At 58.3% G+C, this 56,637-nt stretch carries 59 protein-coding genes and 3 tRNA genes (1 of these 62 only partly in view); 19 read left to right on the plus strand and 43 right to left on the minus strand.

Annotated features, from left to right (window positions below; all coding sequences use genetic code 11):
• Positions 1-743: 743 nt before the first annotated feature.
• The 8 genes from GDA65_17315 to GDA65_17350 form a co-directional block, all read right to left on the minus strand.
• On the minus strand, positions 744-1,013 hold the full coding sequence (locus GDA65_17315) for a type II toxin-antitoxin system mRNA interferase toxin, RelE/StbE family (GenBank protein MBA5864444.1): 270 nt from the start codon (positions 1,011-1,013) through the stop codon (positions 744-746).
• 2 nt (positions 1,014-1,015) lie between these two features.
• Entirely contained in the window at positions 1,016-1,270 is a 255-nt protein-coding gene (locus GDA65_17320) for a type II toxin-antitoxin system RelB/DinJ family antitoxin (GenBank protein ID MBA5864445.1), read from the minus strand.
• A gap of 186 nt (positions 1,271-1,456) precedes the next feature.
• Positions 1,457-1,533 (minus strand) — tRNA-Arg (locus GDA65_17325).
• Between the two features lie 87 nt (positions 1,534-1,620).
• On the minus strand, positions 1,621-2,139 hold the full coding sequence (locus GDA65_17330) for an AAA family ATPase (GenBank protein ID MBA5864446.1): 519 nt from the start codon (positions 2,137-2,139) through the stop codon (positions 1,621-1,623).
• Positions 2,140-2,205: 66 nt separating this feature from the next.
• Positions 2,206-3,060, minus strand: coding sequence for a shikimate dehydrogenase (locus tag GDA65_17335; protein ID MBA5864447.1), 855 nt, complete (start codon positions 3,058-3,060; stop codon positions 2,206-2,208).
• A 13-nt stretch (positions 3,061-3,073) separates the two neighbouring features.
• The gene (locus GDA65_17340; protein MBA5864448.1) at positions 3,074-3,409 is read right to left on the minus strand and encodes a hypothetical protein; all 336 of its coding nucleotides are present in this window, start codon (positions 3,407-3,409) and stop codon (positions 3,074-3,076) included.
• Positions 3,410-3,499: 90 nt separating this feature from the next.
• Entirely contained in the window at positions 3,500-4,261 is a 762-nt protein-coding gene (locus tag GDA65_17345) for a glucose 1-dehydrogenase (protein MBA5864449.1), read from the minus strand.
• Complete coding sequence (locus GDA65_17350) at positions 4,258-5,136, minus strand: tRNA (adenine-N1)-methyltransferase (protein ID MBA5864450.1); 879 nt, start codon at positions 5,134-5,136, stop codon at positions 4,258-4,260. The genes GDA65_17345 and GDA65_17350 overlap by 4 nt, the downstream gene beginning before the upstream one ends.
• Positions 5,137-5,420: 284 nt before the next feature.
• Here GDA65_17350 and GDA65_17355 point away from each other — a divergent pair, with 284 nt between their 5' ends.
• From GDA65_17355 to GDA65_17380, 6 genes are all read left to right on the plus strand, one after another.
• The gene (locus GDA65_17355) at positions 5,421-6,677 is read left to right on the plus strand and encodes a sigma-70 family RNA polymerase sigma factor (GenBank protein ID MBA5864451.1); all 1,257 of its coding nucleotides are present in this window, start codon (positions 5,421-5,423) and stop codon (positions 6,675-6,677) included.
• Positions 6,678-6,776: 99 nt separating this feature from the next.
• Positions 6,777-7,880, plus strand: coding sequence for a trypsin-like serine protease (locus tag GDA65_17360; GenBank protein ID MBA5864452.1), 1,104 nt, complete (start codon positions 6,777-6,779; stop codon positions 7,878-7,880).
• Between the two features lie 3 nt (positions 7,881-7,883).
• A complete protein-coding gene (lipB, locus tag GDA65_17365; protein ID MBA5864453.1) occupies positions 7,884-8,720 on the plus strand; it encodes a lipoyl(octanoyl) transferase LipB in 837 nt (278 codons plus the stop codon).
• On the plus strand, positions 8,710-9,969 hold the full coding sequence (locus GDA65_17370) for a glutamate dehydrogenase (GenBank protein MBA5864454.1): 1,260 nt from the start codon (positions 8,710-8,712) through the stop codon (positions 9,967-9,969). The genes lipB and GDA65_17370 overlap by 11 nt, the downstream gene beginning before the upstream one ends.
• Before the next feature lie 32 nt (positions 9,970-10,001).
• A complete protein-coding gene (locus tag GDA65_17375) occupies positions 10,002-10,388 on the plus strand; it encodes a hypothetical protein (GenBank protein ID MBA5864455.1) in 387 nt (128 codons plus the stop codon).
• Positions 10,389-10,427: 39 nt separating this feature from the next.
• Complete coding sequence (locus GDA65_17380) at positions 10,428-10,721, plus strand: hypothetical protein (GenBank protein MBA5864456.1); 294 nt, start codon at positions 10,428-10,430, stop codon at positions 10,719-10,721.
• A gap of 57 nt (positions 10,722-10,778) precedes the next feature.
• On the opposite strand, the gene GDA65_17385 is transcribed toward GDA65_17380, so the two are convergent.
• Positions 10,779-11,255, minus strand: coding sequence for a group 1 truncated hemoglobin (locus tag GDA65_17385; protein ID MBA5864457.1), 477 nt, complete (start codon positions 11,253-11,255; stop codon positions 10,779-10,781).
• 181 nt (positions 11,256-11,436) lie between these two features.
• On the opposite strand from GDA65_17385, the gene GDA65_17390 reads away from it, so the two are divergent.
• Together GDA65_17390 and GDA65_17395 are read left to right on the plus strand one after the other, a co-directional pair.
• Positions 11,437-12,453, plus strand: coding sequence for a LysR family transcriptional regulator (locus GDA65_17390; protein ID MBA5864458.1), 1,017 nt, complete (start codon positions 11,437-11,439; stop codon positions 12,451-12,453).
• A 114-nt stretch (positions 12,454-12,567) separates the two neighbouring features.
• A complete protein-coding gene (locus GDA65_17395) occupies positions 12,568-13,098 on the plus strand; it encodes a hypothetical protein (protein MBA5864459.1) in 531 nt (176 codons plus the stop codon).
• 172 nt (positions 13,099-13,270) lie between these two features.
• On the opposite strand, the gene GDA65_17400 is transcribed toward GDA65_17395, so the two are convergent.
• The 3 genes from GDA65_17400 to GDA65_17410 all read right to left on the minus strand — a co-directional run bounded on the left by GDA65_17400 (position 13,271) and on the right by GDA65_17410 (position 16,057).
• Positions 13,271-14,203 carry a D-alanyl-D-alanine carboxypeptidase gene (locus GDA65_17400; protein ID MBA5864460.1) on the minus strand — a complete coding sequence of 311 codons (933 nt, stop codon included), beginning with the start codon at positions 14,201-14,203 and terminating at the stop codon, positions 13,271-13,273.
• 46 nt (positions 14,204-14,249) lie between these two features.
• Complete coding sequence (locus tag GDA65_17405) at positions 14,250-14,438, minus strand: hypothetical protein (protein MBA5864461.1); 189 nt, start codon at positions 14,436-14,438, stop codon at positions 14,250-14,252.
• Positions 14,439-14,857: 419 nt separating this feature from the next.
• On the minus strand, positions 14,858-16,057 hold the full coding sequence (locus GDA65_17410; GenBank protein MBA5864462.1) for a hypothetical protein: 1,200 nt from the start codon (positions 16,055-16,057) through the stop codon (positions 14,858-14,860).
• A 239-nt stretch (positions 16,058-16,296) separates the two neighbouring features.
• Here GDA65_17410 and GDA65_17415 point away from each other — a divergent pair, with 239 nt between their 5' ends.
• Positions 16,297-16,623, plus strand: coding sequence for a hypothetical protein (locus tag GDA65_17415; GenBank protein MBA5864463.1), 327 nt, complete (start codon positions 16,297-16,299; stop codon positions 16,621-16,623).
• Between the two features lie 360 nt (positions 16,624-16,983).
• Here GDA65_17415 and GDA65_17420 read toward each other — a convergent pair whose 3' ends face one another.
• From GDA65_17420 to GDA65_17535, 24 genes are all read right to left on the minus strand, one after another.
• A complete protein-coding gene (locus GDA65_17420; protein MBA5864464.1) occupies positions 16,984-17,979 on the minus strand; it encodes a hypothetical protein in 996 nt (331 codons plus the stop codon).
• 13 nt (positions 17,980-17,992) lie between these two features.
• Entirely contained in the window at positions 17,993-18,271 is a 279-nt protein-coding gene (locus tag GDA65_17425) for an integration host factor subunit beta (GenBank protein ID MBA5864465.1), read from the minus strand.
• Positions 18,272-18,345: 74 nt separating this feature from the next.
• Complete coding sequence (gene sppA, locus GDA65_17430) at positions 18,346-19,245, minus strand: signal peptide peptidase SppA (GenBank protein ID MBA5864466.1); 900 nt, start codon at positions 19,243-19,245, stop codon at positions 18,346-18,348.
• Between the two features lie 15 nt (positions 19,246-19,260).
• Positions 19,261-20,976, minus strand: a complete 1,716-nt coding sequence (locus GDA65_17435; protein ID MBA5864467.1) for a 30S ribosomal protein S1 — start codon at positions 20,974-20,976, stop codon at positions 19,261-19,263.
• Positions 20,977-21,032: 56 nt separating this feature from the next.
• Entirely contained in the window at positions 21,033-21,731 is a 699-nt protein-coding gene (locus tag GDA65_17440; protein ID MBA5864468.1) for a 1-acyl-sn-glycerol-3-phosphate acyltransferase, read from the minus strand.
• Positions 21,725-22,414, minus strand: coding sequence for a (d)CMP kinase (locus GDA65_17445; protein MBA5864469.1), 690 nt, complete (start codon positions 22,412-22,414; stop codon positions 21,725-21,727). Before GDA65_17445 ends, GDA65_17440 begins: the two co-directional genes overlap by 7 nt.
• Positions 22,415-22,434: 20 nt before the next feature.
• A complete protein-coding gene (gene aroA, locus GDA65_17450) occupies positions 22,435-23,763 on the minus strand; it encodes a 3-phosphoshikimate 1-carboxyvinyltransferase (protein MBA5864470.1) in 1,329 nt (442 codons plus the stop codon).
• Between the two features lie 6 nt (positions 23,764-23,769).
• Positions 23,770-24,666, minus strand: a complete 897-nt coding sequence (locus GDA65_17455; GenBank protein MBA5864471.1) for a prephenate dehydrogenase/arogenate dehydrogenase family protein — start codon at positions 24,664-24,666, stop codon at positions 23,770-23,772.
• Between the two features lie 54 nt (positions 24,667-24,720).
• Positions 24,721-25,734 carry a 3-deoxy-7-phosphoheptulonate synthase gene (aroF, locus tag GDA65_17460; protein ID MBA5864472.1) on the minus strand — a complete coding sequence of 338 codons (1,014 nt, stop codon included), beginning with the start codon at positions 25,732-25,734 and terminating at the stop codon, positions 24,721-24,723.
• Between the two features lie 19 nt (positions 25,735-25,753).
• Positions 25,754-26,839 carry a histidinol-phosphate transaminase gene (locus GDA65_17465; protein ID MBA5864473.1) on the minus strand — a complete coding sequence of 362 codons (1,086 nt, stop codon included), beginning with the start codon at positions 26,837-26,839 and terminating at the stop codon, positions 25,754-25,756.
• A gap of 16 nt (positions 26,840-26,855) precedes the next feature.
• Positions 26,856-27,932: a prephenate dehydratase gene (pheA, locus tag GDA65_17470; GenBank protein ID MBA5864474.1), complete on the minus strand. Its 1,077-nt coding sequence runs from the start codon at positions 27,930-27,932 to the stop codon at positions 26,856-26,858.
• 137 nt (positions 27,933-28,069) lie between these two features.
• Positions 28,070-29,107 (minus strand): Holliday junction branch migration DNA helicase RuvB, encoded by a 1,038-nt coding sequence (gene ruvB, locus GDA65_17475; protein ID MBA5864475.1) that lies wholly within the window; start codon positions 29,105-29,107, stop codon positions 28,070-28,072.
• Positions 29,108-29,136: 29 nt separating this feature from the next.
• Positions 29,137-29,643 carry a hypothetical protein gene (locus GDA65_17480; protein ID MBA5864476.1) on the minus strand — a complete coding sequence of 169 codons (507 nt, stop codon included), beginning with the start codon at positions 29,641-29,643 and terminating at the stop codon, positions 29,137-29,139.
• A 3-nt stretch (positions 29,644-29,646) separates the two neighbouring features.
• Positions 29,647-30,255, minus strand: coding sequence for a Holliday junction branch migration protein RuvA (gene ruvA, locus GDA65_17485; protein MBA5864477.1), 609 nt, complete (start codon positions 30,253-30,255; stop codon positions 29,647-29,649).
• 81 nt (positions 30,256-30,336) lie between these two features.
• Positions 30,337-31,092: a YebC/PmpR family DNA-binding transcriptional regulator gene (locus GDA65_17490; GenBank protein ID MBA5864478.1), complete on the minus strand. Its 756-nt coding sequence runs from the start codon at positions 31,090-31,092 to the stop codon at positions 30,337-30,339.
• 145 nt (positions 31,093-31,237) lie between these two features.
• Entirely contained in the window at positions 31,238-31,849 is a 612-nt protein-coding gene (locus GDA65_17495) for a hypothetical protein (GenBank protein ID MBA5864479.1), read from the minus strand.
• Between the two features lie 248 nt (positions 31,850-32,097).
• A complete protein-coding gene (locus GDA65_17500) occupies positions 32,098-32,295 on the minus strand; it encodes a protochlorophyllide oxidoreductase (GenBank protein ID MBA5864480.1) in 198 nt (65 codons plus the stop codon).
• Between the two features lie 581 nt (positions 32,296-32,876).
• Positions 32,877-33,803, minus strand: coding sequence for a P-loop NTPase (locus tag GDA65_17505; protein MBA5864481.1), 927 nt, complete (start codon positions 33,801-33,803; stop codon positions 32,877-32,879).
• A 77-nt stretch (positions 33,804-33,880) separates the two neighbouring features.
• Complete coding sequence (locus tag GDA65_17510) at positions 33,881-35,728, minus strand: adenylyl-sulfate kinase (protein MBA5864482.1); 1,848 nt, start codon at positions 35,726-35,728, stop codon at positions 33,881-33,883.
• A 77-nt stretch (positions 35,729-35,805) separates the two neighbouring features.
• Positions 35,806-36,603, minus strand: a complete 798-nt coding sequence (gene cysD, locus GDA65_17515; GenBank protein MBA5864483.1) for a sulfate adenylyltransferase subunit CysD — start codon at positions 36,601-36,603, stop codon at positions 35,806-35,808.
• An 18-nt stretch (positions 36,604-36,621) separates the two neighbouring features.
• On the minus strand, positions 36,622-37,689 hold the full coding sequence (gene trpD, locus GDA65_17520) for an anthranilate phosphoribosyltransferase (protein ID MBA5864484.1): 1,068 nt from the start codon (positions 37,687-37,689) through the stop codon (positions 36,622-36,624).
• Positions 37,690-37,731: 42 nt separating this feature from the next.
• Positions 37,732-38,454: a phosphoadenylyl-sulfate reductase gene (locus GDA65_17525; GenBank protein MBA5864485.1), complete on the minus strand. Its 723-nt coding sequence runs from the start codon at positions 38,452-38,454 to the stop codon at positions 37,732-37,734.
• A gap of 5 nt (positions 38,455-38,459) precedes the next feature.
• Positions 38,460-40,952 carry a HEPN domain-containing protein gene (locus GDA65_17530; GenBank protein ID MBA5864486.1) on the minus strand — a complete coding sequence of 831 codons (2,493 nt, stop codon included), beginning with the start codon at positions 40,950-40,952 and terminating at the stop codon, positions 38,460-38,462.
• A gap of 49 nt (positions 40,953-41,001) precedes the next feature.
• Entirely contained in the window at positions 41,002-41,454 is a 453-nt protein-coding gene (locus GDA65_17535; GenBank protein ID MBA5864487.1) for an Rrf2 family transcriptional regulator, read from the minus strand.
• A gap of 349 nt (positions 41,455-41,803) precedes the next feature.
• Between GDA65_17535 and GDA65_17540 the strand changes: the two genes are divergently transcribed.
• From GDA65_17540 to rplT, 7 genes are all read left to right on the plus strand, one after another.
• Positions 41,804-42,388 (plus strand): hypothetical protein, encoded by a 585-nt coding sequence (locus tag GDA65_17540; protein ID MBA5864488.1) that lies wholly within the window; start codon positions 41,804-41,806, stop codon positions 42,386-42,388.
• 95 nt (positions 42,389-42,483) lie between these two features.
• The gene (locus GDA65_17545) at positions 42,484-42,756 is read left to right on the plus strand and encodes a DNA-binding protein HU (protein ID MBA5864489.1); all 273 of its coding nucleotides are present in this window, start codon (positions 42,484-42,486) and stop codon (positions 42,754-42,756) included.
• A gap of 129 nt (positions 42,757-42,885) precedes the next feature.
• Positions 42,886-42,960, plus strand: a tRNA-Val gene (locus GDA65_17550).
• Between the two features lie 86 nt (positions 42,961-43,046).
• A complete protein-coding gene (gene thrS / locus GDA65_17555; protein MBA5864490.1) occupies positions 43,047-45,002 on the plus strand; it encodes a threonine--tRNA ligase in 1,956 nt (651 codons plus the stop codon).
• 3 nt (positions 45,003-45,005) lie between these two features.
• Positions 45,006-45,512, plus strand: coding sequence for a translation initiation factor IF-3 (infC, locus tag GDA65_17560; GenBank protein MBA5864491.1), 507 nt, complete (start codon positions 45,006-45,008; stop codon positions 45,510-45,512).
• Between the two features lie 33 nt (positions 45,513-45,545).
• Entirely contained in the window at positions 45,546-45,743 is a 198-nt protein-coding gene (gene rpmI, locus GDA65_17565) for a 50S ribosomal protein L35 (protein MBA5864492.1), read from the plus strand.
• A gap of 43 nt (positions 45,744-45,786) precedes the next feature.
• Positions 45,787-46,155 (plus strand): 50S ribosomal protein L20, encoded by a 369-nt coding sequence (rplT, locus tag GDA65_17570; protein MBA5864493.1) that lies wholly within the window; start codon positions 45,787-45,789, stop codon positions 46,153-46,155.
• A gap of 53 nt (positions 46,156-46,208) precedes the next feature.
• Here rplT and GDA65_17575 read toward each other — a convergent pair whose 3' ends face one another.
• The 5 genes from GDA65_17575 to GDA65_17595 are packed head-to-tail and all read right to left on the minus strand — an operon-like array spanning position 46,209 to position 52,669.
• Positions 46,209-47,927 carry a phenylalanine--tRNA ligase subunit beta gene (locus GDA65_17575; GenBank protein MBA5864494.1) on the minus strand — a complete coding sequence of 573 codons (1,719 nt, stop codon included), beginning with the start codon at positions 47,925-47,927 and terminating at the stop codon, positions 46,209-46,211.
• Between the two features lie 12 nt (positions 47,928-47,939).
• Complete coding sequence (locus GDA65_17580) at positions 47,940-49,484, minus strand: phenylalanine--tRNA ligase subunit alpha (protein ID MBA5864495.1); 1,545 nt, start codon at positions 49,482-49,484, stop codon at positions 47,940-47,942.
• A gap of 27 nt (positions 49,485-49,511) precedes the next feature.
• On the minus strand, positions 49,512-50,216 hold the full coding sequence (locus tag GDA65_17585) for a ribulose-phosphate 3-epimerase (GenBank protein ID MBA5864496.1): 705 nt from the start codon (positions 50,214-50,216) through the stop codon (positions 49,512-49,514).
• Entirely contained in the window at positions 50,216-51,658 is a 1,443-nt protein-coding gene (gene rsmB, locus GDA65_17590) for a 16S rRNA (cytosine(967)-C(5))-methyltransferase RsmB (protein ID MBA5864497.1), read from the minus strand. The genes GDA65_17585 and rsmB overlap by 1 nt, the downstream gene beginning before the upstream one ends.
• Before the next feature lie 60 nt (positions 51,659-51,718).
• Positions 51,719-52,669, minus strand: a complete 951-nt coding sequence (locus tag GDA65_17595; protein ID MBA5864498.1) for a methionyl-tRNA formyltransferase — start codon at positions 52,667-52,669, stop codon at positions 51,719-51,721.
• 87 nt (positions 52,670-52,756) lie between these two features.
• Here GDA65_17595 and GDA65_17600 point away from each other — a divergent pair.
• Positions 52,757-52,833, plus strand: a tRNA-Met gene (locus GDA65_17600).
• A 49-nt stretch (positions 52,834-52,882) separates the two neighbouring features.
• Here GDA65_17600 and GDA65_17605 read toward each other — a convergent pair.
• Positions 52,883-53,158 (minus strand): tyrosine-type recombinase/integrase, encoded by a 276-nt coding sequence (locus tag GDA65_17605; GenBank protein MBA5864499.1) that lies wholly within the window; start codon positions 53,156-53,158, stop codon positions 52,883-52,885.
• Between the two features lie 509 nt (positions 53,159-53,667).
• Between GDA65_17605 and GDA65_17610 the strand changes: the two genes are divergently transcribed.
• Both GDA65_17610 and GDA65_17615 read left to right on the plus strand, forming a co-directional pair.
• Positions 53,668-54,834, plus strand: coding sequence for a hypothetical protein (locus GDA65_17610; GenBank protein MBA5864500.1), 1,167 nt, complete (start codon positions 53,668-53,670; stop codon positions 54,832-54,834).
• Positions 54,827-55,471: a response regulator gene (locus GDA65_17615; protein ID MBA5864501.1), complete on the plus strand. Its 645-nt coding sequence runs from the start codon at positions 54,827-54,829 to the stop codon at positions 55,469-55,471. Before GDA65_17610 ends, GDA65_17615 begins: the two co-directional genes overlap by 8 nt.
• 874 nt (positions 55,472-56,345) lie before the next feature.
• Here GDA65_17615 and GDA65_17620 read toward each other — a convergent pair.
• Positions 56,346-56,637, minus strand: the 3' portion of a protein-coding gene (locus tag GDA65_17620) for a hypothetical protein (protein MBA5864502.1). 236 nt of this gene lie beyond the right edge of the window; only the last 292 of its 528 coding nucleotides appear in the window; its start codon lies off the right edge, out of view; its stop codon occupies positions 56,346-56,348.

Raw genomic sequence — 56,637 nt, forward strand, 5'->3', positions numbered from 1 at the left:
CCCCGCGTCCATACCCACCCCCCGCGCCCGAGGAAGCCGACAGGGACGACTCCGAATTGGAGGCCTCCTCCGAGCCGGACTGGAACCATTTCATGTTGCTGCAGCCCGGTGCCGTTAACAGAACCATTGCCATTCCGCCCAACATCAGCTGCGACGCGCCGCGGTACTTCATGAACCTTGCTCCTTGGAGGGGGTGAAACCTGTGTTGTACGTAACAACTATAGCACCGGCCTCAATTTCCTCAGGATTCCGCATTGGCAACCTTGAAATCATCGTTACTTCAAATAGTTACACGATGCTTTCCAGGCAATGAGCAACCGTAACACCTCAGGAAAACCGCCATTTTTCAGGGATTCTGAAAGGCGATCGCCGGGGGATGGCCATCACGCAGATTTAGGATCAGCGACGAGGGGCATGGGTGAAGCGAAGGCACTCGGGAGCTATAGAAGTGGACATTGAGGCGGAACTGTCTGTGCGGGAGTCGGGGCGAAGCGGGGACCTGCGACTGCCCTTCAACGAAGTGGTGCGCCCGGAGGGACTTGAACCCCCAACCCTCGGATCCGAAGGGCGACAAAGCACGTTAGAGACAGACAGCGATCAGGGCGGGCAGATGGATATGTTCTCTTTATAGATCAATGCTTTTTGCATAAGTCCATGAGGATCACTGACGATTGCGGCATACCTGCAATCGTACCCAAAACCGTGACCAGATTTCCTAACAAACGAGAGACGATCTGGCACATTCACTCGAACAGATCAGCGTGGGAACCGGTACGTTCCAAGTAAAGGAATTCATCATCCGTTCGATAAATCAGCAGCCAGTCTGGGGCAATGTGACATTCGCGATGATGCTTCCAATTCCCGGAAAGGGCATGATCTCTGTTTCTGACAGGCAGAACTTTTTGGAATTGTAAGAGGTCAATGATGTCCTCGAGATCATCAATGTCCTGTCCTCGTTTTTTGGCTAACTTCAGGTCTTTGAGAAAACGGCTGGTGGGTTTGATGGTGAGCAAGGCTAGACGCCCGTCTGGTTTCTGAGGGCGCGGAAGGTTTTAAAGGAAGGGAGTTTCTCGGGCTTGTTGGTTTCGTCAAAGGCGGCAATGGTCGTGGCATTTGGAATGGTGAGGGGGAAGGGAATACCTTGATGGAGTTCGACCTGAGCATAAAAAAGCCGTATGGCTTCTGCCTCACTAATCCCCAGGCGATCGAAGATTTTCACGGCTCTCCTTTTAAGGCCGATATCGATACGGGCATTAATACGGTCTGACATGGACAGACGCGATGTTTTCCTCATGTTTGATATTGTACGCCATTTGTCGTACAAGTCAATAAGCCCGCCTCGCACCAGGACATCTTCGAGAAGCAGTGAATCGAGGGAGTCTGAGTGGAACCGTGACCAAAACCGTGACCGAGGAAGAGGAAGAACCTGAGGAAGAGATACAATCTATTGATTTTATGGTGCGCCCGGAGGGACTTGAACCCCCAACCCTCGGATCCGAAGTCCGATGCTCTATCCAATTGAGCTACGGGCGCGCGCCGGTATAAGAACCATGTTACCGAGGGGATGTCAAGAAATGCGCCAGGGCACCTGCGAGTTTCTGCCGAACAGGCTCAGCCGATTCAATGGCCTGACTCACGCGAGGTCAACTGGAGAATGCGTTCGGCCACGGCTGCGGTGGAAACGCCGTCGGTCGAGACGACATGCGTGGCGGCCGCCTGGTACTTAGGCGTACGTTCAGTCAACACGTCACGGATTTCCTCCGTGAACGATTTGGTCCCCGTCAGCGACGGCCGCTGCGTGTCGCCGCCAATCCGGCGGGTGATCGTGTCCACGGTCGCGGTGAGCCAGACCAGCGTCCCGGTCTTTTGTAACACTTCCACATTCTCCGGCCGCAAAATGGCGCCGCCCCCGGTATCGATGATCAACTGATCCCGCGCGGCAAAGTCACGACAGACGGCCGACTCCAAATCACGAAAGTGATCCCACCCGAATTGTTTCACAATTTCAGGCACGGAGAGATTCGCGCGCTTCACAATCTCGGCATCCGTGGAGACGACCGTGCGCCCGAGCTTGCGGGCGAGAATTTTTCCGACCGTGCTCTTCCCGGTCCCGCGATACCCGATCAATACGACATTCATAGGAGATTCCGGACTGAAAAGGATCGGGCCGCTGTCCAGGCCTGCGCGCGGAGAACGGCCGATTCGTTACACAAAGTGCGACTCCAACACATGCCGCATGATGTCCACCGGAGCCGGCTGGTTCGTCCAGAGTTCAAATTGGAGTACAGCTTGATTGAGAAACATCTCCAACCCTGAAATGGTCCGGCACCCACTGGCTTTCGCCTCCTGCAGGAGTTTTGTTTCGCGCGGGTTGTAAACGATATCCATCACCGTCAGTTCCGGCCTGAACAGATTGGCCGGAACGCAGGACTCTTCAACTTTTGGTGACATGCCGACCGGCGTACAGTGAATCAGCGTGCGGACATGCGGGACCCAATTGCGCAGCATGTCCAGCGTAAGCGGTCCGTCTTCAATGGGCACGGCCGTCTTATCTCGCAAATCTCTCACCAGCCTCTGCCGCTCCGCATCTTCGATACCGAGGATCGTCAGCCCGGCGATGCCCGTCCCCGTGGCCAGCGCAAACGCAATGGCGCGCGCGGCTCCGCCCGAGCCCAGGATCAATACACGATGCCCGGCAAGCAGTGCGCCACCCTCTTTCAAGGCCCGCAGAGCCCCCGACGCATCCGTATTGTAGCCTTTGAGTTTTCCCTCTTCGGCGACGATGGTATTGATCGCGCCGATGTGTTTGGCCGTGGGTTCCACCTCATCCAGGAACGGCATGGCCGCCACCTTGTGCGGAATCGTCACGCTGAATCCCCGCGCATTTCCCAAGGCCCGTATGCCTTTCAAGGCATCACCGAGAGCGTCTACGCGAAAGGCCAGATACACGAGATCCAGCCCCATTTTCTGAAAGGCGGCATTGTGAATCGCCGGCGACAGCGAATGCTCGACCGGATTCCCGATGATGCCGCACCATTGAGTCTGAGGTGTGATATCCATACGCAAGAACCTTCTACTTCATGAGCGCGACGTTCAGTGCCACATACTGAGATCCCTGCACCTGATACATCACCGTCACATGATCGTCTTTCTTGAGATCCTTCACGGCTTTCACCCCGCCGTCGAAATGGGTTTTTTCATTGGCAACGAAGGTGAACCGGCTTCCGCCGCCGTCCTTCTTGACGGCAAATTTTCCGGATGCCGTATCCACCGACAAGACCGTTCCCACGAATTCCGTGCCACCCTCTGCTCGAGCCGGCGCCAGACTTGATTCCAGCATCCCGTACAAGACGACAGCCAAAACGAAGACCGGGATTACAACCGCGATGATACGTTGCACGGCACTCATAATCGCCTCCTCGCTTCCGGCGACTCTGCGTCGCAGCATCCTTCCGGAGGTCGTCGTCCCAGGCCACGACAGGCCGTCGCCTTCTGTTCCTTACCCCTTGCAGATGGTCATGCCGCCATCGATAGGAAACGTCGCTCCGGTCACCCAGGTGGCCTCGTCGGATGCAAGGTAGAGCGCCATCTTCGCTACTTCTTCCGGCTTGCCTGGCCGACGGATGGCGTACTGGGCCATGATCGGTTCCAGACTGGCAGGATCGGCCATTAAAGGCGCCGCCATGGGCGTATCGACCAAACCGGGATTCACCGCATTGCACCGGATGTTGTCTTGCGCGTAATCGACGGCCAGGGATCTGGTCAACGCATCCAAGCCGCCTTTCGATGCGGCATAGGCGGACAGCCCGCGAATGCCGATCAAACTGGCCACGGTAGAAATATTGATGATCGCTCCGCCGCCGCTCTTGATCATTTCCGGTATCGCCGCCCGCGTCATCCGGAACACGCCCGTTAAATTGATGTCCAACACTTTCATCCAGGTAGCATCGTCGGTCTCGTGGAGCCGCTTGCCGAAATCGCCGATTCCGGCATTGTTCACCAGAATGTGCACTTTGCCGAACGTCCGCCTCGTCTGCGCCACCACGTCCTGCACATGGGCTTCATCCGTGACGGACCCGGCAACCGCCAGCGCCCGCCCTCCGTTCACTCCGATTCCCTTCACGACGCGGTCGAGTTCCTCTTTGCGGCGGCCGGTCACCACGACATGCGCCCCTTCATCGGCAAACAACTTGGCGATGGCCTCGCCGATTCCCGCGTTGCCACCGGTAATGATGGCCACTTTCCCCTGTAACCGATTCATGCCGTTGGCTCCTCCCCCTCCTGCTCCTCGTGGTCTCGGTCGGCCTGGTCCTCCGTGTCGACGGTCCTGTTGGGACGCGACCACCAGCCCTCTTCGACCTTTCTCGCGACGGTCAAAAACCCCGAGTGCGCTACCATTCGATGGTCCGGGCGGACACTGCGCCCTTGGATAGACCAGGTCCGCAACAAGGTCTCAAAGGTTTCAATATTGCCGAAGACCGAGGTGCGTTCCAGCGCATCGACGGTTTGCATCACTTGCGGGATGGTGGGCACGAAGCTCAAATAAATGCCCCCGGAGCGTAATACCTTCGCCGCATGCGGCACCACCTGCCAGGGCTCCGGCAAATCCAGCACGAGGCGATCGAACGGACGGCCATCTTCGAGGAAGTCGATGCCTTCATAGGCATTCTTCCTCACGGGCATCAAGGTGGACACGGGACCCATGTAGCGTTCGATATTCGTCAAAGCCGTGCGGGCGAAGTCATCGCGAGCCTCATAGGTCACGACCAGACCGGTCGGGCCCACGGCGCGCAACAAGGCCATGGTGAGTGCTCCAGACCCGGTTCCGGCCTCGAACACCCGCGCGCCGGGATACACATCGGCCCACATGGGAATCAACGACAAATCTTTGGGATACAACACCTGCGCCCCGCGGGGCATTTTGAGGACATATTCCCCGAAGGTCGGCCGCAGCGCCAGGAATCGCTTGCCTTTCGAGAGGGTCACGATCGACCCATCGGGTTTGCCGATCAACTCATCGTGCGCGATCGTCTCGCCGCTGAAATGATAGATATCTCCGGCCTTCAAGGTCAGGGCGTACTGACGGCCCTTCTTGTCGACCAGATGAACACGTTCCCCGTTCTGTAGTTGTGACATAGGTCGGCATTCTAGGAGATGGCCGACGCGTTTTCAACCGAACCCGTCGGCAAACCGGCCCAACTTCCTGCCGCGCCGGTCCCTTGACAGTTCGGCAAACATCGCTATCTCAATCGTAAATAAATCTGAACGGTTATGTGCTCCCGTAGTAGGTCAAAGGACAGCCGGAGAGCGGGATACACGGCGCGAATCCTTTTTCCTGCTCTGGGCTCTCACATAGAGAGGGAGTCTACCTCAAGAATCCCGTAGCCAACCGTCCCCAGGATGGGGAAGAGGGGTGACACATGATGAAAAACGCGATCGCGATTCAAGATGATACAGATCCGACGGTGACCGTAGAGGTCGATCCGGACGCCGATGATGCAGAAGCCAGTACGCTGCTGGACAGCATTGCGCAGGGCGGCCAGCCTGAAGCGGACACCGAAGAAGTGGTTCACGAAAAACCGTCGCGTTCGGCGTCGTCCCCATTTCTTCTGGAATCGTTATATTTTCGTTCATTCGGCGAACGGGGGCTCTTAGAGCGAGAAGAGGAAATCGAACTGGCCAAGCAACTCGACCTCGGTACGCGCCAAATTCGTCAGACACTTCAGCAGGCGGTGAAGGCCTGCGGAGGACTGAAACGTTCTGAAGAGGTGACCGAACATATTCAGACATTGCAGACGGTACGGCGTCTCAGCGGGCTCTCGGCCATGGTGCTCAATCAAGCGGACCGCGCGCTGGAACAGTTGCTCTCGGACGGCATGCACGGAGTCAAACTTCCGGCCTCGGTGCGAAAAGAGCTGGAGGCCTGCCTGACCACGCTGCGAAATTCACGCGTCACGCTGGAAACGGCGAAAGATGAATTGGTGCGCTGCAACCTTCGACTCGTGGTGAATGTCGCGAAACATTACACGGGGCGCGGCCTCACCTTGTTGGACCTGGTGCAGGAAGGCAACATTGGATTGATGAAAGCCGCCGAGCGATACCAGCACCGCAAGGGGTTCAAATTCAGCACCTACGCCACCTGGTGGATCAGGCAAGGCATTACGCGTTCCCTTGCCGACCAGTCGCGAACGATCAGAATTCCGGTGCACCAGACGGAAGCCTCGAACCGCATTCTCCGGGCGTCGCGCCGGCTCGTGCAACAATTAGGACGCCAGCCGCGCCTGGAGGAAGTCGCCTCGATGATGCGCATGCGGCCCGATCGCCTGCACGAAACGATGCAGGCATTTCAGGAACCGGTAGCATTGGAGCATCAGGTCGGTGATGGCGGAACGGAGCTCGGCGAACTTCTGCCGGACCAGCAGGCGGTTCCGCCGGATGCCCATGTGAATCGCACGGAACTCACCCGTGAGATGGACAGGATTCTCGGGACCTTAACACCGCGGGAACAGACGGTCATCCGGTTGCGATTCGGCATTGGCGAAGATCAGGCGCGCACGCTGGAACAGGTGGGGCAACATCTGTCGGTCACGCGCGAACGCATCAGGCAGATCGAGGCCAAAGCGTTGAAGAAGCTCAAGACCCCTATGGTCAAGGAAATGTTTGCCGCGCTGAAGTAACCGAGGCGGAGACTCTCAGGGCAGTACGAGACGGGCGAGGCCTCGGCCTCGCCCGTTTTGTTCTGTGCGCGCTTTCGCCGTACACGCGAGTGTGAGAGAATGCGCCGACGGAGGATCGAGGTCCCTATGGTGACAGGCTCTTACAGTCGCGGCGCAGGCTGCAGACGCAGGATGAGTCGTTGGTTGACCTGGCCCCTCCTGTCCCTCTTCATTTTCAGTCTCACGGCCACTGCATTCGGGGCGGAGCATCAGCCCGCTCATGCCGTCCCGTTGACCGAGCTTCCGATCCCCGCCGTCGTCTCCAAAGTGCGCCCCTCCGTGGTGACCGTATTGACACGCGGAATTCCGACGGGAGGCTCGCAACATGGCGCGCCCTCCGGATCCGGTTCCGGCGTCATTCTCGATACCAACGGCTACATTCTCACCAACAATCACCTGGTCCATGGCGTGACCAGTGTCGTGGTCGGACTATCCACGGGTCGGCTGACACCCGGCCGTGTGGTGGCCCGTGACTTTCTTCTGGACCTCGCCCTCGTTAGAATTACGGCGCCTGATCTGGTCCCTGCGGAATTCAGCCGGCGCCCCGCCCTCGAGATTGGAGAAACCGTCATCGCCATCGGCAACCCGCTGGCGTTGAAGGGCGGCTCAACCGTCACCGTCGGCGTCATCAGCGCCCTGGATCGTTCAGTCCTGACGCCGGAGGGCGAAACCCTCTACGATTTGCTCCAAACGGATGCCGCCATCAACCCGGGAAACAGCGGCGGCCCGCTGGTCGATCGCTTCGGCCAGGTCGTCGGGATCAATGTCGCTATTGCCCCCTCGGCTCAAGCCATCAGTTACGCCATCGCCATCGAAGCCATGACCTCGCATATCGAATCAATGATGGCCCGGGGATCCGTCTCGCGCCCCGATCTCGGATTGATTCCGCTGACCATCACACCAAGCGTGGCGGCGAGTTTTGATTTGGAGAGCGACCGGGGCATTCTCGCCCTGCAAGTAGACCAGGGCAAACCGGCCGGACAGGCCGGATTGCAGTCCGGGGATGTGGTGACAGCCATCGACAACCGCCCGCTCTACAATATGGGAGATTTCTGGCATGCCATCGAGCATGGCAATGGGCAGATGTCGTTCCAGGTCGCCACGCAGGGCAAAGCCGGTACGGCCACTATTATCATTTCACGTCCGGGCCTGCCACGGCCGTAAGCCATGAGCCTCCATCCTCTCATCCACGATGCAGCCGCCGCGTTATTCGCAGGCCCGGAGGCTTCGAAACACAACGACGCCGTGCGACCCGCGACGTTAGTCTGCGGCCAGGCGCTGCCGTACGAGGACGCGTGGCGCCTGCAACGCGCCTGCCGCGCAGAACGAGCGGCGGACCGCTGTCACGACCTGCTTCTGCTCATGGAACATCCCCCCGTCTATACCCTGGGGCGCACGACACAGGACCGGCATTGGCCGGGAGAAGAGCACCTCTCGCGAAAGACCGGCATTCCCGTCATCCGGACGGAGCGGGGCGGCTCGATTACCTACCACGGGCCGGGACAATTGGTGGGGTATCCCATCCTTCGATTGACCGATTACTGCTCAGGCCCAAAAGCCTACGTTCGGCAGCTGGAAGACGTGGTGATCGCTGCCTTGGCCGGGTGGGGCGTCACCGCCCATCGGCGTGAGGGCCTGCCTGGAGTATGGGTCGGCGGCGACCGCCCGTCCAAGATCGCGTCGATCGGGGTGCGCATTTCCCAGGGCATCACCACGCACGGCTTCGCGTTGAATGTCTGCCCCGATCTGGCCCCCTTTTCTCACATCGTGCCCTGCGGCATTGCCGATTGCCGTGTCACATCGATGGCGGCCCTCGTGAGTACGACGCCCGACCTCCATGTCGTGCAGCAACAGATCGCCGCAGAGTTTGCCGCACGGTTTCGCCTCACGTGGTCTGAGACCCTCACTCCTGAACAACTTGCGCCTCGCACGGAACAACCGGATGGCGACCCGCCCTCATCCATGTATGCGCCATCCAACCCCAAGGAGCGCCCTGATGACTGAACTGAATACCCACACCTTCCGTCTGGCCGTCGCGCAATTTAATGAAGCGGCCGAGGCGATGCAGCTGGATACCAACCTGCGCGAGCGACTCAAACTCCCGCAGCGCTCGCTCATTGTCAGCGTACCGGTTCGAATGGATGACGGCCGCGTTGAGGTGTTCACGGGATACCGCGTCCAGCACGATACCGCTCGCGGCCCTTCAAAAGGCGGCATCCGGTACCATCCGGAGGTGAATTTGGGCGAAGTCGCCGCCCTCTCCATGTGGATGACATGGAAATGCGCCTTGGCCGACCTTCCCTATGGCGGCGCCAAAGGCGGCGTGAGGGTGGATCCCAAACAATTGAGCCGCGCGGAACTTCAACGCCTCACCAGACGATACGCGGCGGAGATTTTCCCCCTCATCGGCCCGGATAAGGACGTGCCCGCGCCTGACGTCGGGACCGATCAACAGGTCATGGCCTGGATCATGGACACCTATAGCCAGCAAGTCGGCTACGCGGTGCAAGGCGTCGTCACGGGAAAACCATTGTCCATCGGGGGCAGCCTCGGACGGGAAGAGGCAACCGGTCGTGGGGTGGTCTATGTGACCCTGGAAACGCTCCAGCACCTGAAGCTGGATGTGTCGAAAGCCACCGTCGCGATTCAAGGGTTCGGCAACGTCGGCTCCCATACTGCCCGCATCATGCGACAGGCCGGCGCACGGGTGGTTGCCGTGAGCGACGTACGCGGCGGACTCTACAATCCAAAGGGCCTCGACATCCCGGACCTGCTGCATCGCTACCACGAGAACCATGAGCCGCTTCACGACACCAAATTGGGCGAACCGATCACCAACGAAGAATTGCTCCAACTGGACTGCACAGTGCTCGTTCCCGCCGCCCTCTCTGAACAAATCACCGAAGCCAATGCGGCGAAGTTGCGTTGCCGCATTCTGGCAGAAGGCGCAAACGGCCCCACGACTCTGGAGGCAGACCGTATCCTGACCGATAACGGAATCTTCATCATTCCCGATATCCTGGCCAACTCAGGCGGGGTGATCGTCTCGTATTTTGAATGGGTGCAAGACGTGCAGCGCTTCTTCTGGAAAGCCACGGACATTCAAGACCGCTTACAAGACATCATCACCAGCGCATTCCACCGGACGCTGCACTTTTCCCTCGAACGGCGAACGACGATGCGGATGGCGGCTCTCATGTCGGGTATAGACAAGGTGGCCCAGGCCCATCTCCAACGCGGGCTCTACCCGTAAACCGTGATCATGCCGGGCCGGTGGCGCCAGCGATGAGCCGATACATTCTCGCGGCGATTGCCGGCATGTGGATGGCCGACGGCCTTGCCCTGCTGAGCGCCCCCTTGCTCGTAATCCGGCGGCTACAGGATTCCCTTCAGCGGAGTCCGCATGTGCTCCGCTGGCAAGCGCTTGGAATTGGCCTCGGGATCATTCTGCTGCTGTGGTCGCCCCGGCTGGCCTATCAACCACTCTGGTGGTTGACCGGTGCGGCCATGATCACCAAAAGCGGCTTCCTGCTATGGGGCCCGGCCGCTTGGCGCATGCCGCTCTTGCACTGGTGCTTCACTCGCGAGGCGGTTGATTATCGATTCTTCGGCCTCTGGCTTTGCCTGCTTGCTGTCCTGCTCCTACATGCGTTAGGGTTGCTGCACGGTTAACCGTTCGCCCTTGGCGTGATCCTCACCAGGCATCTCGTTATGAGTCATCACTCCATCGCCTCTCTCTGGGAAGAACACAGCCGCGAAGGCTGGCCTCAATTTTCCAGCCCGAATGAAGGGCAGTTAATGACGTTGGATACCGTGATCGGGGGCTGCGCGGTCTTTTATCTCGACGGGCAACCGGAGATAGACAGCCAGCGTATCGCGATGCTTCAAGATTGTGTGGCCGACCTCGATGGCCTTCTCGAAGACCTCTCTGATGATAGCCTGGGCTATTTCCAGCGCCTTCGCCGACTCGCGACCGCCCTTGTTGACGCCGGTCAGCAACCCTAATTCTATTCACGCCTGGTGCGGGGACCAGCCATCCAGCCAGCCCCCGCTGCCGCTCACTTACGGAACCTCGACGATGTCTTTCTTCATCGGACCGAGCAACGCCAGGAGCTCACCCTTCTCGCCCGCCGGCACATTGAACTTGTCGAGCGCGGCCACAAGATCCTGCACCAACGCCCCGAAATCCGCTGAGCTGATCTGCATCCCCACGTGAGTGGGCTTCATCTCGCGCCCCTGGTACTTGCAAGGCCCGCCCGTGGCCTGGCAGACCTGATCAATGAGATGCCCCTTCAACTTGGGAATGTCGGTCGTGGCAAACCGGCTATTAATCCGTCCGTCAGCCGCAACATTCGCGACAAATTGGTCCACCACCGCCGTAATAGCAGGCTTGCCGCCTAAACGTTCGTACAACGACTTCGTCACCGTCGCGGTAGCCGCCGGGCGCTGAGCCTGGTTCGTCCCGCCGGTTTCGGCGCACCCGCTACACATCGCCACGGTCCCCAACAGCATCACTCCCACTCCGTACTTCCATCCCATCGTCCACCTCCCTTGTTGATACATAGCCGATTGTCTGACCTCGCCGCCGACAGGGGCGAAGAGCTCTGTAAAGCGACAACCCGGTTGACCACTGACCATAAGAGAACTATGATGTATTCGTCTAATATATTGTTTTCATACTATGTATAGCTTTTACCTATAGCTAGACGGGGAGGCTTTTATGGAACTGCGCCAACTCGAATATTTCATGGCGGTGGCGGCGCACCAGAATTTCAGCCGTGCCGCGGAACATGCGCATGTCTCGCAGCCTTCGCTGTCGATTCAGATCGGCGGACTCGAAAAAGAGTTGGGCACGCGCCTGTTCGACCGCCTGGGAAGAAAGGTCGTACTCACGCAGGCCGGCGAACTCTTTCATGTGCATGCCGAACGGGCCTTGCGGGAAGTGGAGCAGGCGGAGCAGGTGGTTCACGAGCTGCTCGGCGCCAAACGTGGCCGCTTGGTCGTCGGGACGCTGTCGACGGTCAATTCTTACCTGATCGCCCCGCTTGTCTCTCGATTCAAGCAGCGCTTTCCAAACATCCATCTCCAGGTCCATGCCCAACCGTCTTCCGATATCGTCAACGGTCTGCTGACCAATCGCCTCGATATCGGGATTTGTCTACTCCCGCTGACCCATGCGCATATCACCACCGTCCCGCTTTTTGAAGAACGCCTCGCGCTCATCGCTCCCGCAAACATGAAGATCGGAAAACGCCGGACTCGCATGCAGGATCTCGCGCAGGTCCCCCTCGTCTTGATGCCCGCCGATTATTGCCTGCGGAAAATGGTCGAATCGGAATGCGCGAAGGCGGGTGTGCACCCGCAGGTGGTGTTGGAAATGAGTTCGCCGGAAGGTATTCTCCAGGCGGTGGCGGAAGGAACCGGTGCCACGATCCTTCCCGAGCTCTATGTCAAATCCCGACTTCCGGGATCACAGCTGGCAGTCATCGACCTGTACGATCCCACGCCACGCCATACGGTCGGACTCGCCTATCTCACCAAGCGGCATCGTGGCCAAGCGGCCGAAGAGTTTGCCGCACTCTGCGAAACCACTATGCGGGACCTGCAGTCCGGCTCCAGCCCGTCTCTCCGGAACAGGTGTCGTAAGCGGGCGGAGGCCTCACGCATCGGACAACCTGCGCCCCGGAGGTTGGCTCCAGGAACATCAACCCGGCAAGAAGAGCGGGCGCGACCTTGAAAGTCAGACAGCCCCTTCGATAGAATGCCCTGTTGCCTGATCCTTCCCCTTTGTCATTCGACCGGTAATCGTGACCCAGTCTGAGATTTCAGCATGGGCTTTAAGGAGGCATTCATGATGCAGCGTACGCGGACGTTCACAGCCTTGATGACTATGCTGGGGTCCTTTTGCCTCGCCGCCATCGTGACCGCCGAACCTTACGAACTGAGCAAGAACGACGTCAGCGACCCCAAGGGGGTCGCCAGCCAGGATGTGTCACTGTTCGGGATTAAGTTGGGAGACGATGAGGCGAAGGCTCTCGACGGGTTGGTGAATGAAAAGATTCCCGGCGTCAAGGCGGAGCAAGAGGCTACCTTCATTTTCTTACTCGATCAGCGCAAACCGACCGGACCGATGGCCGGCGTGCGGGTCCAGGACGGCAAAGTCGATCTGATCTTCATCAACAATCGCTTTGCCTTTAAAACACGCGGCATCTTCCGCAACGTCCTCAATAGCGAAAGCCCTGACGATGTGCGAAAAATCCTGGGCAAGGAAGATTACGGCGATGAGAATGTGATGGGCGCCATGCTGGCGTATGACAAGCAGGGCTTTCAGGTGAATTATCTCGGCAAGGACGTGAACGTGGAGTTTTCACTCCCGCGCTAAACCATCAGACGGAAGATTCCCGCTCCGGCTCCTCAAATCTTCCCTCCCCTCAACCTCCAGGCGCCCTCCAGCCGGCGCTCCGTCAGCAACGGGACGCACTCGTGCTGGCCCCGCTGAAGACGGGACCGGCAGAGGCAACGTACAACGTACCCGCTAGTACGATGACGGAAGTTTATCGGGCCAGTGCTGCGCGGCTATCGCTCAAACGCAGGCCGTAATTGATGAGGCTGGTCGCCGTATTCCAGCGACGCTTCGAGTTGAGGATCACGAGCAGCAGATCGCTGCCGTCCTGGGAGACTTTCGCGATCAGGCACCGGCCGGCCTTAGACGTAAACCCCGTCTTGACCCCTTGCACTCCTGGAATCCGGCCAAGGAGCCGATTGGTGGTACGCAAAACGTAGGCGCGATGCTCATTGATCGGCATGATGATTTCACGCTCTTCGCGGACCAGTTCTTTGAATACGGGATGGTGCAGGGCGATCTCGCTGAGTTTGGCCAGATCTTCCGCAGTTGAATAATGTTCCGGCGCATCAAACCCGCAGGCATTGCTGAAATGGGTATTGTGCAATTCGAGCGCCGCCGCCTTGGCATTCATAAGATCGACGAATCGTGCTTCATCTCCGCCGACATGCTCGCTCGCCGCCAGACAGGCGTCATTCGCGGAGACAATCAGCATGGCCTTCAGCAAATCTTCCAGGCGAAAAATTTGTCCCGTCCGCAGGCGCAGATGTGTTTTATGGGCGCGGGCAGCCTTGGGGCTGACGGTCACCTTGTCGTCGAGATGGCCATATTCGAGGATGACCAACGCAGACATGATCTTGGTAAGACTCGCCGGTGAGAGCCGCTTCTCGCTCTCGAACTGATACAGGGTCGTGCCCGTCTTCAATTCCTTGAGCAAAATGCTGTGCGCCGGCACGTGCCGCCACCTGAGACTGTGATGCGCTTGTTTGGCCGAGGGAACCGGCCTGGGATCGTAAGGGACGGTAATGACCTCGTCATCCACATCGTTGTCGATAGCCGAGGCCTGGCCTGGCCATAGCGCGGCCCCGGCGAGGAACAGAATGACTATGGCACGCACCGGCAACGTCCGATGTGAACAGTTCATGCGGAATGTCTATGCTTTCTTGTGACGAGCAGAGGGACTCTGACGGTCACAGGGTATAGGTTTCTCGAACCTTCGTGCCACGCACACTGCTGGCGATGACTTTGTGGAAAAACCGGAGCAAATCGGCCAGATCGATCCAGAACCCGCAATTCAGGCAGCGTGCATACAGTCGGCGATTCATGAGCGTGTAATGCCGCTCCACCATCATGAATCCTTTGCATTTCAGGCAGTGCATTGCCAGACCATTGCCCCTTCGCCATGATTGCGTAGACGCTTCGGCGCATCTCAGACCGAGACCTACGTCGACTCTGTTTAGCGGAGACGATTGAGGATAAGGGCGAGGCAGCCGGCCAACAACCCACCCCCGAAGATCGTGGTACTGAAGGAAAGGATGGCGCCGGAACTTCCCGTCGGGTTGGTCCCCGACACCAGATCGCGCACCCCGCCTTGAACCATTAAGACTGCCAGCGTCGTCAGGCAGCCCATGCTAAACCACCACAAAAACGCTCGCACGAGCCCCCGTGGTCTGATCGCTGAAAATGGCGCGGGACCTGTGTCCGGCGACCTTTTCGAACTCTATCCGAGCCCTATCGAGGTGTCAAGCAAACTGCCTGTCTCCTCTTCGGTCGGCGGGGCTCAAATCTGAATCGGTCGCTATTCCTTCGTGCCGGCCGGCGGAATCTGTCCTTTCCTGCCGCGATGCAAAAAGACCGAGACGCTAGCCGCGCCGTTATCGGCTGTCACGAGACCCGGCTCCTCCGCGTTGTCGGCCGAGACACGGTAACTCGCCACCGCAAAGGGGCCGTTCTTCGTGCGGTAGTTGCGCGGGGGGTAGTGGAACGTGCCGTCGCCACGCCCGAACAAAATTGACAGGTCGGTGGACTGCAAATTGACGATCGCCACATCGTCGATGTGGTCGCCGTCAAAGTCGTGGGCTAGGCCGAAATTGGGGCTGGCGTCCGCGCCGGAATCCTTTCCCGGTTGAAAGGTCCCATTGCCGTTGCCGAGGAAGGTGGTGAAACTATCCCCTTCACCATTGATGACCAGGAGGTCGGTCAGGTGATCGTTGTTAAAGTCGGCAAAACTCACCCCCAGCGGCCGTCTCCCGGTTTTGTAGTCTTTGGGGTCACGAAAGGTTCCGTCTCCATTGCCCATCCACACAGAGACGGCGCTCAACATCGGCCCGCCATTCGTCACCACTAAATCCGGCTTGCCGTCCTGATTGAGATCTCTGAGCGCCAGGGAGGTGGGAGTATCGCCATATTCGTATTGCGCCCCTGGCCGAAACTCGCCACGGGCGTTCCCGAGAAAAATCTTCACCTTGTCGTTGCGCAAGGCCACGGCTAAATCCGGGTGCCCATCGCCATTCACATCCTGGCTGGAGATGGAAACCGGGGTGCGATGCACGGGATACTGCGGACCTTCATCAAACTTCCCGTTACCTCGTCCAAACAGGATGGACACCTGATCCCCGCCTGAGCAGGCCAGCGCCACATCGAGCTGGTCGTCGTGGTTATAGTCGTTGAGGGCCAGGGACCGCGGCTCCTGGCAGACCTTCACCTGAACTTGGTCCCGAAACGTTCCATCGCCGTTGCCGAACAGCAGCGAAATGGTGTTGCTCGAAATGTTGGTCGTGATGAGGTCGGTGATTTGGTCACGATTGAAGTCGGCCGTCGTCACGGTCGTCGGATTCCTGCCGACCGGATAACTCGCAAAATAGTAGAAGGGATCCGGCGGAACGTACGGATCAGTTTTTGAGCAGGCGAAGAGGAGGGGCAACCCGGCCACGAGTGCCAGACCGACACGCACGATCGACGAACTCTTGCTGGCACAGGCATTGATGGTCATCGCCATCTCGAAGACACAAGCATGACAGTCCGGCCAAGTCCATGCTTCGCCGCTCCCAATCCGTATGCGATCCGCGGAGTATACAGAGCCCCCTGCTGCTTCGCAACGAAGTCCCGCCCTCGCCAACGGGGTTGGCGGCTTGGGTGTTGGGCTCCCGAATGGGCTCCTGCGCCTAGGCCTTTCGCCCCTTTGAAAACTTGGAAAGCCTTAGGCTACAATGCGGGTCAAGTGTTGAGGAGGTGCCCATGAGCAAGAAAGTTACGATCCCGTTGTCGATGTATGGCGTCGCAGAAGTACTGAAATGGTGTATTGATCGCAATAACGGCCGGGTGCCGGGTGTCGATACCGAAGGGTTCAAGCATATGCAGTCCCTTTTGGCCGGGAAGCCCACGTCTAACGACTATCTGGCGCTCGATCAATTCTGGAAGAAACAGGTCGCGTTGGAATTGACGGAGGACGAGGTATCGACCATTGACCGTTGCCTCTATGACATTCCGAACTTCGATAACGAACCGCTGCCCCAGATTCGGCATAAATTCTGGCCTCAAGCGGCTGGCGTTGCGGCACATTAATCGACCCATCCCGGTTCATTCCCGCTCAATGTGGTGATCCCGCCCGCAGGCATGCGGCTTGTGGGTGGGCGCTCCGCAACAACCAACGTTGTCGTTGCCGACACCATCGGCTAACCCGATGACCACCTCGACAGAATCCCCAGGCTCATAAAAGTCGGTCACGTTCCGGCAACCTCCACGCAGCTTCAATTTCACAGCGCAAAAAAAGCATTGGAGCGATGTGAATCGGCCTGCCTTTTGCGTGCGACAACACCCGCACACAAGGCGGCCTATGGGACTGCGAGGAATTGGAGGTGCAATGGCTGGAATGGAGAAGGCAAGCGCCGCCCGACCAGTCGGTCCAGGCGGCCCGTATGATTGCTACAGCGACCCTTCGCCTTTCAGGAACTTTCTGAATCGTCCCATCAGATCGGCCCCGAGGGTGCCGCCTTCAGGCTTCTTCACATCGGGATCGCTGAAGTGCGAACGGATTTCCTGCAACCGTTTTTCCGCCTGATCGTTGCCTTGCAGCCGCTTGGTCTTCTGGAGGGCGGTGTCGAAGGCGTCGAACGTCAGCTCATTATATCCAAACGACCGGATGCGCTTCACAGCTTTCATCATCGCCTGATTGCGGAACGTGGTGAGATGCTCCGAGTCGACCTCTTTGAGCCCCAACTTGCGTGCCCGACGTTCGGCTGCCTTGCGAATCCCGCTCCGCACAAAATCGGGCGAGGTTTGCAGCCGCTTCCAGGCTTCGTCGCTCCAGGCCACGCGCTCCTGCGGGGCTTCCCACAACTGCACGGCCGTCTGCTCGTCAATTCTGGTCAAACCCTTCTCCCGCGCCATCTCCTCCGTATCATGCCGGATCATGTCACTCACAAAATCCATGGCGATCGGCGGAGACTCTTTAATTTTCTGCTGCAAGAGCGCCAGCGCCCCTTCGGTCCATTCCAGCGGACTTGCCTCTCGCTCGCGGATCTCCCCCAAGGCTTCGACCTTTTCGAACAGATCGACATTGACCTCCATGTGGCCGCCTTTGCGAGCGATCTCATCGGCGATCTGCTTGATCATCCCCCGCATGAATTCCGGTACGGCAGCCAGGCGCTCCTTGGCGGCGGCGGTCCAGGGCAGCTGCCCTTTGGCCATTTGATCAGCCGCCTCTGCCATGCCTCCCTCACCACCCATGGTCCCCATCATCTGACCTTTGAACTGATCGAGGATCTCTTCGGTGATTTCGGGATAGCCCAATTCACGCGCCTTCTTCTCGGCCAGTCGGCGGACCATTCCTCGCAAAAACATGGGCGCGCGCTCCATGCGTTTGAGCGCGCCGTCACTCCACCGAACCTCAGGGGCTGTTATATTGGACGACTCTGCCACGGTATCACTCCTGTTACTTATTGAGTAATTCCTTCAGTTCTTTGCCTGCCTTGAAGAATGGCACACGCTTGGCCGGCACCGCAACGGTCGCCCCGGTTTTTGGATTGCGACCTTCCTTCATCCGCCGGGCGCGGAGACGAAAACTCCCGAACCCCCGGATCTCCGTCTTATTGCCGCTTCGCAGGGAATCTCGAATACAATCGAAAATCGTATTGACCACGATTTCCGCCTGCCGCTTCGTCAATGTGGTGACCTGCTCCGATACCCGCTCGATAATCTGCGCTTTGGTCATCGTCCCTCTCCTCGTGGGTGGGGCTTACGCACAGCTGAATTGCTGCGTCGCCATATCGATGATGCTCCGGCTGCTCAGAACGCCATCAAGTATTTCATCTTGACGCCGGTATCGAACTCCAGCTTCGGAAACACCGACGACCAACGTGATTCAATGATGTCTCGAAATGAAAACCGTTTGCGCGGCTCGACAACCTTCGGCTCCCCTTCCATACCGGCGATGTCGGCCGCAATATGGATCGCGTCATCGAGATCGCCTAGCTCGTCGACCAACCGCGCTTCCTTCGCCTGACGCCCGGTGTAAATCCGGCCATCGGCCAACGGTTCCACATCGGACACTTCCAACGATCGTCCGTCAGCCACGGCCTGAATAAACTGCTGATGGACGTCATCCATCACGGACTGCAGGAGTCTGCGTTCCTCATCGCTCATCTTGCGTAAGGGCGATCCGACATCTTTGAAGCGCCCGCTCTTGATGACCACACCTTCGACCCCGACTTTTTTCATCAGGCCCTCGAAGTTTGCCATCTCCATGATGACGCCGATACTCCCGGTCAGGCTGCCGGGATTGGCAATGATCCGGTCGGTAGCCGCCGCGATGTAATACCCCCCTGAAGCCGCAACCGTTCCCATGGAGGCGATCACGGCTTTATTACTTTTGTTTTTCACCCGCTGCACGGCGTCGTGAATTTCCTGAGACGGCACGACGCCGCCGCCGGGGCTGTCGATGCGCAAGACGATCGCCTTCACCAGCGGATTCTCGCTGTATTGTTTCAACTCGGTGATGGTCGCCTGCGCATCCAGGATGACGCCCTCGATGCGAATGAGCGCCACGCGATCCTGGGTTGAGAAATCGAGGTCGGGGAGGAGCGCGTTCAACACAATCAACGCTCCTCCCGCAATCACGATGGCCCAGAGGATACGGCGCAATAGGCTCCGCTGTGGCTTCCCCGCCGTGTCTGCTTGTGGGCCCATACAGTCTCCCGACGTTTAGGCTTCGGAATCGCTCTGGTTCCGCTTCCGGCTTTGCTTGGCCGCGCGACCCAGAGTTTGATCGATCCCGCCCTGCGAGGCGTGGAACTCATCGACCTGGCGGCGGTCGGAATCCAGCTGGTGATCGCGCAAGCTGAGCGCGATTTTCCGCTCATCGCGATCCACCTTGATGATCTTCGCCGTGACGTCATCACCCGGCTTGAACTTTTCTTCCATGCGCACGTTGGCGTCCAAACCCACTTCGCTGATGTGGATCAAGCCCTCCACGTCGCCGTCCAGCTCGATAAAGAGCCCGAAGTCGGCGATCTTGCTGACCTTGCCGGTAATGCTGTCGCCGACTCGGTACTTGTTGGGAATCTGCTCTTCCCACGGATCGCGGGACAATTGCTTATATCCTAGCGAGAGCCGCTCCTTTTCCTTGTCGATGCGAATCACGACGGCATCCACCTTCTGGCCCTTCTTGAAGAGCTCCGACGGATGCTTGATGTGCTTCGTCCAGGACATGTCGGAAATGTGGATCAACCCATCGATACCTTCTTCCAAACCGACGAACGCGCCGAAATCGGTCAGGCTCTTCACCTTGCCTTCGATCCGTGTGCCGGCCGGATATTTGGCTTCGATCATGTCCCAAGGATTTGGCGCCGTCTGCTTCATGCCCAAGGAAATCTTGCGGCTTCCCGGATCGATATTCAGGACGGCTGCTTCCACCTGATCGCCCACCGACACCACACGGGACGGATGCCGCACTTCGTGTGTCCAGGACATCTCGGACACGTGGACCAACCCTTCCACGCCCGGCTCCAATTCGACGAATGCGCCGTAATCGGTCAAGCTCACCACCCGCCCGCGCACGCGTGTGCCCACCGGGTACTTTGCCGCCACGCCGGTCCAGGGATCGGCCGACTTCTGCTTGAGACCCAGCGAAATACGGCCGGTCTCGCGATCGTACTTGAGCACGGTTACTTCGACTTTGTCGCTGACCTGGAACAACTCGGAAGGATGTCCCACACGGCCCCACGACATATCGGTGATGTGCAACAACCCGTCGATGCCGCCCAGATCGATAAACGCTCCGTAATCGGTGATGTTCTTCACCGTGCCTTGAATCAACTGGCCTTCCTTCAACGTGGACAAGGTCGTCTGACGACGACGATCGCGGGTTTCCTCCAACAAGACGCGTCGGGAGACAACCACATTGCCGCGGCGATGGTTGATCTTGATGATCTTGAGCGGGAAGGTCTTGCCGACCAACCCGTCCAGGTCACGGACAGGATGCAGATCGATCTGCGAACCGGGCAAGAAGGCCTTGACGCCGATATCGACCATCATGCCGCCCTTGATGCGGGAAATGATCTTGCCCTCGATGCTCTTTTCTTCCTTGTGCAGCTTCTCCAATTCCTCCCAGATTTTCATCTTGTCGGCTTTTTCTTTGGAGAGCACCAGATTGCCGTCGGCGTCTTCACATTCTTCGAGATACACCTGCAGGCGATCGCCCACTTTCAATTGCGCCAATTCCTCATGTGAGAACTGGTCGGCAGGAATCATCCCTTCTGACTTGTAGCCGATATCGACGACCACTTTGTCCTTGCCGATCGCGACCACCATGCCCTCGGTGATGGTGCCTTCCTCAAAGTTGCGGAAGGTTTCCTCATACATCGCCGCTAAGGCATCGCGGTCGAGCTTGGGTTCGCTTTGTGGTGTGGCAGTACTCATGAAACATCCTCGTCCTCCGGCCTGTGCCGGGTGCTGATAGTGAAAAACCCCGAGCCTTACTCAGCGTTGCAAGACTCGGTTGTCGGCCTGGCTTCGAGATCGTGAGATGGCCCGGCATGGGCCCTCCCGTCTCCGGGGTTCGGAACCTGTCCGAGCTCGGCAATCTTTGCCATTACCGTACGACTGACATGTTGATAAAACAGTTTGCCTTCCAACTGCGCAGCGTCTGAAGAGAAATCCAACGGCTCTCCATAGGTCACCGTCACGCGGCGAAATCGAGGCCACTTCGCGCCGGGCGGCAATACATCAAACGTGCCGCCGATATGCGCCGGCACAACCCGGCACCCGGTCTGCGACACGATCACCCCGATGCCCGGCTTGCCCGGTTTCAAGGCACCGGTCATCGTCCGCCCTCCTTCGGGGAAAATGGCGACCGCCTTCTCCTCTTTGATCAAGGCGACCGCTTTACTGAATGCATCCCGATCGAGGCGGCCGACCCGTAGCGGAATCCATCCCAACGCTTGCAGCAGGCCGTTGAGCAGGGGGACGGGAAACAGATCATGCCGTCCCATGTACCAGACCCGCCTGGGAATCCCGCAGCCCAGCAACGGAATATCCAAATAGCTGGCATGGTTCGAGGCGATCAAGAATCCACCCTGTCGCGGCACCCGGCCGATCGTACGATACCTGAAACAGATCCAGCCGACCGTGCGAGAGAGAACCCACAACAGGCCATATAGTGCAGAGCTCACAATCGCGCCGCAACCACAGCCATCATGTGCGAGACGACCTCCTCCACCGGCATGCTCGACGTATCGATGCGTTCCGCATCGGGTGCGGCAATCAACGGCGCCACCGCGCGGGAACGATCACGATCATCACGCCCGGTGAGGTCGCGCTTGGTCTGGTCAAAATGAACCGAATGGCCAGCTGCCACGAGTTCGCGATGTCGCCGCGTGGCTCGCACTTCCGGATCGGCTTCGAGAAAAAACTTCACGTCGGCTTCCGGGAACACTCGGGTCCCGATATCACGCCCCTCCGCCACGACGCATCCTTCGGCACCGATTTGCCGTTGCACCGGCAGCAGCCATTCTCGAACGGCAGGAATGGCCGAGACCATGGAGGCCAGTGCCGTCACGTCCGGGGTTCGCAGCTCGCCGGTAATATCGCGCCCATTCAGCAGCACGTGGGATTGTTCGGGGCCACAGGCCATCTGCAATGTCGCGTGAGGAAGCAGCGCGGCGATGGCGAGGTGATCGTCTGGGCTGAGCCCCGCATTGTGTACTTTCCACGCAATAGCGCGATACAAGGCACCGGTATCCAGATAGAGATACCCCAGTTCTCGCGCCAGCAGTCGCGCGACTGTGCTTTTTCCCACGCCAGCCGGTCCATCGATGGCGATGATCAAGCCACGTTTGTCCCGGGTCGCGGCACCGATTTCACCCACGCTTCCTCGCACTATAGACGTTTCCCGGAATCAGTCAACAGTTCCAAGAGCTTACGGTCAAAATTCGGAAACGATGTCTCGATACACTCTGTATTCTGGATCTGCGTTGCCTGCGGCGCGGTCAACCCGCCGATGGCCACAGACATGGCCACACGGTGATCACCATGACTTTCACAGGCAGCCCCAGTCAGCGCGCCGTTAGCGCCGTTGCGCCCCAGCCCCTGAATCACCATACCGTCTGGCCGTTCTTGGATGCGCGCGCCCATCGCCCGTAACTCATTGGCCATGGTGGCGATCCGGTCGCTTTCTTTGACCCGCAGCTCTTCAGCGCCGGTGATCACCGTTTCACCTTCCGCGACCGCTGCCGCCACGCAGAGAATAGGAAATTCATCGATGGTCTGAGGAATCTGATCGGGCCCGATCCGCACGCCGCGAAGCGGTCTGGACAACACGCGCAAATCCGCCACCGGCTCCCCCGCCTCTTCCCGTTGATTGAGCACCTCGATATGCGCGCCCATCTTGAGCAGGATATCAACCAGGCCGGTTCGTGTCGGATTCATCCCCACGCCGCAAATCGTCACATCGGAATACGGGACAATCGACGCTCCGACCAGGAAAAATGCCGCGGCCGAAAGATCTCCGGGCACCACGACCGGCTTGCCGCTCCAACGGACCGAGGGACGCCCTTCGATACGGACCGTACATCCGTCCCGCCGAAACGGAATCCCGAAATAAGAGAACATCCGCTCGGTGTGGTCCCGCGAGAGACGCGGTTCGGAAATGGTCGTGAGGCCGTCTGCATAAAGAGCCGCAAACAGCAGGGACGATTTGATCTGGGCGCTTGCGACCGGCGACGCATAGGCCATGCCCTTGAGTCTGGTCCCCGTGATGGCCAACGGCGCAAGTTCTCCGCCCTTCCGCCCGGCGATTGCCGCGCCCATCGCCCGCAGCGGTTTCACCACCCGACCCATGGGCCGTCGCCTGATCGATTCGTCTCCGGTCAGGACCGTAAAAAAATCCTGCCCCGCCAGCAGTCCGGCCATCAAACGAATACCGGTCCCCGAATTGCCGCAATCGATGGGGCCGAACGGTTCCGTCAACCCCCACATCCCTTTGCCGTAGACGATCAACGATTCCGGCGTCTCTTCGATCCGCACTCCCAGCGACTGAAACGCCCGCATCGTATTCAAACAATCTTCGCCGCGACAATACGCCGTCACGGTGCTCGCCCCTTCGGCCAGGGCTGTGAGGATGATGGCTCGATGCGTGACGGACTTATCGCCCGGCACCGTGATGGTGCCCTTCAACGGACGACCCGGAGTGATCGTTAATGAGGCCATCCCGGCTTAGACCTTTCCCGGCATCCGGGGTACCAGTTGTTCGCGTTCGTACTTCGCCTTGTCCAATTGCTTCTCAATTCCAGCCGCATCGCCGGCGGCAATCAACCGCTTCAGCTCGCCGAGGTGCCGTTCATAGGTCTCGATCAATGACACGACGTTGTCTCGGTTCCACAGGAAGATGTCTCTCCACATCTCCGGCGAACTCGCGGCGATCCGGGTGGTGTCCCGCAACCCGCCGCCGGAATGACCGGCGAGATCCAGTTCCGGCACGCCGTGGTCGCGCACATCGGCCAACGCGGTCATCAACGCAAAGGCCGCCACATGCGGAAGGTGGCTGACGGCGCCGAGAATTTTGTCGTGGAGAAAGGGATCCATCTCCAACACGATCGAGCCTGCCAATTCCCACATCGCACGGACGATCTGAAGCGCCTCGCGGTCGGTCTTTGCCGTGGGCGTGACAATGCACCGCGCACCGGAAAAGAGCGTCTCCGATCCGGCGGCCACACCGGTTTTTTCTTTTCCGGCTATGGGATGTGCGCCGACAAACTTGACGCCGGACGGTAACAGGGCCTCCGCCCGCGTGACCAACTCGCCCTTTACACTCCCGACATCACTGACAATGGTGTCGGGCTTGAGACAACCGGCCCATTCCTGCAGATGCCGCTCGTAAGTGTCCACCGGCGTGGCCAGCAAGACGAAGTCTGCATGCTCGACACCTTCGCGCGGATCAGACACGTATCGATCAATGGCGCCGACCTCAACCGCTGTTTTGAGGTTCTCGACCCGGCGCCCGATGCCGACGACCGAATCCGCCAGCTTCTGGCGGCGCAGGATCATCCCCAGAGAGCCGCCGATGAGCCCGACTCCGATAATGGCCACCTGTTTGAAATGTGGTGTCGTCATTGAATAACTGCCGGTATTCAGGAAACGGCCACGTTTACGGTATCGCCGCGATTCTTACAACGTGCGATCGACGGCGGCGGCGATCTTGCCCAGATCTCCCATCAGTTCTTTGAATTTCGACGGCCGGATGGACTCCTCACCGTCACACAGCGCGCATTCAGGATTGGAATGCACTTCGATTAACAGCCCATCGGCCCCTGCAGCGATCGCTGCCTTGGACATCGGCGCCACCAGGTCCCACTTGCCGGTTGCATGACTGGGATCCACGATGACGGGAAGATGGGAGAGATCCTTGAGCGTCGGAATGGCCGCAAGATCCAACGTATTCCGATACTGCGTTTCAAAGGTTCGGATACCGCGCTCGCATAACATGACATTGCGATTGCCGCGGGACATGATGTACTCCGCTGAAAGAAGAAATTCCTTGATGGTGGCCGAGAGGCCGCGCTTCAACAGCACCGGCTTGTCATACGCGCCGACCTCCTTGAGCAACTCGAAATTCTGCATGTTGCGGGCGCCGATTTGAATGATGTCGGCCTTTTCCAAGAAGAGCTCGATATCGCGGGTATCGAGGATCTCGCTCACGACCGGCAGGCCAGTCTGCTTCTTCGCCTCCACCAAATAATCCAAGCCCTCGCGCCCCAGTCCCTGAAAGGAATAGGGCGAGGTGCGCGGCTTATACGCACCGCCTCGCAACACCGTGGCGCCGGCCGATTTGACTTCGTGGGCAATACCTACGGTCAGTTCCAAACGCTCGACCGCGCAGGGACCGGCCATAATCGTGATTTTCTTATCCCCGATCTTGACCCCATTGACGTCAATAATCGTGTTTTCTTTTTTGAACTCCCGGCTGACGAGCTTCCAGGGAGCCAGAATCGGCAGCACGCTCTCCACGCCGGGCAAGGCGGTCAGCGGCTGATTGTGCAAAATCCGGTCATCCCCGATCACCCCGATAATGGTGCGTTCCTGCCCTGCAGAGATGTGCGACTTCAGCCCCAGTTCTCGAAGCCGGTCGGTGATGTGATCGACTTCCCGCTCCGAAGCGTCAGGCTTCAAGACAATAATCATGGTCTCGTCTCGCTTTCCTTTATTGCGCCGCGCGTGTCACGTCTTCCAGCGCGCTCAGGAACAAGTGATTTTCTTCCGGGAGGCCGATGGTCACCCGCAGCATGCGGCCTTCGATGTGACGCACAATGATGCCCTTTGCCAGCAACGCGTCAAATACTGCGCGCCCGTTTCGCCCGACATCGAAATAGAGAAAATTCGCTTCACTGGGCAAGGCCTCAAACCCGAGCCGCCGTAAACCCGCCCGCACTTTGTCCATTTCAACGTGATTGAGTGACCGGCTTGCAGCCACATGGGCTTCGTCGTCCAGCGCCGCCAGGGCGGCGCATTGCGCCATACTGTTCGCGTTGAAGGGTGGGCGAATTCGATTCACGTAATTGGTAATTTCAGGCGTGGTGATGCCGTACCCGATGCGCAACCCGGCCAATCCATATATCTTGGAGAAGGTCCGCAAGACGATGACCGGACGTCCGGCCTTGACATACCCGAGCGACTCCGGAAATTCCGGATGGCGGACATACTCGTAATAGGCCTCATCGAACACGACCACGACATGGTCTGGCACCAGGTCCATTAAGGCCGCCACCTCCGCTTTGGTCGCGATGGTGCCGGTCGGATTGTTGGGATTGCACACAAAGAGCAACCGCGTCTTATCGGTGATGGCGGCAGCCATGGCCGGCAAATCGTGGCGCCAATTTTTCTGCGGCACTTCGACCGCCACGCCGTGCGCTGCCTTGACCTCCATTTTATAAATGACGAAGGTATGTTCGGCCATCACGGCCTCGTCTCCCGGCGACAGGAAGGTTCGCGCGAGCAGTCCGAGAATTTCATCGGAACCGTTTCCGAGAATGACCTGGTCCGGCGAGACTTTCCAACGCCCGGCTAACGCCCCGCGCAAGCGGAACGCCCCGCCGTCGGGATACCGATGCAGCGTCGGAACGGTCTCGGCCAGCACGGCCATGGCCTTCGGCGAGGGCCCGAGGGGATTTTCATTGGACGCCAGCTTCACGGCGCGGGGCAATCCCAACTCTCGCTGCAGCTCTTCGATGGGTTTTCCTGGCACATAGGGCACGAGGGAAACGATGTCGGGGTGCACCTTCAATGACATGGCGTAACTCGGACCTCTAGGAATAGGCGGGATAGGACCCAAGAATCTTCATGAACAGGCAGCGACTCTTGACCTCTTCTGCCGCCTTTTTAACCCGTTCCTCGTCAATATGCCCTTCGATATCGACAAAGAAAATATACTCCCAGGCTTTGCGCCGCGAGGGACGGGATTCGATCTTGGTCATGTTCAAGCCATGAGAGGCAAACGGCCGCAATAAATCATACAGAGCGCCGACCTTGTCCTTGACCGACAACATCAGCGACGTTTTGTCCCGGCCCGTCCGCTCCGGCGCCTTCTGTGACAACACGAGAAACCGCGTAAAGTTATTGATGTTGTCTTCGATCCTCGCCGTCACCACCTTGAGACCGTATAATTGAGACGCCAACTCCGACGCGATCGCGGCGGCCGAGGGATCATCCACCGACATTTCGGCGGCGCGCGCGGTACTTGCCACTTCCGATACCGGCACGTGAGGCAAGTTGGTTTCCAGCCAATTACGGCATTGCGCAATGGCATGGGGATGCGAATAGATGCGCTTGATGTCTCCAGCCACTCCGCTTTTCGACATCAGATGGTGGGCCACTTCCTGAAGCACTTCACCGTAGATCAGCAGGTTGGAATCGACAAACATGTCCAGGGTGTGATTCACCACGCCTTCCGTCGTGTTCTCGATCGGCACCACGCCGAAATGGGCGCGTCCCCGTTCCACTTCGCTGAAGACGTCCTTGATACTGTTGACGGGAATATAGTGCGCGGACGCCCCGAATTTTTGCATGCAGGCCATGTGTGTAAACGTGGCCCTCGGTCCGAGGTAGGCAACCTTTTGAGGCCCCTCCAAGGATAAGGAGGCCGACATGATTTCCCGGTACACTGCCCGGATGGCCTCGGTGGGAAAGGGTCCGGTATTTTGCTTGCTGAGACGCTCGAAAATCGCCGCTTCTCGCGCCGGCGTGTGCAAATTCGCCTCGGCATCCTTGAGCTTTTTCAGCCGGCCGATCTCGATCACCGACTTTGAACGCTCATTCAGAAGACGCAAAATCTGATCGTCGAGCCGGTCGATTTCTTCGCGATGGACTTGCAAGTCATCAGGCATGACGGGGGGATTCCCTCCTCGCGGGGCCCGTCCTTACGAAGACAGGCCGCGAAACGAGTCCAAGCCAAAAGGCGCAGTTGGACCGGTGAACATCCTACAGGAGCCACGGCGGGCATTGCAAGGATAGGTCTGGGGATTCAAGGAGTTGCGATGGAATCCGTTTCACTGGAAAATGGGAGAAGGCCTTTCTGTTTTTTGAAATGCTCGTAGGCCAACCTGGTGGCCTGGCGACCTCGACCGGTGCGCTCCAAAAATCCCGCCTGGATCAGGTACGGTTCATAGACATCTTCCAACGTGCCCTTATCCTCCTGCACCGCAGCCGCCAAGGAATCAACCCCGACCGGCCCACCATTAAACTTTTCGATCACCGTCAACAGAATACGCCGGTCCATCTCATCCAAACCGGCGGCATCAACCGCCAACCAGAGCAGGGCATCCTGCGCTACCTGTTGGGTGATACGGCCCCCCGCTTTGATCTCGGCATAGTCCCGGATGCGCTTAATCAGTCGATTGACGATGCGCGGCGTCCCGCGCGCCCGTCGGGCGATCTCGGCCGCTCCGGCCTCGTCGATCGGAATACTGAGCAACCCTGCGGAGCGCGTGACGATCGACGTCAGTTCCTGAGAGGAATAGAACTCCAACCGGTGGACCAGCCCGAACCGATCTCGCAGAGGCGAGGTTAAGGCTCCGGCTCTCGTCGTGGCTCCCACCAGGGTGAACCGTGGCAATTCCAGTTTGACGGTCCTGGTCGACGCGCCTTGCCCCACGACCAGATCAAGCTGGTAGTCCTCCATCGCCGGGTAGAGCGCCTCCTCAACCGATGCCGGCAGGCGGTGAATTTCATCGATGAACAGGACATCCCGCTCCTGCAAATTCGTCAAAATCGCCGCTAGATCTCCGGCATGGCTGAGAACGAGACCCGAGGTCGAGCGGATGGCTGCCCCCATCTCCCTGGCAATAATGTGCGCGATGGTTGTCTTGCCGAGGCCCGGCGGGCCATAAAAAATGGCGTGATCCAAAGCCTCGCCACGGCGCTTGGCCGCTTCGATGCAAATCTCCAGCGATTCCTTCATCCGTGATTGTCCGACATATTCCCGCAAGCTCTGCGGGCGTAGCGCCGCCTCAAGCCCGCGCTCGTCGTCGGTCAGTTGGTTGCTCACGGTACGGTCGGACATGGCCTCATCCTAAGGGAAAAGTCGCGCGACTATTTAGACTCGGGTGTTGGTCTGAATTTTGGCGGCGGCGGGGATGCGCCCTGTCCCGGAGCAGCCGTGCTTCCGCAATCAGGGGGGCAGCGGACTCCTCCCAGGCTCGGATCGGGCATACTCGACCCCAGCTGCTGCGCTTGACATTGCGACACCAGCCCGCCATCAACCGATCCACAACGCGAGGGGACATTCGAGCGGCCGATCTCGTTATAACCCTCCGGACAGGAACCGCAGACCGAGAGCATGTTGCTGCCCAAGGGCACACACTGCACCAACACCGGATCGCCATCTTTGCACAACTCCGGCGCGTTGGTCCTCCCGGTAGTGGCGTAGCCCTCCGGGCACGACCCGCAGGTCTTGCGGATACTCTTGGGCTCCTCCATGCCGTCGGCTGCAAAACCACGTTCGGCCACCGACGCGCAGAATAACACGCCGACGATGACTAACCCGACCGCGATGCCGCGCCGGCTCGTTTCCTCTTGCGCACACTCCAGCATTGCCATGTGTCACCCCTTAGCCAGGTCTTTAAGGACCTCTCGAATCACTTGCTCCAACCCCTGCGTCATCACGCCCGATTTCTCCACCCGCTTCAACGCGTCTTTCACATCCGGCTGCCGATAACCGAGATTCACCAACGCCGATAAGGCATCCTCGTAGAGCGGATTTTCAGATCGTCCAGGGCCAGCGCCCGCCGGCTCGCCGGATGGGTGCAAACGCGCCACCTTGTCTTTCAGTTCCAGGGCAATCCTGGCCGCGGACTTTTTGCCGATTCCCGGCACAGTCCCCAACCTTTCAATATCGCCCGCCTGAATGGCAGCGAACAGGTCGCGCACAGAAAGCGTGGACAGGACACTGAGCCCCAATTTCGGCCCGATACCGGAAATGCCGGTCAACAACAGAAAGGCTTCCTTCTCGGCTGCGGTGAGAAACCCGAACAATTGGATGGCATCTTCCCGCACATGCGTATGGATGCTCAGCGTCACGGGCTCACGCTGATTGGGCAATGAGTAATAGGTACTCAGAGGAACCAGGACCTCATAGCCCACGCCATGGACATCGAGCGTGACTTGCGAGGGCGCCTTGAAGGCCACGAGGCCTGTCAGTAAGGCGATCATATGATCGGTAGAGACGTGTGCTGCGGAGTGATTGGTGAAAAGACTGCGCGATCGTCGATACTCAGTGCCGAAACTCCCGGATTACGCGGTGGCGGCGGCAACTTTCTCCATGACCTCGTCGGAGATGTCAAAGTTCGCATGGACCTTCTGCACATCGTCGTGCTCATCGAGAATTTCCATGAGCTTTAACATGTGTTCCGCGGCCTTTTCCTCCAACGCAATCGTATTCTGGGGAATGAAGTTTAATTCGGCAAGCGTATACTCGATTTTCGCGTCGCTCAGCGCTTTCTTGACGGCCTCGAAATCATGCGGGCTGGTCAGGACTTCAAACGTCTTATCGCTGACCTTCACATCTTCCGCACCGGCTTCCAGGGCAATCGTGAGGAGCGCATCTTCCTCAACCTTGCCCTTTTCGACAACCAGGACGCCTTTCTTATGGAATTGCCAGGCGACGGCCCCGGCCTCTGCCATATTGCCGCCATTCTTGGTCAGCAGGCTGCGGATTTCAGCGACCGTGCGATTCCGGTTGTCGGAAGTAATTTCCATCAGGACGGCGGTCCCGCCGGGACCATACCCTTCGAGTGTGAATTCTTCATACGTCACACCGGGTAATTCGCCGGTGCCTCGCTGGATGGCCTTTTTCATGGTGTCGCCGGGCATGTTGGCTTCTTTGGCCTTGGCAATGGCCAATCGCAAGCGAGGGTTCCCATCGGGGTCCCCACCGGACCGTGCCGCAATCGTCAGCTCACGGATGATGCGCGTGAAAACCTTGCCGCGTTTGGCATCGACCGCCGATTTATGCCGCTTGATTGTTGCCCAATGACTATGGCCACCCATGGCGACTCCTCTTTGCGCGCACAGACCTGCTGCCCGTCAGGCCCATGAGCGCGTGAAACTGGAATTAAAAATGTACAGCTAGCATAGTCCAGACAAGGGTGTCAACGCGACGTCTGTGCGCGGGTCCTGCGAAACGGGAACAGCCCTACTCCGAATAAAACAGCAATTGCACCCCGATGACGAGGACGAGGCTCGCCCAGACGAGTTCCCAGTATGACCGCTCTGTCGCGAGTTGCCTCTGACGCCAGCCGGAGATCAACTTTGACGATCCCGCAGTGATGGCCATGGCTCCCATCATGACATGATGCAGGGTAATTTTGTGGGCGGCGGGGTGATCCCCGTGGGCATGCTCGAACAACATGAGTCCTCCCACAATGGCAAATATCGGAAGGGGCACCGTCCACGCCGCATGGGCGAACCACCCGAGCCGCCGCAGAAATTCGATAGTTCCCACCGCAACGGCCAGCACGCCGTAGATCTTATGCTGCAGGACTTCCGGATCGCTCCCGAGAAACGTTTGCGCGAATGTCATTGACCCGATCGGCCAGGAATCATGATCGCTCCAAATCAGCAGAAACAAGCCGGCCACACCTAGGGTCCCTGGAAGTAAAAAACGCGTCCAGGCCGCGACCGGCCACCCCAACGCCTGACGCAGTTCGCTGAACCCGATCAGGAGAAGTAACCCTCCGGCCAGGTGATGATTGAATTCAGAATAGGCAACCCCTTCTCGCGACCCCTCCCACTGGGACCCGGCCAAAGATGACGGTTCGTGAAGATGCCCGTGCTCCTCGACGGAGGTGGAATGACCATGATCTGCAGACTGTGCGATGGGAGAGAACGCGCCCCAGACGAAAACCGCGAAGCAGCACAGGGTCACCAGCGGGCACCAGGGCCGCAAAACTCTCAGGCAATACATCGGTCGAGAAAGGAACACTGGCAGGATTCGAACGGCCCATCCGGACTGCCGGACGGGCCGAGCACTCATCTCATGCATGCATTCGTCTACTACATAAACTTCATGAACTTCTCTTTGGCCTCGTCCATGACCTGAGCCGTGATCTCGACCAGGCCTCGCTCCTTGGCGATCCGCTCAATCTCCCGGCGCGCCATGGGACGAATGAAGTCCGGGATATTATCCATCCGCTGCTCGGCATCCTTCGTCCACGCGATCCCGTTCGGGGAGTCGTTTTTGGAATCATCCATGACTTGAAGCGTGATGTTCTTGTACCCATGCTTGCGGGCATAGGCTTCAACGCTGCTCTGAACCATCGGCTTGACGAAGGACGGCAACCGCTCCAACTTTTCCTTGGCATCCGGCGTCCAGGTCAACTCGCTCGTGCCGTTGGGATTCGGCTTGCCGCCTGAGGTCAATCCCATCTCCGCGACCATCGCCGAGAACGGGCATCCGCCGGAGGTCTTCTCGCCACCAGCCGCCGGCGCACTGGCCTTTGGCGCTGCCACCGCGGGTTGACCACCCTGAATTTTCTCATTGAGATACGCTGCCATTTGCCCTGCGCCGGCCTGCGCTTCATCCTTGAGGGTCCCCCGAGTCATCTCGAACGGTTCTGCCGTTTCCGTGCGGCCTCCAAGCTTGACACCAAGGGACGCGACCATTTGTGTTTCGCCAGGATTGGTCACCATCGAAAACTTGGCCTCGCAGGATGGACAGCCGAAGAACACGCCGAGTGAGCCCTCACCGGGTTTTTCGACCTTTTGAAACGTCATGTAGGTCTCGCAGTTCAGGCAAACGAACTTCATAGGATCCCCCTTCCAGGCCGGTCGGCTTAGAGCTTCTCCGCCAGGACTTTTTTGTAATCCAGCAACGATTGAATCCGCCCGACAATCTCCTGGTATTTCCGGACCGTCGGATAGTCGGGATCAAGGAGCGGCTGCCCCTTATCGAATGTTTTCGCGAGTGTGCGGTCGAAGGGAATGCGCCCCAACAACGGCAGGTCCAGCACCTCGCACATCGCCTCGGTATTCCCCTCAAACAGCTCATTTTCAGCGCCGCAGGACGGACACCGATATTCGCTCATATTTTCTACGATACCCAACACCCGGATCCCCATGTCCCTGGCGTAGGTGACGGATTTCTGCACCACATCGGATGCAACTTCGGAGGGCGTGGTCACGACAATCGCACCGGCCAAATCGGGAATAAATCCGGCAATCACGGGTGGCTTATCCGCAGCTGCGCCGGGGGGCAAATCAGCCAGAAGATAATCCAGTTCGCCCCAGACCACATCGGCGAGAAATTCGCGAATCACGTTCATTTCCATCAAACCCAGCCAGACCGGGCTCAAGTCCATCGGCCCCTTCCACCGGACCGGCGAGGCGTCGCCCAGGAAAAAATCCATCGACGCGACTTTGATACCGAGCGGCCCGACCGGAGGCTGAGCCCCATCCGGCGTCATGGTTAACGACTGCCCATGCAGCCCCATCATTCGCGGCACGCAGGGACCATTCAAATCCACATCGAGCAACCCGACCTTGGCTCCCTGACGCGCGAACGCCAAGGCAAGATTGACGGTGGTCATGCTTTTACCGACTCCGCCTTTTCCGCTCATCACCACCAGCTTCTGCTTGATGCCGGCCATTCGAGCCTGCACCTGCTTCATCTGCGCGGTGATCTGCTGGACGACTTTTGCGTCGTCAGAATACTGGAGTTTTGTCAGGATCGACTTGAGATCCTTTCCGGCCGCCATGGTCATGGAAAACCCTCGAAATTGTTGATGAAGGACGCTACCATAGGGGTTTCAATGGAGTCAAACAGGCCAACACCTATCGACTAGATGGAATATTGGATGGTGGACTTCGTGCCGGATGGTTGCATGAGCACCCCCCGCCGCTTCAACTCCTCCAGGATCTGACGGGCAGCAGCATCGAAATCCTGCGGACCCGCGAAGTGCAAATCGGTATTCGGTGGCGGTTCTTCCCCTGCCCTGCTCATGTGGACCGCTATCACCGGGGCCGGTTGAACCAGCGTCCGTATCATCTCCGCCATGCGCTGATAATTGATGCCGAATGTTTTACTGGTCGAGACGACAATCAGGCCTGTATCGATCAACAATCGGGCGACTTCGCCATATCGACGCACGCGTTCGGAGGCAAACGAGGGGTCGGCGGCAGATAAATCCGCGTCGAGTCCCTGCAGGAGGTTTTCACCCTCCAACAAATAGGCATGCCGGCTATCGGCCACGAGCAAGGCTTCAACCCGCCGTGCGAGGAACGTCTTGCCCGTTTGCGCCGAGCCGGTAAACAGTACAATAGCCGCGCGATGCCCATACTGCAGCGCCCGATCTTCTGAGCGGACATCGCCGGTCAGCCAGGCATATTCCCGCTGCCGCGCCTCTTCCCGCAATCCCTCCTGCTCGTCGTGCACCAATTCGGTGATGATCCCGCCGCCCGAAATGTCATACTCATCCACCAACACGAAGCGGCCTGTCGATTCGAACGAGGACGACAAGTCAAACGCAAGCGGCGATTTCACACGCAGGGTCAATTCGGCCACCTGATTTCGGGCTACGGATTGGCTCTCCTGCAGCTGCGCCAGGTCGGCAGTGTCGATGATGCGATGAATGACCGCCACCTCGCAGGCGGCTTCCCGCGTGGCCAGCCGCAGCATGTACTTCCGCCCTTTCTCAAGCGGCCGCCGGCCCATCCAGAATAAATTCACCCGGACCGCCGTGGAAACCAGCGGAACCGAGTCCCGATGCGACGCAATTTCTCCGCGCTCCACAAAAATCTGCTCGTCGAGCGTAATGCCGACCGATTGACCGGCCTGGGCCTCGCTCTGCGGCGGGTCGACGTTAAAGCCTTCAATCGATTGCACCATCGCCGTTTTGTTCGAGGGGGAAAACACGAGCTGGTCGCCGACTTTCAAACGTCCCGCCGTGATACGTCCGGCCAAAATCCGCCGCGCATCGAACTTATAGACGTCCTGCAGCGGGAACCGGAGCGGCTGCTCTGTGCGGACCTGCTCTTTCTTGAAGAGCGCCAGCGTCTCCAGGACGGTGGGGCCCTGATACCAGTTCATATGGCTGCTGCGCGTGGCGATGTTGTCACCCATCTTCGCGCTGACCGGAATCATCTGTTGCGGCACCGCCCGGAACTGACCAAGAAACTCCCGATATTCCTTCTCGATGCCATCGAACACATCTTGTCGATAGCCGACCAGATCCATTTTATTGACGACGACCGCGAACTGTGTCACGCCCAGGAGAGACAGCAGATACCCGTGTTTCTTCGATTGTTCGCGCACCCCTTCCAAGGCATCGATCAGCAGGAGGGCGGCTTCAGCCCGGGCAGCTCCCGAAATCATGTTCTTCAGGAACTCCTTATGCCCCGGGGCGTCGATGATAATGTACTGGCGCCCGTTCCAGATAAAAAACGTGCGCGCCGTATCAATCGTGATGCCTTGCTCCTGCTCTTCCAAAAACGCATCAAACAGGAACGCATACTCAAACTCTTTGCCCTGTTGCCGGCAAATGGCCTGCACCTTTTCCAATTTGCCTTCCGGCAACGAACCGGTGTCGGCATACAGGCGGCCCACCAGCGTGGATTTCCCGTGATCGACGTGGCCCACAATGACGATGTTGAGGCTTTCTTGCGGCTTAGTCTGGTCGTGCTGTGTCATGTGATTACTCGTTCAAGAAACATGTATGCTCTACGATGATCCAATTCGGGACAGTTGTATGGCTCAGGAAACCGCTCTTACATGTAGCCCTTCTTGCGAAGCATTTCCATGCCTCGCCCCGCATCCTGCGCGCGGCCGGCCCGTTCAGCCACATTGCTTTTGCGCAGTTCGACAATAATTTCATCCACCGTTTTCGCCGTCGACTTGATAGGCATGGTACAGGGTGCGCAGCCGAGGCTGCGATAGCGTGTGCCATCCCCCCTGTCGAGGTAGAGATCCATGAAAGGAATGTTCTCGTGCTTGATGTATTCCCAGATATTGATCTCGGTCCAATCGAGAAGCGGATGAATCCGGATGTGCGTCCCCGGCGGGAAGGTGGTCTTGAACTGATCCCACAATTCAGGCGGCTGATCGCGAAAATCCCAATCACCATGCTTGTCACGCGGCGAAAAATAGCGCTCCTTTGCTCTGGTGCTGTCTTCGTCCGCACGAACACCGAGGATGATTCCGGTATAGCCCTTTTCCTCGACAAGATTCTTCATGGCATTCGTCTTCAAGGCCGTACAGCAGACATCCCGCCCTAACGTATGATTCATCCCCGCGGCCAGGGCTTCTTTATTCTGACCCACCACCAGATTGAGGCGCCATTCACGCGCAATCCGGTCACGGTATTCGATCATCGCCGGGATTTTGTAACTCGTATCCACGTGCAGTAAGGGAAAGGGCACATGCCCGAAAAAGGCCTTGCGAGCCAGCCACAGCAGGACCGTCGAATCCTTCCCCATCGACCACAGCATGGCGAGGTGATTGAAGTGCTTGTAGGCTTCGCGAAGGATGTAGACGCTTTGGTCTTCAAGTTGACGCAAATGTTTCATGATTCACACTCGTGTATATTAGGCGGAGAGGCCGATCTTCGACCCTGCTCCTGCTTCCGTCCCGACTCCTGCGATCAGCTCTGCTAATTTGGCCTTGGCCTGGCCGGACTCCAATGCGCTGCGAGCTGCCGCTAGATTTCCGGTGATCGACGTCCCCTTGCCGGCCGCATAGAGCAACATGGCTGCATTCAGCAACACCCAGTCTCGTTGCCCACCCTGAATCTCGTTCGCGACTAACCGCTTGATCAAATCGGCTTCCCGCTCACGCTGCTCCGCCGGGAACCCTGCCATTTCGCGGAATGTCGCCATGGCCAGCCCGGCGTCTTTGGGCTGAAAGGTGAAGGGTGTGATGCGTTCGTCTTTGAGTTCCAGGAGACGGGTTGAGTTGCCGATGGAAAGCTCCGGATCGCCTTCGACACCGCGGATCACCAGTGCGCGCGGACAACTGAGCATACGCAACGCTTCGACCGTCTTTTCAAAATAGGGCGGATGCGAGAGCCCGATCACCTGGGAGCGGGCACGAGCAGGATTGAGCATTCTCGCCACCGGGTGGAAGAAATTACGCACGCCCAATTCCTGCCGCATTTCGAGGAACCGGCTCACCGGCGGGTGGTACAGCGCCAAATCCAGATAGGCCAATCCCTTCCTTTCCAGTTCAGGCCCGACGAGCTTGGCGGTCTGATCGGTAGGAATACCCAGGAGCTTCAGTACTGCCGAGACGCCCCACCGATCGGCAGGTCCATCCACGCCATGAAGCAACACCACCGCGCCAGCCGCCGCCGCAATAATCGCGGCGGGAACAATCGCGTGAAATGTTTCCCGCTTTCCCCCATACACCGGCACGTCCACCACTCCGAGTCCGGAACGGACCGGGACCGGCGGAACATACTGCCTGGCAGTGGCGGTGAACGCGGCCAACTCCGTGACCGACTCGGACTTGAAACGCATGGCCGTTAAAAACGCGCCGATCTGAGCCTGCGTGGCGGTCCCTTCGATCATCAGGCGCATGGCCTGTTTGGCTTCTTCCCACGTGAGATCTTTAGACGTCTTTTGACCTTTGGCGACTTTGGCGAGCAGATGTTGCATGTGATGGTCGTAACCTTGTCTGGTGTCAGGATGACGATGATGTTATTTGTGCAGTCCGCATTCGGTCTTGCCGAAATTTTTCCACCGACCGGAACGCGGATCGTCTCCCGGAAGGACAGGCGCGGTGCAATGCGTGCAACCGATGCTGGGATAGTTGCGGTCGTGCAATGTGTTGTACGGCACCTCATGGAGTTGGAGGTACGTCCACACCTGCTCACTACTCCACTTGGCCAGGGGATTCACTTTGACAAGGTTGAACTTCTTATCCCACTCGATCAGCCCCGCATTGGCCCTGGTCAGGGCCTGATCCCGCCTGATGCCGGTAATCCACGCCCTGTAACGCCCGAGAATGCGGGTCAATGGCTCGATTTTTCTCAGATCGCAGCACTGGTCAGGCTTGCTCGCCCAGAGGGCCGCCCCATGTTGGGCAGCCTGCTGCTCCGGCGTCAAGAGCGACTTCATCTGAATCACCTGCGCCGGTTTAAGTCCATATCGCGCGACAATGCGATCCCGCACATCGAACGTTTCCGGGAACAGAAAATCGGTATCGAGGTAGAAGAGCGGCGCTTCCGGATCGATCCGATGCACCATATCGACCAGCGCCACATCTTCAGCCCCGAAACTGCACGCCAACACAATCCGTTGCTGATACGTCTTCAAGGCGTACGCCAGCACGTCCCAGGGCTGCTTGTCTTCAAACGAATCGCTGAGGGCCTTCAGTTCTGCGCCGGAGGGTCGTTCAGCGGGCTGCTGTGTTTCGTTCACCCTTCTTACCCCTCGACTTTTTCCACAAGAATCTTGAAATGTTTGGCTTCTGGCTCCAACGGCCCTTCTGTCAGGATCTTGTGGCCGTCATTGCGCAAGCTCATCGGCACGTTCCGTATGGGTTCCCCGGCATCCAGCCAGACTTCGAGCTGCTCGCCATTGTCCATCATCTCCAATTTCAATTTCGTCTTCACGTAGTTCATCGGGCAGGCCACGCCGCGCAGGTCGTACACAGACGCCTGAGCCGCGGCAACTGGTGCGGGTGCGGCAGGAACCGCAGGAACCGCAGGAGCCGCAGTCGGCACGGCTTCTTCCTTCACCTGGGCTAACTTTAGATCTTTCCCCATCTGCTCGGTGGCAGCCCGGCAGACCGAGAGAAACCGCTTGGCGAAGGCCATTTTTTCATTCGCGGCCTCGGCCGTCGCATCCTTTGATCCCAAATCGCCGACTTGCGCGCCAAGATTCTGATACGTCGCCGGCACGATGCCTTTGCTCGCCAAACGCACGTCGAATTCCTGAAATGTCTCGGCATCGGTCGCCGGATCGATCCCTTCGGTCACCAGCAGCCCCTTGGCCGCCGCCAGCACGGCACGGTACGATTTGTTCACCGAGAGAGCGTATTGATGTTTCTCCACGAGCAATTTTGCTTGATAGAGTTCCTGATCGGCCTCCAACATGCGGTCGTCGATCATCTCCAAGGCTCCGCCTGCGCACTCGCCGGGACCTAAATCCTCCAACACAAATTCCGCTTCGCCTTCCCAATCGTAATAGTAGGTCGGATCCTGATCATGCGGCGGAACGATCGTATACGAAATGAGTTCGTCCTTCAGGACGTTTTTTCCGACCCGCCCGATGAATGCCTGCAAACTTTCACCGGACTTCCGGTCCCGGCGATACACGTCGACCAGATGGCGCACCGCCGCCGGAACACTCTTCGCCGGCAACTTCACCACGAGTTGCCCGATCTTCGGCGTGCCGTCTACATGGCCCCCCAGGTGCAGTTCATAGTGAGGCGCGGTGTGTTCGCCGAGACGCTTGCCGACTCCGTGGAGCCCGATGGTCGCAATATGATGCTGGGCACAGGAATTATGGCAGCCGCTGATTTTGACGCTGACATCTCGCAGATCTTCCGGCACCTGACCGGCAGGAAAGACTTCAGCCAACGCACGAGCCATGCCCTTTGACGAAGTGATCCCCAAGCCGCATGTATCCGTGCCGGGGCAAGCAATGATGTCCTCGACAAGCTCGGCGCCGGGATCGCCCAGGCTGTGCCCCACGAGTTCCTCATAAAATGCGCTCAGCCGTTCCTCTTGAATCCACCGGATCATCACGTTCTGATTGATAGTGGTGCGGATATTTCCATTGGAGTATCGTTCGGCCAGGTCGGCCACCGCCCACATTTGCTCGCCGGTCAGATCGCCCATCGGCAGTTTGATCGCCGCCGCGGCAAATCCTGGCTGCCGTTGAGGCACGACATTGGTCCGCTTCCACGCTTCAAAGGCCGACTCGGCTCCGTTGCGCGATGCGGCGCCGTTCCCGTTTCCGTTGGTGCTGCTCGGCGCTTTCGTCGGCATCAACAACGGCGGCGTATCGGCGTACTCCAGCAACGTGATCGGTTCATGTGTCGGCACCGCATACCCCATGGCCGCATAGGCCGCTTCCCACCGGCGCTTGAACTCGTCAAACCCGAGCTTCTCGATAACGAACTTCATGCGGGCCTTATTCCGATTCTTGCGGTTCCCCAACGTATCAAACACTTTAATCACCGCTTCGATGGTCGGCAGCAATTCGTCCATCGGCGTAAATTCCCGGAGCACTTGAGCCATGCGCGGGGTCGATCCCAAGCCACCGCCGGCCACCATCCGGAACCCGATGGTTCCATCCGCCCGCTTCGCCGCCAGCAAGCCGATGTCGTGAATAGGCGTGAGCGCGCAATCCTGCCGGCAGCCTGAGAGCGCGATCTTAAACTTTCGCGGAAGGCTCTGATTGAGCGGATTGCGAAGGAGATGATAGGCCACCGTTTTCGCATAGGGCGTCACATCAAACACCTCGCCCTGGCACACCCCGGCCAAATGGCAGGCCGTCACATTGCGCACCGTGTTGGCGCAGGCTTCGCGAGTCGTCAGCCCAACGGAGGCGAGCTGACGCATCATTTCGGGGACATGCTTGAGCTCCACGAAATGCAGCTGAATGTCCTGGCGTGTCGTCACATGCCCCACACCGGTGGCGAACTGGTCGGCCAGTTCGGCGACTCGCCGCAACTGATTGGCCGTCAGTCCGCCGAACGGAATTTTGATCCGGACCATCTGCACGCCCGGCTGCCGTTGGCCGTAAATGCCATACTGCAGCCGGAAAGGCTTGAAAATGTCGGTCGAGAGATCGCCGGCCAGCACACGTTGGGTTTCAGCCTCGAACGTCTCGATTTCTTCGACAATATGGGCGGGGATGGGCTCGTTCTTCACTGTGGGACGCAGAGCTTCTGTGTGACTACCTATCATAACGACCTCGTCGGTTCGGAAGTAATGTGCGGGTGCATCCTGAGGGATTTCAAATGTGATACATCAAGGTATGTTGCGCGTCGAGGGCCCGCTGACGTTTCGCCAGCTCCTCGACCGTCACTTCGGATAACACACTCAATTCCGCCCGTTTCACACGATCCCAGATATGCGCGAGGAGGGCCTCTTGCTTCGCCCCTCGCGACGATGACGGTTTCGGGGCGGCATCTCCATTCGTCGTGAGAAGCGGGCCTTCTAAGGCATCGAGAATATCGGCCACAGAAAGCTCCGAGGGCTTTCGACTCAACACATACCCACCCTGGGCTCCACGCTGACTCGTCACGACTCCCGCTTTCTTCATCGCATGAAGCACCTGCTCCAGAAAGCGAGCCGGGATGGCCTGGCGCTTGGCAATCGACTTTGCGCACACCGGGTGCTCGGCATGGTGGAGCGCAAGGTCCACGGCAGCAATGATCCCATAGGTGGCTCTCAGGCTGACCTTCATTTGCGACTATTCCGATGGGGATTCATGAACGTCTATACCGTGCGCCCCTCTTTCCTGTCAAGTCTGGCCCTCACTCACTTGGTGAGGCATATCGACGCTGCCCCGCTCACCTCAAGGATTCAGACATCCACCCTTGGCTATTGGTTGCTTGAGTGACCGCAGGGACGCCCCGGTCCATCGTAAGGCTCTCGCCCGCGCCCTTACGGAGACATTGAGCGGTAACCTGATCGACCGCACTGTTGGCCGCTTTGACAGATCAGGATGCGAGAAGTGGCGGCAGATTTTTCATCATTGACATCATACAGGGGGTGAGCAATAATCCCGCCCTCTTCTTCCTCGGTACCTTCTCATGACGCTGCGCCCATCAACATTTAATATTCTCTTGCTCAGTACAGACAGCGAGATCCGGTCGCACTATAAGGATCTGTTCGGTGAGCAGGCGATTACGATCGCCCGAGAAGGCCAATCGCTGCAGAAGGACCTGGCGAAGCGCGACTTCGATGCTGTCATCATCGAATCGAAGCTGGCCGCCGCCGCCGACCTGGGCAAACTGCTCACGGGTATCGATCCTTCACGCACACTGCTCCTCGTGGGGTCTCGCACCGTGCTGAAACGCACGGCGCCTGCCCTTCAGGCATCCAAAGCTCCGAAGGCCGATGTGCCTCCGTCCAACGGCAAAGGACAAGCGTTGTGCCTGGACTCCTACCTCGAACACAAAGTTGGTGATTTCGTTAAAGGCATGCGGAACGGCTCAGGCAAAAACCTGCACCCGATGCTGATTGCCGCAGTCGAACGTCCGTTGATTCTGCTGACCTTGCGGGAGACCAAGGGCAACCAGATTCAAGCCGCCGAACTGCTTGGCCTGAATCGCAATACGCTGAGAAAGAAAATTCTCGATCTGGACATCCCGGTCAAACGCGCCAGGGCCAGCTAACGCACCTTGCGGCTGAGTCGCACCTCATCTACAGGCGTCACAGGTACGCCCATGCATCACACCCACAGGTCGCCAACTACCAACGGAGGGAAGCAATGACCAAGGAAGAATTGATCGCAAAAATGGCGAATAGCGCCGGCATCACGAAGGTCGCCGCAACGGTCGCGCTCGAAGCCTTCACCGGCGCAGTCACCACATCGCTCAAGAAGGGAAAACGCGTGACGCTGGTCAATTTCGGCACATTCACGATCTCGAAGCGCAAGGCCAGAATGGGACGCAATCCGCGGACCGGCGAAGCCTTGAAAATTCCGGCCGCCCGCATTCCCAAATTTTCGGCTGGTAAGGAACTGAAGGCTGCGGTCAAATAGTGAGTCGGCAGGCTCCGGCATGAGCCATTGAAAAGGCGCACTGCATTCCGCGGCCGCAGAGAAAAGCCTGTCTTGCCATCGCGTTACCTTGACACCTTTGGTAGGCCTGTATTAGCATCGCCGATCGATAGGCGCGTAGCTCAGGGGGAGAGCGCTACCTTGACACGGTAGAGGTCGACGGTTCAAGACCGTCCGCGCCTACCATTTTGGTTCGCTCACGAAGTTCGTGATCCGATTACCCGCAGCGGGGTGGTCGGCGCGACGTTCTATTTTTTGCAGGATTAACCGGAGTGGCCTCACAGCTCATTCACATCACCCTTCCTGACGGAACTCGAAAACAAGTACCAACAGGATGCACCATCCGCGAAGCCTTAACTCCGCAGGGCGGACGCCTCGACGGCAAGATCCTGGCCGCCAAGGTTAACGGCGCGCCTATGGACTTGTTTCACGCGTTGGATCAAGACGCGACCATCGAACCCTTGACCTTTGAATCGGCCGAGGGGCGTGAAGTTTATCGCCACAGCAGCACTCACATTATGGCTCAAGCCGTAAAGGAAGTGTTCCCGACCGCGCAACTCACGATCGGTCCCGCCTTGGAAGACGGATTCTATTACGACTTCGCGTTCGATCGGCCGTTTACCCCGGAAGACCTGGAAAAGATCGAAGCGCGCGCCATCGAAATCACCAAACGCGGTTTACCCGTCAGCCGAAGCGAACTGTCTAAAGAAGACGCGATCAAGTTTTTTCAGGACCGCGGAGAAGCCTATAAGGTCGAATTGATCAAGAGCTTCGAGGACAGTTCCCCGATTTCCCTCTATCGCCAGGGAGAATTTGTCGATCTCTGTCGCGGGCCGCACCTTCCCACAACCGGCCACGTGGGTGCCTTTAAGCTCCTCTCGACCGGAGGCGCCTATTGGCGGGGCGACGAACGCAATCCCATGCTGCAGCGGGTCTACGGCACCTCCTTCCCCACAAAAAAAGAACTCGATGCCCATCTGGCGAAACTCGAAGAGATCAAACGTCGCGACCATCGCAAGCTCGGCAAAGAACTCGACCTGATCACGATTCAGGACGACATCGGTCCAGGCTTGGTTCTCTGGCATCCCAAGGGATCCCTGATTCGGTTGCTCATCGAGAATTTCTGGCGAGAGCAACATATCAAAGACGGGTACGACCTGGTCTATTCCCCGCATGTCGCCAGGCTCGACCTGTGGAAAACCAGCGGCCACGTCGACTACTACCGCGAAAACATGTTCGCCTCGATGAAATTGGAAGGCAGCGAATATCAGCTCAAGCCGATGAACTGTCCCTTCCATATCATGATTTACAAATCTCACTTGCGCAGCTATCGGGATTTGCCGATCCGGTATGGAGAACTGGGCACCGTGTATCGTTACGAACGAACCGGCGTCTTGCATGGCCTGCTGCGGGTTCGCGGCTTTACCCAGGATGACGCGCATTTATTCTGCCGGCCCGATCAGATCGAGGCCGAAGTCAGCCGTGTGCTGGACTTTACCTTTTTCGTCCTCGGCACTTTCGGATTCACGGAATTTGAAATCTACCTTTCGACGCGGCCGGAGAAATCGGTCGGCTCGGACGAGAACTGGACCGTTGCCACCAATGCGCTGGAAGCTGCGCTGAAGAGCCGGAACGTGGCCTATCAAGTGGATCCCGGCGAAGGCGTGTTCTACGGCCCGAAAATCGACATCAAGATCAAGGACGTGCTCGGTCGTTCCTGGCAATGCTCGACGGTGCAGGTCGATTTCAACAATCCTGAGCGCTTCAAACTGGCCTACACGGGTGAGGACGGCAAACACCACCAGCCCATCATGATTCATCGAGCGCTCATGGGATCGATTGAGCGCTTCTTCGGCATCTTGATCGAACACTACGCCGGCGCCTTTCCGACGTGGTTGGCTCCGGTTCAAGCGGTGGTACTGACAATCACCGACCACCAACAGGCATTCGCGGCAAAGATCGTCTCCACCCTTAAGAGCCACGGCTATCGGGTTGAGGCGGATCTCCGCAATGAAAAAATCGGCTTTAAGATACGGGAAGCGGAAAAGAATAAGATTCCCTATATGCTGGTGGTGGGCGACAAGGAAGTACAGAGTGGCATGGTGGCGGTTCGCGGGCGAAGCAAAGCTGATCATGGGACTATGCCTATCGAACAATTCCTGGAACTCATCCGCACAGACACGAGTCAATCATTACGCGACACAGCAACCCACTCACAAACGAGGTGACCTATCGTCCCTAAATTACGCGTAAACCGGGAAATCAGGATTCGGGAAGTTCGAGTCATCGGTCCTGACGGCGAGCAATTAGGAATATTGCCGACCGTAGAGGCATTCAATAAGGCACAGGAAGGGGGCTACGATTTGGTTGAGGTTGCCCCGACCTCGCAGCCTCCGGTTTGCCGGATCATGGACTATGGGAAGTATAAGTTCGAGCTCAGCAAAAAGGATCACCAGAGCCGGCGGCATCAGAAATCGACGCAGGTCAAAGAGATCAAGCTGCGACCGCGCACCGACAAACATGATCTTGAGATTAAAATCCGGCAGATCAAAGAATTCCTGGCCGACGGGAACAAGACCAAAGTGACCCTGACGTATCGCGGACGCGAGATGGCCAACCAGGAAATGGGCCGCACAATGATGACGAGTGTGATTCAGCAGTGTATGGAAGCGGGAACCGTTGAGTTTGCGCCGAGGATGGAAGGACGGAGCCTGATCATGATTTTGGCTCCCAAATAGCGTGCATTACGCGCGCAAGGAAGGAATGACAGTATGAAGATCAAGATGAAAACCCACAGCGGCGCGAAGAAGCGGTTCCGACGCACGGGAACGGGCAAGCTGGTTCGTCGAAAGGCCGGCGGCCGGCATTTGCTGACCGGCAAGCCACGCGATCGCAAGCGGAGCCTGAAGGGGGCCACGGAGGTCTCCTCTGCGTCAACGCCCGCGTTGAACAAGTTGCTTCCGCAGTAACGATGATTGTGCCGTGAATAGGATCTGAAAGGAGTCGCGTCCCATGCCTCGTACAAAAGGTGGTCCCAAAACACGACAGCGGCGAAAGAAGCGCCTGAAACTGGCGAAAGGCCAGTATGGCGCCAAAAGCCGGCTGTTCCGAACAGCAACTGAATCGGTCGACAAAGGGCAGGCCTATGCCTACTCCGGGCGAAAACATCGCAAGCGCGACTTCCGCCAACTCTGGATTGCGCGCATCAGCGCCGCCACCCGGTTGCACGGCATCGCATATAGCCGCTTCATGAACGCATTGAAGAAGGCGAATATCTTGCTGGATCGGAAAGTCCTATCCGATATGGCGATCCGGGATATGGCGGGATTCGAGAAACTCGTCGGGGTGGCCAAACAGCAACTCGCTACTGCGGCGAGCTAGTCGTTACCTCTCACTGTCCGTGACGGGAACATCTTATTCAACGGATGTTCCCGTCACGCTTCATCCAGCAATCGATCGACTTCCAGTTCCAACGCAACGGTCGGCACCCCGATTTGCCACTGTTCCAACACCTCCGGGTGCAATTCTCCAAGCAGGCCGATGGCTCGTCCATCCAACATGATCCGTCCTGCCCTGCCCTCAAGAAACGAGGGATGAGGAACCGGCTCCAAGGTAAAAGACCGGTCCAAATAATAGAGCAGCAAATCCAAACAGGAATGGATTTCTGAAAAGTGCGCCCCGGCATGCGCGATGACCGCACCCAACATGGTAATCGTCCGTGACCCGACATCGGCGCGAGCATCGGGTACAGCCACCTCACCGACCTCGAACATCCGATGCGGATAAAACGCCCGGCTCGAATTGGTCTCCACCTGCAACAACGAAGGGGTGATCCACTGGCGCAGGCACGAATAGCTAAGCGACATCACATTATCCACTTCCACGACTTTCGCCCACTCAGTGCCATCCAAGCGCATGCGCGTGCAAAAATCCTGGTGAGACCCCATGATGTTGGAAATGATTTCCTGAAATTCCATCCCCACCATGAGATGACGAACCCGGTCGGCCATGTGCTCCAACCGCGACAGCCCTCCCACCGTGAACTGCGAGGGCATGACTGGAGCAAACCGTGCATAACCCTGACTGATGGCCACATCCTCAACCACATCCACAGTATGCAGCAGGTCATTGCGGTACGGCGGCAACTGCACGGCGACTTTGGGTCCGGCTGATTTCACCGTGTAGCCATAGGACTTGAGCGCCGTGGTAACTTCTTTGCTGCCTAACGCTTCTCCCAGAGCGGTTTCAATGGCCTTGAGCGGAATAGTCCGCGGCGCGCCGAAATCGATCGGTGTGTGCCAGCGTTTCCCGAACGCGGTTTTCACCGGCGACTGAATTTCCACCGGCGCAATGACGGCGCCCCGATCGGCAAGGTTCGCCGCAAAAATATTCAACGTCAGCGCGACCATCTGGAGATCTGTCCCTGTCACCTCTACGAACAGCTGATCGTCTCCCACCTGCACCTCTCCGATCTCACGGCTGTTGATGATCGGTGGAAACGACAAGACCTGCCCCTTGGCATCGCGCAAGACCGGGAGTCGATCGTGGCCACTCACGATTCCGCCATACTCCACCCCTTTGGGATGGACCAGGAGGATCTCGCGCAGGGTCATCACCGTCTGCATACCCAACGGCGTGAATCGCACGTCATCCGGCTTCACCAGGTCGTACGAGACAGGAAACACAATCGGCGCCAGACGATAGAGGCCGATGGACACGGTGCGACGCTTGCGTCCGAAAATGTCGGCCAGCTTTTCCTGCGTCTGAATCAATTGAGTCAGACCAGACGCCGTCACCCGATAACCGATCGCTGTACAGGCTGCCACATAGGGACGGATTTGCTCCAGACCCGGGGCCACCACGAGTTTTTCAGCCACGCGTTTCTGTTTCTTGAAAAAGGGATAGGATATCGCGCTGCCCTGCTGCTTGGTCCTGATCTGCCGTGCGATTCCTTCGCAACACCACAAGTCAGGCCGGTTGCTGTCCTGCAACTCAATCCGCAGTTCACCGGTGTCGGTGTTGTGCCCCTTCAACTCGCCTTTCACCAACATCAGCCATTGCTCAAGCTGGTCGATCGACATGCGGGACGGCGTTTTGTCCCGCCCCGCGATCAACGCCTCAAGATCGTCTCGTTGTAGGGAAATAGTGGGCATGGTGTACTGGTCCTAAAAGCTTCCCCGCATCGTCCGAATGAATTCCAGATCAGCCGAGAACAGGTCACGAATATCATGAATACCCAACGCCACCATCGCCATACGATCCAGTCCGAGTCCCCAGGCAATCACCGGCACCGAGACGCCGAGCGGCGCCGTGACTTCAGGGCGGAACAATCCCGCGCCCCCCAGCTCCATCCAGCCAAGCTTCGGGTGACGCACATGCATCTCGACCGACGGTTCAGTGAACGGGAAATAGGCCGGAAGAAATTTCACTTCCTTGGCCTGCGCCACTTCGCGGGCGAACAGGTTCAACAATCCCAACAACGTCCGGAAGTTGATATCCGAACCTAACACGATGCCTTCCACCTGAAAAAAATCGGTCGCATGAGTGGCGTCCACCTGGTCGTACCGAAAACAGCGGGCGATGGAGAAGTACTTCCCCGGCACGGACGGGCTCGCCGCCAGCCTGCGCGCAGAGACGGCAGTCCCTTGGCTTCGCAACACCAACCGCTTGGCCCGCTCCGCGTCGAACCGATAGCCCCAGCCGGTTGATCCCGCCCCCGTTCCCTTTTCGTGGACCTGCGTCACATTCGTCAGATACGGTTCGGCGATGTCACGGGCATGGGTCGGGTTTTTCACAAAGTAGACATCGTGGATATCCCGCGCGGGATGAAATTGCGGCATGAACAACGCGTCCATATTCCAGAACTCGGTTTCAACGAGCGTCCCACGCATTTCCTGAAACCCCATGCTGACCAGCTTGAGCTTCACAAGATCCAGAAACTCCCGGTAGGGATGCCGTTTCCCGGCTGCGATCCTCGGGGCTCGCAAACTGATCGTATATTTCCGGAACTGCTTCGTCCGCCAGGCGCCTTCCTTGAGGAGTTCGGGCGTCAATTGCGAGACTTCTTCGGCCACGCCGTCGCGCGACAGCTGATCAGCCGCCTCCTGGCCGGTGTGCGTCAGGAGAAACGACCGCGTCACCCGTTCATCGACCCGAAAGGGCTCGCGCGCATTCCCACGTTTGACCGCATGCTGCTGAAGTACGGCCCGCAGCGGTTCAGCAAACGTCTGCAACTCACGTGGCCCGCTCCGCAATTCCTGCAACAGGGCGCGCATCGCCTCTGCCGTGGCACTATTCCGCCCGGTACTTTCAAGGCATCCGCCCTGCACGATCAGGATAGCCCCTTCTTTCTTGAGGGTCCCGACCGCCTTGCTGACATCCGACGGTTCGAGCGCTTCTTTGGCCTGGATATCCTGAATCGTCAGGCGTTTGCCGGTTTGCCCGGCTTCCCGCGCCGCCGACAGAACCCGTTCAATTGGTGAGTACTTCTCGAAAAACACCTCACCGGTCGGCGTCAGCGAAGCGATATACGCAACGGTTTCCGCGTGCACGGCAATCAGGGATTTGGCTAAAAGCCATTCGACGGCCATGCTCAACTGCGAGGGTTCTAGCCCGGTGGATGCCGCGAGTTGATCAAGCGTGGAAGGCGAACCAGGCTGCGGGGCCAAGGCCAGCAGCACTTTGCTTTCGAGAGGATGAAGGTTATCCATGAATGACGGTGCGGTCCGATGCCTCTTCTAACGCCGGGCGGCGGTAATCCTGTTGGTCCGCGGCGGTGGTACATGACCGACTCTGAGCGCCGTAATGGCGGCGGCATAATCATGATGGGAAAACACGGCGGATCCCGCCACCAACACGTCGGCCCCGGCCTCAAGAATCGATTCCGCGTTGTCCGGTTTCACGCCCCCATCCACCTCAAGGAGCGCGTGGCTGTGGGTCCGGTCGATCAGGGCTCGCACGTTGGCAATCTTTGGTAAGGACGCGGGAATAAATTGTTGTCCGCCGAACCCCGGGTTCACGGACATGATGAGGATGAGATCGGCATCGCAGACGATTTCTGACAGGGCGATCGCCGGCGTGGCTGGATTCAAGGTGACACCAGCCTTCACACCACGCTCCTTGATCAATTGCACGGTCCTATGCAGATGGGGGCAGGTTTCCACGTGAACGGTGAGATAGTCGGCGCCTGCTTCGGCGAACTCCCCGATGAACGCATCCGGATTGGTCATCATGAGATGCACGTCCAGCGGCAGGCTGGTGACTTTTCTAAGGGCTTCAACAACCGGGGGCCCGATCGTCAAGTTCGGCACGAAGTGCCCGTCCATCACATCCACGTGCAACCAATCGGCACCCGCCTCTTCGACCCGGGCAACCTCTTCGGCCAGGCGCGCAAAGTCGGCCGACAGAATAGAAGGCGCAATACGTACATTCCCGCCGGCCATCACTCGCTCCTCCGCACACGGGCGGCAAAAAACGCATCCATGTTATTCCTATTGGCCATCGTAGACAGGTCCCCTCGAGGGGTCAGAAACGGCAGACCGGCTGGGGGTAACCAGGGCGCGATCGCGTCGCGCTGAAATTCACGATGAGACTGACAGAACTCGTCGATGACCGATTCGGTTTCTTCCGGCTCAATCGAGCAGGTACTATAGACCAACACCCCACCAGGTCGCAAGAGACGACTCGTCGCGGCGAGCAATTCCAGCTGCGCCTGCCGGTGTTGCGCGATGGAGTCTGGCGTCTTGTACCACTTGGCCTCGGGATGACGCCGCAGCACGCCGAGGCCAGTGCACGGCGCATCGAGTAAAATCCGATCGAACGGACGCAGCCACATCTCAGGCGACGAAGTGGGGCCAGTGCGCTTCCTCGGCGCCACCCCCACACCTATCAAGTGACGGATGTCACCCACGATTGGCGTGACGATCTCCACCCCCAGGCGGCGGCAATTGTCCCTCACCAGGTCCAGGCGTGAAGCGGCCCGGTCTACCCCCACGATTTCGCCTCGATTCTCCATAAGCGCGGCGAGATGCGTCGCCTTGCCGCCAGGCGCTGCGCAGGCATCCAACACACGCTGACCCGGCTGCACATCCAACAGCAAGGGCACCAGTTGCCCCGCCTCATCCTCGACATAAAAATGACCTGCCGCATATCCAGGCAGGTCTGCGACCGAACCGGTGCCGCCTAATTGAATGCCGACCTCGCTGATCGACGTCGGTCCGGCTTCTACCTGCGCCGCGTCCAAGTCGGCCAATAACGCCGCCCGGGTGGTTCGAAGCCGGTTCACGCGAAGTGTGAGCGGAGGGACTTCAACCGAGGCCCGGCACAAGGCTTCGGCTCGTTCGGCCCCCCATTGTCGACACCAACGTTCCACGAGCCACGCCGGGCAAGAGTACCGAACGGCCAATCCATCGACGAGATCCTTCGCGAGATCCGGCCACTCCGGCGGCGACGCTCGCAGCATGGCCCTCAACACGGCATTGACGAAGCCGCTCCAGTCTCGCCCGAGACGCCGGCGTAGCTGTTTCGTCATTTGCACGGATTCGTTTACCGCCGCTGAATCCGGCACCCGGTCCAGATACAGCACTTGATACGCGCCGAGACGCAACATGATTTGCACGAGGGTGGGAAGTTTGGCGATGCGCCGATCGGACAAGAGGCCCAGGCGCCAATCAAGCGTCGCGCGATACCGCAACACACCGCGAACCAGCTCTACCATGAATGCCCGATCGCGGAGATCCAACCCGGCTCCGGTAGAGACCTGATCGAACAAATGATCATCCAACAAGCCGGCCTGATCGATGGCCAGCAGCGCCTTCACGGCGGCATGCCGCCCGGGAGATACGGCCTGACCGGATGACGTTGGCTGCGGCGGATCAGTTCCCATATGGAGCAGGCGTGATCATCGCTGGCAGGTCGTGAATAGAATGGGCGTGACCGCTCTCGGTCAGCTCTGTGGTGGCAAACCAGCTTGCAGGCTGATGCCTTCCGACACACGATGGCCTGCCAGGTATTGCGCCATCGTCATGCGGCGGCTATTGGATGGCTGGATATCAAGTATGTGAATGGTCCCGCGGCCGGTGGCCACATCGACGCAGTCTTTGGTCACTTTCGTGATCGTGCCCGGAGTCGCCCGCTGAAGCTCATCGCCGACTGCAACCCGCCACAGCGTCCACCGCTCGCCGTTCACAGAGGTAAAGGCGCCGGGCCAGGGAGAGAGGCCGCGGACACGATTCGCGATGTCTGCGGCCGACAGAGTCCAATCGATCTGTCCATCTTCCTTCTTCAGGAGCGGGGCCATCGTCGCCTGCGAATCATCCTGCCGTTCCGGCGTGAGCGTCCCGGCCGTGAGGCGACGCAACGTCTCGACTAACAACCGCCCCCCCACCTCTGCGAGACGAGGTGCCAGCGTGCCGGCGGTATCGTCGGGACGAATCTCCACAGTCTCACGCAGCAGCATGTCGCCGGTATCCATCCCTTCAGCCATAAACATGGTCGTGATACCGGTTTCCCGTTCACCTCTGATAATGGCCCATTGCACGGGACCCGCCCCGCGATACTTCGGCAACAGCGATCCGTGCACATTGATACAGCCTCGCGGAGGTAAGGCCAAAATGACGGGCGGCAGGATACGGCCGAAGGCAGTCACCGCAATGACATCCGGCTTCCACTGGCGTAACGCATCCAAAAAGGCAGGATCTTTCATCTTCAGCGGCTGGAGTACAGGAATTCCCTCTCGCTGGCAGACAATTTTCACCGGGGAAGGAATGACATCCTGCCCACGACCCTTCGGCCGATCAGGCTGCGTCACCACACCCACGACCTGATCGCCAGACGTGAGCAACGCCTCCAACGAAGGCACGGCGAATTCAGGTGTTCCCATGAATACGATACGCATGCTCAGGCTTTATCATTCTCCCCTCACGAATGCAATTCTGGTAGCGGCTTCCTTGACTCTCGTTTCACACGCCTGTTAGTATCCTGTCGCGGGGTGGAGCAGCCTGGTAGCTCGTTGGGCTCATAACCCAAAGGTCGTCGGTTCAAATCCGGCCCCCGCAACCAACCTTTCCCGCTTCTTTTTCAACCTCTTACAGCAGCTTCAGTCTCGGACTCAGTACTCCTGGGCGAAGCCGACTGTGCTCACTCCCAGCGGAACGCGATCCAAGATCTCTACACCAGCACGCAAACTCTCAGGATGATGATGGGCATACCGCATCACCATGGAAATGGTTTTCCATCGTCCGAGTTTCTGCACGGTGTAAATATCGACTCCGGCCTGCACAAGACGGGTGGCGAAGGTATGGCGCAAATCGTGACAACGAAATGTTTTCACCTCTGCCTTGCGCATGACAGGATAGAACACGCGAAGCAGATTTCGCGCATCCATCCCATTGCCCTCGCCGTTGAAGACCAGGCAATGGCTTTTGAGCGAGCGGACCTACGGTAATTTATCGAACTCCTGTACGAACCACTGTGGGGCAGCCCCGACTTGTTACCAAGGCGGGGACCGGCCTTTAGGAATGTGGTCTGGAGAGCACACTCGCAGCGTCCCTCCAAGGTCGATCCAGACGAGCTTCTGTCGAACCACGCCAAAGGCTTTCTCTCCCACTTCTCTCGCGACGATCGTAATCGCCTCAGCGTTCCCATCCATGGCCATACTTATCAGGACCGCCCCAGGGTACGTACTTTGAGCCGGTCGTCATTTTGTCTGCGGCGCAAATTTCGATGAGCGTCCGTTCTTGGTTGGCAACTTTGAATTCTGATGTCACGCTGAATGCTCATGACATCACACGCGCCGTGCAAGCATGGCTTGCAAAGCGGGGCGGTGGTTTATTTAAGCGTGCGGTCGCCATACCCTTGAAGCCTTCATGATAGAAGGGGGATAATTATTGATCGATGACACAGCCCTCTCACAGATTGCTGCTACTCACCATTGTCGTTCTGGGAATCGGACTGTTTTTCCTGGATCTCTATCTTCCGCTGGGTATTGGTAACGGCGTCCTGTACGGCGGCCTCGTCGTGCTGTCGCTGGCCTCGCCGGACCGAAAAGTTCCGCTCATTGTGGCCGGTGGTTGTTCAGTACTCGCCCTGTCGGACGTATTTCTCGGGGTCACTCTGCCAAATGTTCCGCTCTGGATGGGGATCAGCAACCGGTTGTTTTGCCTGACGACGATATGGGGCCCGGTCATCTATTTCCTCCAGCGCCGGAAGACCGAAGAAGCGCTTCGGAAGGCGCATGATGAGCTCGAGATTCGTGTCAGGGAACGCACTCGCGAGCTGGCTTCGGTCAATGAGGCGCTCGTCGAAGAAATCGGCGAACGGATGGAAACGGAACGATCACTTCGTGAGAGCGAAAAGTCATTGAAGGCGAGCGAGCAGGAGTTGCAGCAAAGCCGTGAAGAACTCCGATCTCTCGCGGGCCAACTTTTGAGGGCTCAAGAAGAGGAACGTCGCCGCATTGCGCGAGACCTGCATGACGACGTGAACCAACGGTTGGCCATGGTGGCGATGGATTTGCGGCGAATCGAGAAGGACGAGATCGGCGATAGAGCGGCCATCATGGGAATGATTTCATCGATCACCGAGAGGCTGACCAGGGTCTCGGACGATGTGAGACGGCTGGCCTACCGCTTCCATCCCTCCATCCTGGATGATTTGGGGCTGACTAAAGCAGTCCGGCGGTTGGTCGATGATTTTTCCGCCAGCACGGGACTGGAAGCGGTGTATGTGCACCGCGATCCCGTGACCCCAGTGCCGACCGACCTTGCGACGTGCGTATACCGGATTGCGCAGGAAAGCTTGACCAACGTGGCCCGTCATGCGCACGCATCGGAGGTAGAAGTAGAACTGATCTGCGACGAGGGGATGATCACCCTCTCGATTCGTGACAACGGGATCGGCTTCGATCTATCGCCAACGTCGCAGGAGCGTGGGCGCCTCGGTCTATTGAGTATGAAAGAACGGGTACGACTGGTGCGGGGAACTTTAGATGTGATGGCAGCGCAGGGCTGCGGGACACATGTCGAAGTACACGTGCCGTTGTCAGGGAGTCATTATGGCTAAGCCGCGCGTGTTATTGGCCGACGACCATTCGTTAGTACTGGAGGGTTTTCGCCGCATTCTCGAGGCCCAATGCGAGCTCGTGGGCATGGTGGAGGATGGACGAGCGCTCCTTGAAGCGGCACGGAAGCTGGAGCCCGACATTGTCATTCTCGATGTATCCATGCCGCTGTTGAACGGTATCGATGCGGCCACGCAGATGAAAAAAGTTCAGCCGTCGGTCAAGGTCATCTTTGTGACCATGCATTCCGATGCCGATTATGTGCGATCCGCCTTCGAAGCGGGAGCCTCGGGGTATCTGCTGAAGCGGTCCGCGGTCGATGAATTGGAGCAGGCGATTCGGGCGGTATGGGCCGGGCATACCTACATCACCCCCCTGATTGCCCAAGACCTGCTCGACGTATTGCTCACCACTGGATCAAGACACCCTCAACAGAAAAAAACGCTCACGTTTCGCCAGCGTGAGGTCTTACAGCTGTTGGCCGAGGGCCGGACGGTGAAGGAGATTGCTCTTCGGTTGAAGATTTCGACGAGGACGGTAGAGTTTCACAAGGCGCAGGTCATGGAGCAGTTGAATCTGCGCACCACGGCAGATTTGATCAAATATGCACTGACGCATGGAGTGCTGGCCTCTTCGTAACCCCCTCCCGAGGTCTCGCATAGATTGCCGCAGTTTCTACCTCGTAATCTTCTGTTCAAAACTATCGGCCTTTACGAGTTCCCCATTCCAGAGAGGTGCCTTACAAGGGAAGTCCTGATGGAGGACCCCTCGAAGGAGGGCCACTATATGCCGTAGGCACATGAAGTGTGACCAATGAACCGGAATGAGTTTTTAGTCGCCTTGTTTGGTCGCCCGGTCTGGTTCCACTGCAAACGGTGCCAACGAGTGAAAGTGGTAGAGACGGAAGACGCCTCCAAGGAAACCTGGCAGGATCAAGCAGAGGCGATGGGAAGGTACGGGGTCTGCCCTGAAGACCTGTGGTGGTTTGATACCGTATGCGATCCGTGTCAGATCCGGCAAAGCCGCTGAATTCTGTTCTCTGTTCTTTTGTCCTGCCGACCTTGAAACGCCAGACAACGTCGAGCCGGATATTGTCTCCGAGTGCCGGTCTGTGCACGCCATCCGTCGATTTCGAACCAACCTTCATCAGGCAATCTCAGCCCGGGCCACGCGAGGATGTTTTGGTAGCCACCAACTGTGCTACTGCCAACCTGTCTCCATGAAGGGGGACACCCCGAGCCGCTGTGCCGGATTTGCGCTAGAAATCGTTCCATCCCGCTCTTCCGTTAGAGCCTATCGGACCATTGAAATCGAGTTAACGCTGGCAATATCAATGGATTGCGGGAAAACTACGCCTCAATCAAGCCCCTGCAAGGTTTCGGTTTTCAGAATTATCAAAGCGAGGGTGGCATTGAGGCAGACGAGGTGCGGGAGACGCCCTCGTAAGAGGCAATGGGGGGATGTCGCTGCCAATTATAGGATGTTTAAGAACCGGTTCAATATCTATTGATACCTACTGCGAACTACAAACCGGCACATCCTGGTCCTTTCGCTGATCCATTGGCCTACTGTTCACCTCTGTAACGGCAATGGAGACGCCAGTCTTATCTTGGACCGCCTGTTGCAACCGGGGAATCATCTTGCTCAGAAGAATGTGATAGACATCGGCATACCGTTCTTCAGTCACCTGCTCCAGAGTCAGCTGCGAAGATATGTCCCGCCAATTGCTTCCCACCTCATCTTTCATCAATTGCGAGGATGGAGACGGCTTTCCCTCCGACAAATCTGCTCGACTCGCGACAATA

Source organism: Nitrospira sp. CR1.1 (genome assembly GCA_014055465.1).
Lineage (GTDB): Bacteria > Nitrospirota > Nitrospiria > Nitrospirales > Nitrospiraceae > Nitrospira_A.

What these genes read in the sequence shown, in the direction of transcription:
- GDA65_17380 (MBA5864456.1), top strand. Translation starts at nt 10,428, where the DNA reads ATGAGTCATCACTCCATCGCCTCTCTCTGGGAAGAACACAGCCGCGAA.
- GDA65_17400 (MBA5864460.1), bottom strand. Translation starts at nt 14,203, where the DNA reads ATGAACTGTTCACATCGGACGTTGCCGGTGCGTGCCATAGTCATTCTG.
- GDA65_17320 (MBA5864445.1), bottom strand. Translation starts at nt 1,270, where the DNA reads ATGTCAGACCGTATTAATGCCCGTATCGATATCGGCCTTAAAAGGAGA.
- rplT (MBA5864493.1), top strand. Translation starts at nt 45,787, where the DNA reads ATGCCTCGTACAAAAGGTGGTCCCAAAACACGACAGCGGCGAAAGAAG.
- GDA65_17505 (MBA5864481.1), bottom strand. Translation starts at nt 33,803, where the DNA reads ATGACCATGGCGGCCGGAAAGGATCTCAAGTCGATCCTGACAAAACTC.
- GDA65_17535 (MBA5864487.1), bottom strand. Translation starts at nt 41,454, where the DNA reads ATGAAGGTCAGCCTGAGAGCCACCTATGGGATCATTGCTGCCGTGGAC.
- GDA65_17425 (MBA5864465.1), bottom strand. Translation starts at nt 18,271, where the DNA reads ATGACCAAAGCGCAGATTATCGAGCGGGTATCGGAGCAGGTCACCACA.
- trpD (MBA5864484.1), bottom strand. Translation starts at nt 37,689, where the DNA reads ATGCAACATCTGCTCGCCAAAGTCGCCAAAGGTCAAAAGACGTCTAAA.
- GDA65_17465 (MBA5864473.1), bottom strand. Translation starts at nt 26,839, where the DNA reads ATGTCATTGAAGGTGCACCCCGACATCGTTTCCCTCGTGCCCTATGTG.
- aroF (MBA5864472.1), bottom strand. Translation starts at nt 25,734, where the DNA reads ATGATTATTGTCTTGAAGCCTGACGCTTCGGAGCGGGAAGTCGATCAC.
- GDA65_17455 (MBA5864471.1), bottom strand. Translation starts at nt 24,666, where the DNA reads ATGACGACACCACATTTCAAACAGGTGGCCATTATCGGAGTCGGGCTC.
- GDA65_17530 (MBA5864486.1), bottom strand. Translation starts at nt 40,952, where the DNA reads ATGATAGGTAGTCACACAGAAGCTCTGCGTCCCACAGTGAAGAACGAG.
- pheA (MBA5864474.1), bottom strand. Translation starts at nt 27,932, where the DNA reads ATGCCTGATGACTTGCAAGTCCATCGCGAAGAAATCGACCGGCTCGAC.
- GDA65_17575 (MBA5864494.1), bottom strand. Translation starts at nt 47,927, where the DNA reads ATGCCCACTATTTCCCTACAACGAGACGATCTTGAGGCGTTGATCGCG.
- cysD (MBA5864483.1), bottom strand. Translation starts at nt 36,603, where the DNA reads ATGAAACATTTGCGTCAACTTGAAGACCAAAGCGTCTACATCCTTCGC.
- GDA65_17350 (MBA5864450.1), bottom strand. Translation starts at nt 5,136, where the DNA reads ATGTCACAACTACAGAACGGGGAACGTGTTCATCTGGTCGACAAGAAG.
- rsmB (MBA5864497.1), bottom strand. Translation starts at nt 51,658, where the DNA reads ATGGGAACTGATCCGCCGCAGCCAACGTCATCCGGTCAGGCCGTATCT.
- GDA65_17345 (MBA5864449.1), bottom strand. Translation starts at nt 4,261, where the DNA reads ATGAATCGGTTACAGGGGAAAGTGGCCATCATTACCGGTGGCAACGCG.
- GDA65_17410 (MBA5864462.1), bottom strand. Translation starts at nt 16,057, where the DNA reads ATGGCGATGACCATCAATGCCTGTGCCAGCAAGAGTTCGTCGATCGTG.
- GDA65_17355 (MBA5864451.1), top strand. Translation starts at nt 5,421, where the DNA reads ATGATGAAAAACGCGATCGCGATTCAAGATGATACAGATCCGACGGTG.
- GDA65_17490 (MBA5864478.1), bottom strand. Translation starts at nt 31,092, where the DNA reads ATGGGTGGCCATAGTCATTGGGCAACAATCAAGCGGCATAAATCGGCG.
- GDA65_17500 (MBA5864480.1), bottom strand. Translation starts at nt 32,295, where the DNA reads ATGGATGATTCCAAAAACGACTCCCCGAACGGGATCGCGTGGACGAAG.
- ruvB (MBA5864475.1), bottom strand. Translation starts at nt 29,107, where the DNA reads ATGTCCGACCGTACCGTGAGCAACCAACTGACCGACGACGAGCGCGGG.
- GDA65_17595 (MBA5864498.1), bottom strand. Translation starts at nt 52,669, where the DNA reads ATGCGTATCGTATTCATGGGAACACCTGAATTCGCCGTGCCTTCGTTG.
- GDA65_17605 (MBA5864499.1), bottom strand. Translation starts at nt 53,158, where the DNA reads ATGGATGCGCGAAATCTGCTTCGCGTGTTCTATCCTGTCATGCGCAAG.
- GDA65_17510 (MBA5864482.1), bottom strand. Translation starts at nt 35,728, where the DNA reads ATGACACAGCACGACCAGACTAAGCCGCAAGAAAGCCTCAACATCGTC.
- GDA65_17395 (MBA5864459.1), top strand. Translation starts at nt 12,568, where the DNA reads ATGATGCAGCGTACGCGGACGTTCACAGCCTTGATGACTATGCTGGGG.
- GDA65_17415 (MBA5864463.1), top strand. Translation starts at nt 16,297, where the DNA reads ATGAGCAAGAAAGTTACGATCCCGTTGTCGATGTATGGCGTCGCAGAA.
- ruvA (MBA5864477.1), bottom strand. Translation starts at nt 30,255, where the DNA reads ATGATCGCCTTACTGACAGGCCTCGTGGCCTTCAAGGCGCCCTCGCAA.
- lipB (MBA5864453.1), top strand. Translation starts at nt 7,884, where the DNA reads ATGAGCCTCCATCCTCTCATCCACGATGCAGCCGCCGCGTTATTCGCA.
- GDA65_17480 (MBA5864476.1), bottom strand. Translation starts at nt 29,643, where the DNA reads ATGGCAATGCTGGAGTGTGCGCAAGAGGAAACGAGCCGGCGCGGCATC.
- GDA65_17615 (MBA5864501.1), top strand. Translation starts at nt 54,827, where the DNA reads ATGGCTAAGCCGCGCGTGTTATTGGCCGACGACCATTCGTTAGTACTG.
- GDA65_17585 (MBA5864496.1), bottom strand. Translation starts at nt 50,216, where the DNA reads ATGGCCGGCGGGAATGTACGTATTGCGCCTTCTATTCTGTCGGCCGAC.
- aroA (MBA5864470.1), bottom strand. Translation starts at nt 23,763, where the DNA reads ATGGCCTCATTAACGATCACTCCGGGTCGTCCGTTGAAGGGCACCATC.
- GDA65_17545 (MBA5864489.1), top strand. Translation starts at nt 42,484, where the DNA reads ATGACCAAGGAAGAATTGATCGCAAAAATGGCGAATAGCGCCGGCATC.
- GDA65_17435 (MBA5864467.1), bottom strand. Translation starts at nt 20,976, where the DNA reads ATGAGTACTGCCACACCACAAAGCGAACCCAAGCTCGACCGCGATGCC.
- GDA65_17335 (MBA5864447.1), bottom strand. Translation starts at nt 3,060, where the DNA reads ATGGATATCACACCTCAGACTCAATGGTGCGGCATCATCGGGAATCCG.
- GDA65_17390 (MBA5864458.1), top strand. Translation starts at nt 11,437, where the DNA reads ATGGAACTGCGCCAACTCGAATATTTCATGGCGGTGGCGGCGCACCAG.
- GDA65_17375 (MBA5864455.1), top strand. Translation starts at nt 10,002, where the DNA reads ATGAGCCGATACATTCTCGCGGCGATTGCCGGCATGTGGATGGCCGAC.
- sppA (MBA5864466.1), bottom strand. Translation starts at nt 19,245, where the DNA reads ATGGGCCCACAAGCAGACACGGCGGGGAAGCCACAGCGGAGCCTATTG.
- rpmI (MBA5864492.1), top strand. Translation starts at nt 45,546, where the DNA reads ATGAAGATCAAGATGAAAACCCACAGCGGCGCGAAGAAGCGGTTCCGA.
- GDA65_17385 (MBA5864457.1), bottom strand. Translation starts at nt 11,255, where the DNA reads ATGGGATGGAAGTACGGAGTGGGAGTGATGCTGTTGGGGACCGTGGCG.
- GDA65_17340 (MBA5864448.1), bottom strand. Translation starts at nt 3,409, where the DNA reads ATGAGTGCCGTGCAACGTATCATCGCGGTTGTAATCCCGGTCTTCGTT.
- GDA65_17540 (MBA5864488.1), top strand. Translation starts at nt 41,804, where the DNA reads ATGACGCTGCGCCCATCAACATTTAATATTCTCTTGCTCAGTACAGAC.
- GDA65_17330 (MBA5864446.1), bottom strand. Translation starts at nt 2,139, where the DNA reads ATGAATGTCGTATTGATCGGGTATCGCGGGACCGGGAAGAGCACGGTC.
- GDA65_17360 (MBA5864452.1), top strand. Translation starts at nt 6,777, where the DNA reads ATGCGCCGACGGAGGATCGAGGTCCCTATGGTGACAGGCTCTTACAGT.
- GDA65_17610 (MBA5864500.1), top strand. Translation starts at nt 53,668, where the DNA reads ATGACACAGCCCTCTCACAGATTGCTGCTACTCACCATTGTCGTTCTG.
- GDA65_17405 (MBA5864461.1), bottom strand. Translation starts at nt 14,438, where the DNA reads ATGCACTGCCTGAAATGCAAAGGATTCATGATGGTGGAGCGGCATTAC.
- GDA65_17580 (MBA5864495.1), bottom strand. Translation starts at nt 49,484, where the DNA reads ATGGATAACCTTCATCCTCTCGAAAGCAAAGTGCTGCTGGCCTTGGCC.